The following is a 55,090-nucleotide window of genomic DNA, read 5'->3' on the forward strand; positions in this document are numbered from 1 at the left end:
TGTCCTGGGGGGCCCGTTTGGACGCCGATCACCCCGAAAACGGGGTCCTTATTCCACGCCTAATCACAGCGACCCGCGGAGAAGGGCGAGAAGCGCATTCGCCTTCGCGACACGCTCAGGGCTCGTAAGATGCTTCAGGACCTCCGCGTGAAGAAGGACCGGATCAAGCTCATCGACAGCCGCGATGGTTGCCGAGGTGAGAGGGCCGCAAAAGCGCAACGCCATCGCTTTCGGGCTCTCCGGCTCCGCGGTGAAGATCTCCCACAAACGGCGATAGGTGCCGGGCTCAGCGAAAGGATCGCTCCCGTCTGGAGAAAGACGGTTCTCCCTCACCCGCATGAGGGCACGCAGGTACCCGATTGGAACAGCGCTGCTGGGCACCGCGAAGGCGGCGGCGACCAGATTGCGAGCCGACCGGGTCCGCAAGGCTTCGCCGATGCCGGCCGCGCCCTGAGCCGTGATGCCAAGACAGGCGAGAAAGGGCTGCGGGTGGTCGAGATCAACGCATGCGAGTGTCACGAAGGCGGCTTGCCGAGACAGCAGACCGGCCGTTGCGAGATCGGCGCTGCATCCGCGGGCGCCTTCCTGATCCAGTCTCGTCAAAGGCTTCAGTGGCCAACCAATCACCGCGAAGGGTTCGCGCCGCGAGGGCCGGTCCTCTCGTTGAGGAGAAGCAGATGTCGAGCATGTGGCGAGTCGCAATCAGGGCTCCATGGTATATTCGGACCATAAACGCTGCCACAGATCTCGCTTCTTGCAACTAATTTCTGGTGCGAGCGCTCGCTCCCAAGCCTCCCCCATGACATGACCCAGAAAGTCGTTGCGGAAAAACGAATCTCTGCTTCCATCCTGGGCCGCTCGCTGATCCTTGGGCGTGCGTGGGAACATCGTGCCGAAGGTCGTCCTCACCGTTCCTTTCATTCGAAGCGCCACCTGTCCTCTCGACCGGAAAAAGACCGACTATTTCGACAGGAATTTCACAGGGTTCCTACTCGAAGTCCGAGCCTCTGGCCGGAAGACGTTCCACCAGCGCTACAGCGACGAACGAGGACGTGAGCGCCAGTTCAAGATCGGCCCTGCCGACGTCCTCTCGCTGGAACAGGCCAAGCGGAAGGCGCAGGCCATACGAGCCGAAGCCTTCTTGGGGTCTGACCCTCAGCGGAAGCGTCAGGCGATCCGGGTGGTCCCAACCCTCGCCCAGCTTATCCGAGACCGCTACATCCCTCACATCCAGGGCTACAGACGAAGCTGGCGCTCCGACGAGATTACCCTTCGACTCCACGCCCTGCCGAAGCTCGGGTCGCTGTACCTTGACGAGGTGACCGCGGAACACGTTGTCGACGTGGTGCGCGGCATGAAGCTCGACGGCTACTCGCCGAGCACGACGAACCGCGTCATTATCGTCCTGCGCTTCGCCTACAATCTGGCTCGCCGCTGGAAGCTGCCGGGGGCCAGCGAGAATCCCGTCACGGGCATAAAACTCGCGGAGGAGCATCACCGAGAGCGCTTCCTCACCGAGGTCGAGACGAAACGCCTTGTCGACGCACTGTCTGTCGACACGAACCGCGTCGCTGCCAACGCGATCCTGCTCCTGCTGCTGACAGGCGCGCGGCGTAACGAGATCGGCCAAGCTCAGTGGAGCTACGTGGATTGGCGCAGGCGAACCCTCCTGGTGCCGCTTTCCAAATCCGGCAAGCCACGGAGGATCACGCTGAACGCAGGGGCCGTCGCATTGCTCCAGTCCGTCATGCCGGTCCCGGGCAACCCATTCATCTTCCCCTGTCAGAGGACTGGCCGCCCGTCACCGACCTTGTTCAGCACCTGGAACCGGGTGCGAACCCGAGCCGGGTTGCCGGATCTCAGGCTGCACGATCTAAGGCACAGCTTCGCCAGCTTCCTGATCAACCGAGGCGTGTCGCTCTACGTGGTCCAGAAGCTGCTCGGCCACACCCAGATCAAGACGACGCAGCGGTACTCCCACTTGGCGCAGGAGACGCTTCAGAGTGCGGCTGAGGCCGCCGGCACGTTGGTAGATGAGGCCGCCACGAACAGGCTGAATGGGAGCCTGCTGGAGTCCGCGCCAACTCAGTTGGGCGCCGCGAATGAGACGGCAAGGGGCAAAGGCAGGTCAGAACCATGCCCGAGGTCGACGGCATCGAAGCCGGCGAACTCGCTCACCGACACCCAGCGTCCCTCCATCCCAGAGATGAAGAAGCTCCGCCGTGAAGGTGGTCGCCTCTTGAGGCTTCTGCGCGAGGAACGAGGGCTTTCTCAACGTGAGTTGTGCGCGATGGTCGGCGGTGGAGCCTACACCTTCATATCGCAATTGGAGACTGGGCGTGGCCGGGTTCCACCGGACAAGCTGCGGGTCTGGGCCGAGGCACTCGGCCTACCGCCCGCTGAGTTCGCCAAGATGATGTTGGCCTACTACGACCCGGCGAGTTTTGAGATTCTCTTCGGGGATGACGAGGTTGTTATCGTTCACGGTGACACGAACGCTCTCGTCGCGGAGGCGACGAAAGTGAGTTTGCGCATCGTCCACTAACTTCGGGCTCTCGGGAGACGATAGTTCAGCCGGCACGAAGAGTGTCCACGTATTGCCCATCGTGATGCAGGAAGATTTAGGCCTATGTCGCAGTAGCCGACTCCCCTGCACCGGCTGCCAGTTGGGCATCCCGAATCTTCTCGATGGCAGCGAACTCCCCCTCAACGAGGCGGACGAGGAACTGCGGAAATCGTTCGTCGAAGTGGCGGGCGGACAACGGGAAGGGCTTCAAGTACCAGTAGCCTTCTCCTACGCGGTGCCATCCTATGCTCTCCCCATCCGAGAATTCGAGAGGATTCTCATCAGAACCGACCGCAACAAAGGCATGTTCCGGTTCTGGCAGACGCGGTTCAGACTGCGCGAGATCCCCGAGTAGGGGCGCAAAGTAGATGCCGTAGGCGACATACATCTTCTTGGCGCCATCGAAATACGTCCAGCCCCAAGCACGGCTCGCGGCAGCGGCCGACTCGTGGCTCTGAGAGCGCGCAACCAGCAGGCCTGGATGTCTATGAAGCAGTTCGGCTCCGACTTCGGTGAACACAGCGTCGAATTTTCGAATTGGAGATAGCGCAACGTTCACAGCAGATATGTCGACTGCGGTAAGGTCCGACGAGTCCATTTCATAGCTCTCCAGAAAGCTGCAAATTTCACGCCCGACGAACTTCCACGCTGGAACATCGGGATCGTTTGCGTTACTTCCGACGACTCTGCGAAGCATGCCGTGAAGATTCCGCCAGTAGACCTGATGTGGGATGGCGCCATACCGCTCGGAGTTCGCGACCACGAAATCGGCCGGAGCTTTCGCCGCGTGGGTCAGGACGGCGATCACTCCGGGCCATCCTTGCGGCTTCTTCGCGTCACGTAGCCAGAAACCGTAGGTCTCCAACTGGTGCCTCTCAAGATTTCTGTCGTCTTGCTCGTTGCTAGTCTCGGGAGTGGTCCGCCTGAGATGGCGCTGGAATGCAGCAAATATTTTGCTTTCGACCACGATGAGGGGCTGACCGTCGAGTTCGACGAGGAGATCAAGGATGTTCCGATCCTCAAGCCGCACTTGGGTCCGAATCTCAATACGCCGACCACTTGCTAGAGCCTTGAAGTCAGCAGTCATCTCGCGTGGGACGAAGCAGTCAGCAATGAGCCGAGCAGCTTCCGGAGCGGGCGCCCTGTTCAGGAAGTCCGCTAAAACTTCGGACAGGAAGTCCTCAAGCTGTGTCTTCTTCTCAGTGGATTTGTAGCGGAAAAGGCGGTTGAGAAAGGTAGTCGGCGCAACGGCTCGTTGCGGAGCGGGACGGCGCTCCAGAGACACCCCTGATGGAGTTGGGTTGCTTATCGGGGTCAGATCGTCCATCGGCACGTCCATCCCTTCCGGCAACCTTTCAGCTTCGCCGCAGCTTCTCGCACACCAGCGGCTGCCCACCTGTCCTGAACGGTACATTTTCGTACCCAAGTAGGCTACCCCGGACCGACCACAAAACGCCTTGAGTAGGTTGTTTGACCGAGAAGCCGACGAGCACGCGACATGAGCCTGTCCGCAGAAAGATAGGTCTTGATTCCTCCGCAGCGCTCCGCTCCACGGCGAACAATGTTGGTTTCGAATCGGCGAAGCTCGGATCGCTGAGGAAGCGAATTTCGCCAGAAATCCTGCTCGCCATCTCGGCATACGCTGGGTCGAACGAGCCGCCCAACCTGTTGATATGGAACGGCTTTCCCTGCGGAGCCGGGCCTAAATCTCGGCCGCCGATCTAGGCATAGTCTAGGCACGGGCCTTTTTGGCCGCGTTTGGAGATCACTATATAGGCTGCTCGGAGCCTACCGGCTGGGCACCGAAACCCGCCCCCGGGTGTCACAAAAACTCAGTTGAAGACGGTTTCAGTCTGCCCCGGCCCCAACCATGCGGACTCGACCGACATGTTCCAGCCGGCTGCCTGAGCCTTCTGGCTCAGCGATTCAACAGCCCAATTCGCCATCGACTGGCAGAACGGAAAATGTTATCGACCAGATACCCGTCAAAGCCGAGTTTCGAAGCTTAATAGCATTCATGGCACAAGAACTTAATCCGAAGTCGCTCTACAAGATGGATGCAAGCGCAGATCCGAGGCGGGTCGGGGAGATACTCTTCCCGTATGAATTCTGCCTCTCGTTGGATGATCGGCAGATCGAGATCGGGCGATTTTCGATTGGAATGCTCGGTGTGATTCGGCTGATCGGCCAACCTCCGCGCGGCACGATCCTTTCAATAGGAGCCTTGTGTGAAGCTTCGAAAGATAGCCAGATAATCGTTGGCGGAGAACACCGCAATGAATCTCTTGTAAATTTTACTTATGCATCAATTGGCGCTTTCTTCACGTTTTTTGACGACAACGTTAATAACCCTGCGCTTGAGCCCGTAGGAATGCCGACAACAATCGGCGACAATGTCGTGATATCTTCGCGTGCTACAATTTTGGATGGCTCATTCGTTGGCGCTGGCTCAATACTTGCCGCAAATGCAGTAGTAACTAGCAAATGCGACGCTTTTAGTATCTACGGTGGCGTGCCTGCCAAGAAAATACGCAACCGTTTCTCGCCAGAACGATTAAATATTTATCAGAGGCTTGACCTTGCAAGTGTGCGCGCGCATTGCTTGCCCAAAGTGGCACGCTTGGCGGCCCAATTAGATCAGGATAGCGATGCAGGCGAGTTATGGAGCAATATCGAGCGGATGGCACGTAGGCCGAAGATATTTGCGGATGCTTCAAGGGACAGCGATGGAAAAATCGCCATTAAGAGCATCACCAAATACGCTATTGGAGATGAGACACTGTCAGATGCGATTAAAGTCCGCCTTGATGAGTACTTCGCGCAGGCGTTGCAGCGTTCTCCAATTTTTCAGTGGTCACCCGATATCTTTTACGCTTTAGGGATTGAATGACCTACTGGAGAACAATTGAATATTGGTGGCTTGAGGCGGAGTTCTGGCACCAGTCGGTTCCCAAGTTCCATTTTCAAAGAATTGTTTAGTTGACGCCTGCATCCAACCGCGATTCGAGGCGCATCTGCAAGGAATCTCGATTCGTGCTCAGCGCCCGATCTTGCTCCAGTCCCAGTCGATGGTGTTGTCCTCGGGCAGCATGACCATCGGCTTGACCTCAGCCTTCGCGCGCTCGGCCGCTTCAGCCTGCGCGCGGGCCTGGGCCAATTCGCCCAGGGTGGAGAGATTGCCCATGGAGAGGAGTTGCGCGTAGGCGACGCCGACGACACCTGCCCGACGAAACCGGCCGAAGGCGGCATCGTCGAGGGTGTTCAGCGCCGTCTCGTTGATACGACTCAAGCCAGCGATCTGCTGCGACCCATTCTCGCCCTGGATGGTGATGGGCCAGGGCTCGATCACACCGGCTGCACGAAGCTGCCCGCAGGCATTGGCAAGGACGGCTTCGCTTTTCGCGGTCTCATGGAGGAAGGCCGAAACCTGCCGAACTGATGCGCTGAGTTCACCACTTTCATCGAAGAAGGTTTCGCCTTCCCCGCTTTCGACGATGAGCCCGCTCGCCTCGTCGATGCAGAGCATCGGCTGCACAGCCTCATTCCAGCCGATGCGGAAGGGGTAGGCTCGAAAGACCGATGGGACGTACCCAACGACCCAGTTCCCATTCGATGCCACGTATAGGTTCTGCCCAGGGAGAAGGCCAAGAACGGCAGCGAGCGTCCATCCGCCCTCACGCTCTACGAAGGCCAACGGCAACGCCAGAGCGGCCTTGCCGACCTCTGCGGCGGCAAGGGGAGCGATGGCAGTCGTAGCCGTGAAACCATAGCCATTGTAGCGCCGCCAGCGAAGGCTGGCGTGGCGCTCATGTGAAAGCGGTTGGATGCTGCTCATAGACGCTGCCTCAAACGAGATGCGCTACCCGCACCAGGAATGCGGCTACAGGATGCCGAGCTTCTGCCAGACCGGCAGCTTCTCGGACAGGAAAGTAGCGGCATCCGCGCTGACGATCCTCTGGCGTTCAGCCGGATCGGTGATGGTCCTGCCCTCCTTCACCCAGTTGATGCCGAGGCGCTGCATCGTCTGGATGACGTAAGCCGAGACCATCTCGGCGTTCTCACCCTGGCCAGCCAAGACCGCGGTCAGCATCAGAAGTTCGCTGTGAGGGACCTGGATGCCGGAGCCAGCGGTAGGGGCGGCCAGGAAGCTGTAGACCCGTCCGTTCAGCATCTTCTCGGCGATGACCCGGTTGAGGCGCTGTGCTGGCTTCGGATCGACCTCAGAGCCAACAGTGCCGCCAGCAGCGACTGGGAGCACCTGCCCGCTGTGGACGAACAGACCAACCGCCTGGAGAGCAGCACCGGCCCCGCCCTGCTGAAACACAGGCAGAGCGGCGATCTCGGCAAAGCTCGCTGTCTTATCAGCTAGCAGGTCAGCTACCGCGCCGTAGATCTCGGCGTTGCCGTCGAGGTCACCCACAGGGCTCGGGATCTTGAATGACACCTGCGAACGCGGCACGGCCAGGGCGAAGCACATCGTGCTGAGGATCGCGTTGTGCTCAGCCGGATTGAGGACACCAACGCCTCGGGCAAACAGGTCACGCCGGAACTGCTTGTTCGAGGCGATATCCCGCAGCGTCTCCTTGAAAATTGGATCTGTTTCGGCGCTAATCCGAGCACGGGTCCCCTCGGGCACGGCAAGCCCGTCGATGTTCTCGACGAGAGTGCCCGAGCCAACGAAGCCGAGTTTGGCTCGGCCGAACATGTCAGCAACATCGGCGAAGTGAAAGATGAACCAGTTGGCGTTCAGGTACTCATGAGCAAGATAATTCTTGTCGAGCGTGCTCATCCTCTCGACACGCTGCTCAAGACCTGAGTTGGCTTTGAAGTAGCCAGCGCCCTCGCTCATCAGCGCCTTGACGAGTTCGAGGCCGGAGCCTGTTTGCTGATCAGAGCGGCCTGTCACCCGCTTGGCATTTTCGCGCATCAAGCGCTGCAACGGCAGTACTGGTGCCCAACCGGGCATGCAGTTGTAAGAGACGTATAGAAGGCCGCCGGGCTTAAGCCGTTTACGGGCAATCTCGACAATGGCCTCATGTGCCTCCGCCGAGACCCAGGTCAGGATGCCGTGGAGGACAATTAGGTCGAGGTCATGCTGCCCTTCCTGCGCGTCTCGGGCTAGGTCTTGAAAACTGGCTTCGCGGAGGCTGACGTTGGTAAGTTCCGCTTCATCCACCAGACCACGAGCGTGAGCCACGTGCAGTGGGTTGAAATCGACGCCTTCGAAATGGGTTGCCGGGTTCGCTGCGGCATTGATAACAAACCCGAGGCCCATACCGAAGCCGAGTTCGAGTACACGCTTGGGTCGGAGCGCTAGTCCCGGATGCTTGCCGACACAGGCAGCAGCGAAGGCGATGTGGGCAGGGACCGTCTCCCGGTAAAAGCCGAGAGCATACGGGATGTCGGCCACATAGCCTTCGGTCCAGGCGGTCATGTGCATTCCTTGGGCAACCCGAATGTGGTGCGGTGGCGTGCATCTCTAAACGATGGGCCATCCAAACGAAACGGGGGACCCGAAGGCCCCCCGCTCGCATTACGTGATCAGCAGTGAGGTGCTGATCGGACCCTGGTGACTTAGGCGACGGGGCCGAAGTTCGCAGCGGTCAGGTTGGCGACGGTGACGCCAGTCAGCTTCACAACGTTGTCGCCAGCGATGTAGCCAGTGGTGGTGGAAGTGGCGGCCTCGTGCAGAGCGTAGGTGTCGCCTCCGTAGCTGAAGGCAGTCCAACCAGCCGCAGCGTGGGCGTCGGCAGCAGCGTTGATTGCAGCCGTGAGGCTCGCAGCAGCGCCAATGGTAGTCTGCTGAGCAGCGGTCACTGCGGTGTAGGTGTTCACGACGGCGCCACCACCCGTGACAGCGAGGTGATCGCCCCCAGCACCAGCGGTGAAGCTGGAGATCACGTCGATCTGACCAACGACGCCAGCCGCGAGCACACCGGACTCCGAAGTGCCAGAAGTGAAGTTCGCAGTATCCACACCCGAGCCGAAGGTAATCTGGTCAGCACCGGTACCACCGGTAACGACGCTGCCACCCGTACCAACAGTGATCACGTCAACACCGGCAGAACCAACAACGGTAAGCTTGCCCGTGAAGGAGCCCGCGTTGATGATCCCTCCGGTGTCCGTTGCCGCGAAGTCCGCACCAGCAACTGTTTTGAGAGCGCTGATCGTCAATGCCTGCGAACCGGTGACAGTGACTGTGGTGTTCGACGCGAGGTCGAGTTCACCCACAACGTTGGCGCCGACCCCAGCAACACCGCTCGAAGCAAGGTTGATTTGGGTCTGACCATTGGCGACGATGGTACCAGCTTGAGCAGTACCGGCCGTGCCAAGAGCGTTTACGTCGGTGCCTTCGAGTGCGAGGTTCAGCGTCGTAGCGCCAGCCCGAGCAGTAAAGGTCGCATTGCCAGCGTTATCCGAGCCAAAGGCGTACGTACGAGCGCCAGAGAGTTCGACAACGTCGTTGCCAGTGGTGTTGAAGATCAGCTTGGTGATGGCGGCGTTCGTGAAGGTATCGCCATTCACCTGAGCACCGGTCGCGCCAGTGAACTCAAGCTGCTCAATGCTCGCGAGAGTATTGACACCCTTAATCACGTCTCCGCCAGCCGTACGGAAGTCGCCGCCGCTGATCGAAACAGTGTCAGTGCCGGCGCCGCCGTTGATCACGTCAGCGTTGGTGAGCGTGCCACCAAGAACGAGTTTGTCATTGCCAGCGCCGCCCGTGAAGGCAACAGCAGCGGCGTTCGTCGCCGTGACCGTGACGTTACCCGTCGAGGCCGACGCATTGATCGTCGTCAGGTTCGCCGAACCATTCGCGGTGATCGAGGTGGTACCCGTCGCCGAAATGTTCAGGGTCTTGAGATCAGTGTCGGTGATGTTGATGCCCGTACCAACACCGGAGACGTTCAGGGTCTCGATTCCAGCAACGGTCACAGTGCTCGTGCCAGTCAGCTTGGCAGCATCGAGAGCGAGAGAAGCAGTGTCAGCAGTGCCCGCAACGTTGGCGTAAGTAAACGTCAGGTTTACGTTGGCGCCAACGGTACCCTTGATGCCAGCCGTCTGAGCGACGTTCAGATCCGTGAAAGTCTGATCGGCGGTCGAGGACTGCGCCCAGAACTGCGTCGCACCAGTGAACTGGTTCGCGCTGATCGAGGAAGCATTTGTCGTGTTCTGGATGAAGATCTGCTCGATGTTCGTCGTCGTTCCGCCGGTCGGGATGTTACCGGTCGTGAACAGGGTCAGCTTGTCAGTGCCAGCACCGCCGTTGAGGCTGTCACCGTTGTTGAAGGTATCCGTCGCGCCGCCGCCGCCATTGGTGTTCACGGCGCCAGTGAAGGTGTCGTTGCCAGCGCCGCCCGTGAAGGCCGTCCCAGTGTCGATGCCGGTCGTCAGCACGAAGCTCGTGCCAGCGTTGGTACCGCCGGTTGTGCCGCCCGACTGGCTGCCGAGCGAACCCGTGGTGTAGGTGCCCTGAGCAACGTTATCGAGGAAGGTGGTGACGTTGGCAGCGTTGAACTGGGAAGCCTCAGGCGAGTTCGCGATCTGGGCGAGCGCGTTCGAAGCGGTCAGCGTACGGAAGTAGGGAAGCTCGCTGGTGGCGGGCGTACGGCCGAGGATCGACTGGAAGGCGCTGGTGACGAAAGCGTCGCTGTTCGTCTGACCGGTCACGCCCGAGGTCTTGGCCTGATACTCGGTCGAGCCGAGGAACTGCTGGGTGATCTGGTCAAGAGTGAAGCCCTGACGAAGCTCGGTCGAGAAGAAGCGCAGACCAGCGGCATCCGGCACGCGGCCCAGGACTTCCTGGTACAGGCGCACGACGGGGGTCACGAAGGTGGTGGCTTCGGCCGAAAGCTCGATCTGCTGGCGCACCTGGGCGTCAGAGATGTCGGTACGGTTGGCGAAGAACTGGATGCCGCCCGTGTCGACGTTACGGAACAGAACGTTCTGGTAAATGGTGTTAAGTTGGTCAGCAGATAAGGCCATCTTGGGTCCCTTGCGGTGCTAGGGGGTTTCCGCCAGCGCTTTGGCTGGTCGGCTCCCTCCCCGGTGCCTCGACCGAGGTTGGTACGGTCGAGACGGTTTGTATTTCACGATATAGGCCTTGTCGAGCTCAATTTTCCGAGCCTTGCATTCATATTTTCGAGTGGTGTGGAAAAAGCACACAAGTGCTCAACTCATTGAGAATTCGTGCTTTTCTCAGGTTCGATTAGGGCGCTAGCCTTGCCGGCGGACTGCGTATTGTAGGCGGAAATGAGGCGCGGGTTTCGATTTCGATACGGGTAATTGTTCCGCTCGCATCGGGCTCCAGATGTCCACGTCCTGGTCAGAGCGACTCGAAGTTGTGGGTAGTGCACTGCTTCCTCGACCCGGCAGCATCCATGAATGCGCATCGGCTTCCGCACACAGGACGCTCAGTCGCCCTTACTTCCTTTGGTTCTGTCAGCGTATGCGCGTGTTACAGTCTGGATCGAAAATGTGCGTCGGTCCGCTCCGCCGGAAGCCTGCGCCACGTTACAAACGAGGTCCGATGTCCACAAACCCGCAGAAGCTGAGTTCGCCCGAGACGCAGGAGCTGCGGCGTGAGGCGGGCAAGCTCGTCAAGCATCTCCGCGAGCAGGCCGGGCATTCGCAGCGGTCTCTCTCGGCCGAGATCGGGTCACTGCCCTACACGTTCGTATCACAGATCGAGACCGGCCGCAGCCGGGTTCCACCCGATCAAATCCCCGTCTGGGCGGACGCCTTCGGCATCGACGCGCGCCGCTTCCTCTTGATGATCATGCGCTTCTACGATCCCGAAACCTTCGCGGTATTGTTCGAAGAGGAGCCAAGTATCCTCAGCGGCGAGGCATTTCCTGAACTGCTCGCGTCGCGCGATAACCCTGAACTCCCGGGGCATTCCTCCGGAGTTACACGCCAGTCAGATGGCGAGTGACGCGGAGGCGGAGCGCTAACCGGCCTCAACGCCAGACCGTAGCCTCGGCCCCAACACGGTGGGCGAGGGCAATGAAGGCATCGATGTCCGAGGAGAGAAGTTCATCGTACGCGGCGCGGATCCGCTCAGGCGACCAATTCCACCAGGCGATCTCTCGCAATGCGCTTATCTGCTCGGGGGAAAACCGCATCTTGATGACCCGTGCTGGAACGCCCCCCACGATTGCGTAAGGGGGCACGTCATCCACCACGAGCGCGTTGGCGGCGATGCAGGCCCCGTCCCCTATCGTTACCCCGGAGAGGATGCGGCAGGATTCGCCGAGCCATACATCGTTACCAATCCGCACGCCGCCATTCGTCGCTGGATGGCCGCTAATGTGCGCAGCCTTTGGATCCAGAACGCTGAATGGAAACGTGGTCACCCAATCAACACGGTGATTGCCGCCCAACATGATCGTAACATTGCCGGCGATACTGCAGTAACGGCCGATCTCAAGTCCTGCGTCCTCGCCCCACCATCGCACCTCGGGCATCCCGTAGGTGTATTCCCCGATCGTATGGCGAAAAGCGAATCCGGCCGCCGCGAAGGCTTCTCGGGTGATAGGCACAATCGCCGCCGCGTAGGCATTGCGCATCTCTGGGAGCATCGGCAATCTTTCACCGCTGGATTATGTCTATGACAGCGGTCTTACCCGCCGCAGCGAATGCTGTGTAGCCGTCTTTGCGACCTCTTTCGAAGGCAGATTCATTAATGAGTCAGCAACATCCTATTTCGCATTAATGTATACGGGGGCGGTCCGGCAAGTCTTGTCCGGCCTCTGCCGCCAGGCGGGCTATAGCACGTTGAAAGACCGCCTGGACTTCATCGGGCGGAAGAATCTGCTGCAGGTGGATCCTCAGGGCTTCCATGCCGATGTAGCAGACTTCGTTGACAGGGTCAGCGATCAATGCTGCGAGCTTAGAGTGCGTGTTACGAAATGTCTCAGCCTCGGCGTTGTCCATCAAAGTTTTTCCGCGGCGCGCTGCGTCGGACTTCGCAATACGGCCCAGGGAGACGATGGCGTCCTCGATCGCCGTTACATCGTTTTCAATCGACTGGGTCGGGGGAAGACTCGCAGACATCAAGATGGCTTCTCGTCATGTTTGAATCTTAAGCGGACCATCGAGAGGTGGACTACAAATTGGATATTGAATGCTCCAGCTAAACGGGACGAACCATCTTTAACCCAAGATTTTAAATAAAATTTCAGGAATTACCCGCATTACATAAGAAGATACCCAGTTACGATGAATGACTTACGGCCTCAGAACATTGAACGAATATCTACCAATTACATATTAGAGCGCCATTCCGAACTATAGTAGCTCAGCGTGCTGCGCCGGGTGGGATACCCATTGCAGGTTCACCGTAGGGTATCGGCGACGCAGACCTGCTTCGACCGCCGGTTGTAGGGGTCTGGGAACTGAAATCGGTTTCCCCTCCGCCGCCCTGCAGCCCGCCATATGTTCCGAGCGATTGCGGCTCAAGTTTGTGCTCCAAAGGGAGGGGGCAGATTACTTGGCAGATCCCGGGAAGGTCAGTCTGTTGCGAGCAGATACTTCGAGCCTCGCCGCTCACGCATACACAGCGGCAATCCGCTGACGCCAAGCTCGTCAACAACAGCCAGCCTACCGCAACCATGAACTCGCGCATCTGAACCTCGCCCCAGAGCCTTCGCTGGTCCCTGCGGGAACATCCACGGTTTGGGAAGAACCAAACCGCGAATCTCTCCGGACCAGCGTCAGTCCCGGCGACATTATAGCCCGTTCCCGGCGTGGGTCACCATTCGACAAGAAAGCCCGAATTGCGCTGCCGTATCGGGCGCAGGCTTCAAACCGAATTCAGCGACAGTCAGCAGTTCGTAAGATGTCCGTAGAAGTCGCCTTTTGAACTGTCGGTGATGCAAAGCGTGAGTCCTACACCTCCATACGCACAGACCGTGATGCGATGCCGGCTTGGTGCTAAACAGCCCTTTTTTGCCGCTTATAATTTGTGTAGTGCAAAGTAATAATTCAAAATGATCTCTTCCACAATGCATCCTGATGAGACACAGAAACATAGAACGACGCGGACGAGCTTCGTCCGGCCTTTGAGCTCAAGCAAATTCTCTGAGGTCACATGCTAGCAGTTTCGCGAGGCTGTGAATATATAAACTCGCAGGACATGGATGCCGCTTTCGTCCTGGCTCAGCTTTCGCGGACCACGTTTGGATCTCCGATCCTCTCGCTTCGGTTGATGAGGTCAAATACACTATGGCGGCCGTGACCCCGGCGGGGCGGTTACCGAGAATGTCTGGTGGCAACCGTGATCACGGACTCTCCGTCCCTGAGAAGTCGCCAATCCGCCAACCCGTCCGTCGGTAGAAGACCATGATCGGCAATCGCACTGGCAGCGCTGGGAGCTTGATCGCGAGGCCGGTGTGCCCGTGGCGACAGTGCGAAGAAGCCTCGCAGGATCTGTCCGTGGTCCGATCCAACTTTTCCCCTTCGACGCACACACGAGTTGCGTCGCTTCGGCCTCCAGAGGGATGGCACCTCCGAAGCTCAGTCCGCTTCGGCCCTCGTCACCTCAGATTCAAGGAGCGATAGGGGCAGCTTTCGTTAACTATGATCCTGTGCTTCTGCGGTCTTCCTTAGAAGAAGCGCAGGTCCGCTCTTGATCTTGCGTGATCGATGACACAAGTGTCACGCACCGGGAGCCGCAAACCCCGGCGTCAGAGTTTTGCGGATCGCCCCTTTTGCCGGAGGGGCGGCCGCCGATGCGATTGCCGTCGCATCGACAGCCTGGCCACGCACCCTTTCGTCTGAACCGAAAGAGCACCATGGTTGCCTCCATCTACGGCGAGCGCCCCTCGCCCTGCAATGCGTCCCCGCAGCTTTTTGAGGCCGGGACCGCCCCGCCGCTGCCGCGGCCGCCCCACTCCCCCGCGCCCCTCCCGTCGCCCGACGCCCGCGAGGTCCTCCGCGCCGCCTTGGCGCACGGCCGGCCCGTCGCCCTCGGGGACCTCGTCGACCTCCTGCCCGACCACCCGCAGCCGCTCTCCGCGGTGCTCGCGCTCGTCGACGCGGACGAGGCGGTGATCGACCTGCGCGGGCCCTTCGGTCCCGAGTGCCGCGTCTGGGGCCTGTCCCTCCCCCGCACCTAAGACAGGCGGACGGCGCCGCGCCCGCAAGCTGCCTCGGGCAGCCGCGCTCTTCGACGCTCCTCCGATGGCTTCCCGCAACGCCGTGATTGGCGTGGCCTCGGCGTCCTCGTGCGCCGCGGCCACGGCCCCGGCCGTCCGGCGCAGTCACGCGCCGTGCCGGACGAGACCGGAGCCGATCCCCGACGCTAGCGGCCGCCCTTGCGTGCTCCCCCTCGGGAATCGTCCCGCGGGCCGTCAACCCTTCCCGCCGCTCGATGGAGCCGGCGCTCGACGGAGCCGAACCCGATGACGATTCACGTCCCGAACCCTGCCACCGACGACGAGGCAACGCCCTGGACCCCGCCCCTCCTGCGGGAAACGTTCGCGGCGGTTCCGTGGCGGCAGGAGCCGGATCCGAGCGAACACAAGCCGCTCGCCCGGCACCTCGGCTGGCTCCTCGACGCCGCCCCGGTCGAGACGCGCAATCCGGGCCCGTCGCTCATGCGGGACATCGCCCGGCTTGATTCCGGTCACGGTCTCGTCCTGCGCGGGCTGCGGCTGGCGAACGGCACCCCGGTCGACCTCGTGGCGCTGCCGCGCTCCGTTGAGGCCGATCCGGCCTGCATCGCGGCCCTCCAGGCGCTGCGCCAGCGCCGGGGTCGGGCCGGCCGCCCGCTGCGGCTCGTGCGCGCGGCGACCATCGAGCGGCAGCCGCGCCTCTCGAATGCTCGCCGGATCGCCGCCTGCGCGGGCCTTGAGCCTCCGTTGCGCGAGACCCGGGACCTGGTCCGCCGCCTGAAGGCGCAGGGAGGTGCGAGCACGCTGCGCTACTGCCTCGGCGCGATGCGGGGCGTGGCCGATCCGGTCGGCGCGATCCTCTCCCTCGTCGGGGCGAAGATCCTGCAGATCGACCTCGAACATCCGCTCGGCCCCGACAGCTGGCTCCGCCTGAGCCCGCTCCTCGATCCCCCGCGGCTGCGTCTCGCCTGAGCGCGCCCACGGCATCGCCGAATGCCCCCATCATCAGGAGATCGACCCACCATGTCTCAGTCGCAGTCCCATGGCACCGAGAATTCTGCCGCCGCGCCCCTCGACCCGTCTGATCCGGCGCCGGGCGCCGAACCCGCCCCCGGCCAGGATTGGCCGAGCGCCGTTCCCGATGCCGCGGCCGATCCGGATTTCGGCGTCGACGGAGCGGACCGCGCCGCGGCGGGATTCGCGCACCAGCCGCCGCAGCCCAATCCCGGAACGCTCCTGGCCGAGCTCGCCCTCACCCGCGCCCTTGGCCGGCCGGGGCGCCGGGTCCTCCATGCCGGCCGGAACCAGCTCGTGCTCGTGCGCGTGCCGAACGCGGACTGGCTCGGCCCAGTCGAGACCGCGATCCATCGGGATGCCCGCAACGCGTCGGTGTTCAAGATCCGCAGCGACAAGCCGCGCGAGCGCGAGAGCCTCGTTGAGGAGGTCGGCCGGAGCCTGACCCAGGGACGGCTCGTGGCGGTCATCAGCACGAACGCGCAGCCCGTGCCGGCGAGCCTCGTCGCGGCGGCAGACCGCAGCATCAGCCTCGCCCTCCCGGACGTCGCCCTCGTCACCCGGGCGGTCCGCCGCTTCACCGGTAGCCGGGTCCGGAGCCGGCTCGATCCGCAGGACCTGGCCGGGCTCGGCCTGCCCGATCTCGTCGCGGCGATGCGGCCGTGCTCGGGTCCGGGGCCGATCCTGGCGCGGCTGCGCCGTGCGGGCGAGCGGCGCGCCGGGGCGAACGGCCTGCCGGACGTGCCGGCGCTGGAGGATCTCGGCGGCTACGGCGAGGCGCGGTCCTGGGCGCTCGGCCTCGTCGCGGACGTGGAGCGCTTCCGCGCCGGCGCACTCGCGGGCGATGCGCTGGAGTGCGCGATCTTCGGCGGTCCGCCGGGCACCGGCAAGACCACTTTGGCCCAGGCCGTCGCGCGCTCGGCCCGGTTGCCCCTCGTGGTGACGAGCGTCGCCGAGTGGCTCAACGGATCGAGTTACCTCGACAACGTGCTGAAGCAGCAGAACGCGTTCTTCGACGAGCTCCTGGCGCGCGCGCCCTGCATCGGCTTCCTCGACGAGATCGATGCCCTGCCGAGCCGGGACCGGATGTCCGACCGCAACGCGGATTACTGGACCACGATCCTGACGAACCAGTTCCTGCAGATGGATCGGATCCGCAAGGCCGGGCGCGGCGTGATCCTGCTCGCCGCCACCAACCACATCGACCGGCTCGACCCGGCCCTGCGCCGGCCGGGCCGCTTCGACCGAACCTTCACCATCGCCCCGCCCGACGAGGCGGCGCTCGCGGCGATCCTGCGCACGCATCTCGGGGCGGACCTCGCCGGCGCCGACCTCGTCGGCCTCGCCCGGCTCGGCCTCGGCGCCACTGGCGCCGAGGCGGTCGGCTGGATCCGCGCGGCGCGGGCGAGGGCGCGCCGCGAGGGACGCGACCTCACCGTCTCCGATCTCGCCGAGACGGTGCGCCCCCGCGATTCGCGGCCGGTCGCGTTCCAGCGCGCCGTCGCCCTGCACGAGGCCGGCCACGCCATCGTGGCGACCCGCCTCGGGATCCCGGTTCTGCATGTCTCGATCGAGCCGCGGGGTGCCGCCGCGGGCTGGACCCAGATCCGCAGCGTCGACGCGGTGCCGACCCGCGCCCGGATCGAGGCGCAGGTGACGGAAATCCTAGGGGGACGGGCGGCCGACATCCTGTTGGGGACCGGCCCGCACGCGGGGGCGAGCGCCGACCTGCGCCTTGCCACCGCACGGCTCGCTGCGCTCCGCACGTCGCACGGGCTCGGCCGAACCCTGCTCGCCCTCGACGAGGCCGAGGCGAGCGCGCTCTTGGCGCGGGATCCCCACCTCGCCCGCAGCGTCGAGCGCCACCTGCAGAGCCTGATGCGGGAAAGCCTCCGGCTCGTCGCGGCGAACCGCGACGCCGTCGCCGCGCTCGCGGAGATGCTCCTCCTCAGGCGCGTGGTCACCGGCCGGGAGGTCGAGGCCATCGCGGCGGCCCATCCGGGGACCGCTTCGGCCGGTTCGCGCCGGGCCCCCTCCCCCGACGCACCGCGGGCGGCGCGTTCGGGCTGAACCTGATCCGCCCGGAAGCGCCGGCTCCGCGGGCGGCGACTTCGGCCCGTTCCGCCCTCCCCCCGCTCGCGCCGGCGCATCCGCGCGCCGCACACCCTCGTCCGAGGCCTTTCCCCAGCCAGAAGGATCCCCCGACATGACCGGTCCGCGACATCTCGAACTCCACCTTCCGATCGACGAAGCGATTCGGCTGGAGAGCGCGCTCGCCGCCTTCGACCGTCTCACCGCCGGGGCTGGCCCCGACCGCTACGAGCTCGAGGCGGCCCCTCTGCTCTCCGACTGGCGCCGCAGCCTCATGCCGTCCGTCGAACCGGTCCTGATCGGCGCGGTCGAAGGGCATCCGCGCCTCTCGGGACGGCGCCACGTCGCGACCTCGCGGCTCCTCGCCCTCGACCCGCAGGCCGGGTGGGCCCGGACGCTGAACCGCTGGTACCGGCTCGGTCCCGCCGCCGATTAGCGCCGCCACTCCACGAGCCCCTCCCCTACCCCGAACCCTCAGGACATCCGCGATGCCGCGACGCCAGCCTCAGCCGTCGACCCGTTCCCCGCTCCCTGCCGGCCGGCGCCCGAGCGCTTCGCATCGTGGGCGCGCCGATGCGGAGCGGCCCGTGGTCGTGTTCGATCTCGAAACCGTACCGGACCTCGCGGCCCTCGCGCGGGCGCACGGCCTTGCCGCCTCGGACGAGGCGGGTGCCGAGGCGCTCCTCAAGGGCAAGTTCCCGAAGCTCGTCTTCCATAAGATCGTCTGCATCGGGATGCTGGTGGCCGAGCGCCGCGAAGGAATCTGGCGGGTGCGCTCGCTCGACGCTCCCCATGCCGGTCACCGCAGCGAAGCGGATTTGATCACCGACTTCGCGGCCGAGATCGAGGCGCTGCGGCCTCAGCTCGTGACCTTCAACGGGACGGCCTTCGACCTGCCGGTGCTCCGCTACAGGGCCCTGGTCCATCGCCTGCCGGTGCCGGGCCTGACCTGCCGTCCCTACTACCAGCGCTATTCCGAGGCGGCGCTCGATCTCTGCGACATGCTCGCCGGTTTCCTGCCCGGCGGCAAGGTCAGCCTCGACAGCCTGTCCCGCGCCCTCGACCTTCCCGGCAAGCCCGAAGGCATCGACGGGTCGCGGGTCCATGACTTCGTGCGCGCCGGACGGCTCGACGAGGTCTCGGCCTATTGCCGCGCCGACGTCGCGGCCACCTACCGGATCTGGCTCGCGCTCAAGCGTGTCCGCGGTGAAATCAGCGAAGCCGCATATCGTGCGAGCGAGGCCGACCTCGCGCAGCGGGGCGGCGAGACGCACCTTCAGCCTGCGCCGGTGCTTTTGGCCTCCGCAACCATGCCCGCCTGAGCCCTGGCCGTGCGGTGCCTTCGCGCGACGATGGTCCGGTGCGGCGTGATCGCGTCGGGCCCTGAGACCTGGCGTGGCTCCCGGCTGATCCGGTTCGTCCAACCAGCTCTGGGGCCGGGCCTAGCGCCCGTCCCGGCCTGTTGCTGCGCCATGGCACAGCCTCCCTGAACCGGTTCGGTCCCGGATGGCCGACCGCCACCTCGGCGCCGGTGCCTCGACGACCGGCGCTCTCGGCGATCGATGCTGCGCCTCGGCCCTTCGGCACCGTTGCGCGCCGCCCCATTCCTCACACCAGCCGGTTCGCGAAACCACTCCGGAGACCTCGCATGCGCGCACTCCTCCACGCCATCCTGCACCTGTTCCGCCTCGCCACCCTGATGTCCTGCCCGGTGGCGGGCACGAGCCTGCGGCTCGTCACCGACCGGCTCAGCGGCCAGCAGGTGCTCGCTGCCGATTGGGAAGACCTCGGCCATGTCTGTGCCTGGCTGCACAGGAACAAGCGCAGCGGGGCCTACCTGCTGATCGGACAGCGCGACGGACGACGCCGCGTCCGCGTCGGCGAAGGGGTGAAGCTCTGGAAGCGCCTGCCCGACCACCGTTCGGATCAGAGCCTGGCCTTCGTCGACGAGATCTACCTCCTGGTCTCACGCGGCTACAACAAGAGCGCCACGGTCTACCTGCAGGAGCAGCTCTCGGAGATCGTGCAGGCGGAGGTCCGGCTCGATTGGCACAAGGGCTGTAAACACTTGGCTGATTTTCCCTTGAGCCTGGAGGATCGCAAGACGCTCGATTTCGGCCTGCTCCTCGGCCTCAATCTCCTGAACGCGGCGGGCCTGCGTCTGCTCAAGCCGGAGCAGAGCCGACTGGCCGGTCAGGTCGTCGCGCTCCTGACGCAGGCGGGCGTGCGGCGCGACACGATCTGAGTGCCGCACTCGGCCGGCCCGCGCGAGGGCCATGCGAACGAAGTCCGCCGGGGCCCTTGCAGCCCCGGTGGCTTCGTGAACGGGTCCGCAGCAAGCAATCGACTCCTCCATCCGCCGCGCTCATTCCGAGCAGGCTCGAAGCGGTAAGGTGCGGTGAAGGCGGGCTCCGGTTCGATATCGCCAAAACTCGGAACTCCCGGCGAAATAGCGGATCGTCATCCCGCTGTTTTGAAGCGGACTGCGCTCGACTTCAGTCGCTCGGGACAGGCTCGACTTTGGACCCCGTTTCAGCGCTGATCGCCGCCACCCTAACTGATCCCCGCTATTCCCTCGGCTCAGATCGCGTTGATCTCGCCAGACGCCAGCAAGGTTTTCGAAACACTGTTGTCAACCGCTCATATCAGGCCACTGATGCGGCTTGAAACTTGCTGACTGAAGTAAAAAGGAGCGCGCAGGATGCTGGACCGTCGCCATACTGGCCGCCGAGATTTGTTCCGGATCGGGGAACTGCACCTTCCTGGGACATCCTATCCTCTCGGATGCCTGGTTCTCGATGCGTCCGAGACCGGTGCGCTGATCGAAGTTGGTTTCAGCGATGTCATTCCGGACCAGTTTCGGCTCACGGTCACGGCCGACGCGTTGGATCGCCGATGCGAAGTTGTGCGGCGCAAGAAGCGCACGCTGGGCGTGACATTCCTGGCCTGAGCTTCGAGCGCGCTCACTCCGACGCGCAGCCCATCACCGTCACGCGTCGAAGTGACCACCTGTTACAGGTGCTCCTCGGATTGAACGCTGTCCCGGCTCTCCAGGCTCACGCGCGCGACGCGGTTTCGCGGCGCCGGAGCAGATGCTCCAGGCGCCCCTGCCATCTCTGATCCATCTCGGCCGGCGACCGATTCAACGACCGTCTCGTCGCCATCAAGTCGAGGATCATCAGGACAATCCAGGGACCCGCAATGCCAACGAAGAACACCATTGCTTCATCCTCTGGGCTTAAGGCGCAACCGGAAGGTGCCCGATGATAGAGCCTGGTTTCGTGCCGGCAAGAGACAACCGAGCTCCGTACAACATCCCACTCAGGTACGAACTGCGCTACGACGGCTCCGGCAGCCCCTCCCTGGGCGCCGAGCGGCCGCGCAGCCTCCAACTTCCAGAAACGGTCAGCCCCACTTCACGAACGAGGCGATGACGGAAATCACCAGCGTGGCGAGCAGCCACGGATGGCCGTCAGCGACGGCGTAGTAGAGCAGGCCGAAGAAGGCCGCCGTGATGGTCAGCATGACCGCACCGGCAACGGGATTCATGGGTTCAGCGGCTCCGACCTTGTCCTACCCGGCATCGTCCCCGCGATCGCCTCTTCGGAACGATGGCCGGGCACCATAAGTGCCCAACCTTTGGCCCCGCACCAACGTCTATGGCGAACGGGAGGACGGGGTAACCTATCGAGTCGTTCCTGTGCAGATCCCCTGAGAGGCAGCATCAGCACGCGGCCGAACAGGAATGCAGGCATTGGATTCGCGGCGCCGGGTGGTCGATCCCGACAGGATGCGATCGATTTCGCGGAATGCGCATGGCGCTGGCATGAAGGACTTCGAGGACCTGTTCTGGGCCGGACGCGGAATTGTAGCGCCCCATGGTCACACGTTGGCAGCCTTGGGAGGCTCGCTTGGCCTGAAGGTCCCGCGATCCGCCGACGATCACGCCGTTCATGAGGAACTCGAACACGGCCCCGCGGGGTCATCCGTGGTCTGGATCCGCGCCTCACCGCACAAGGCCTCGTCGGTGCCGAGCCGATCCACGGCGACAAAGCTCAGGTCTCCGGCTCATCGATCAATTCAAGCAACCGTGCCACGGCGGTCGTTAGGTGCTTTGCTGCCTCGATCGCCTCGTTGACGGCCTCGCCGGTCAGGGCGGCGGCCTGAGCGTCATGTGCCGTCACGACGCGCCTGGCCGCATCGACGAACGCCAAGTCGGCGGTGCAATCTGGCGGAACGCGGTATGTCATCATCGGCGTCTGCAACGGAGCACGATCAGACCCTTGCGAAGTGGGGGCGCGCGACGACATGTTCGCCCAGGCGCCTCCCTCCGAGACCAGGCCTTCGCACGCCGCTTTACCCCGCAAGATCCATGGAAGCCCCCCGCGCCGTCCTTCTAGAGTGGAACGTGCCCCAGATACACGATGGTGGCGAAGGGATGTGCTCCAATGGTCCAGGCCTTCTTCGAGTTTATCGCTCTCGTGATTGCCGCAACAGGTGCCATCACGGTCGCCCGTGACTTCTTGCGGCGCGGGGACAGCGCAGCCACTTCCGACGACCCGGGCGCGAGGTCCGCATGAGCCGCAATCGGGGATGGTCAGGGCGCGAACAGGAGCGAAGCCTCACACGTTCGAGACGCTCGTCAGGATCTGGGCGGCCCGTTTCACCTCGGCCGTGATCAGTTCCTCGCTCGGGCTCTCCGCCGGCATGGTGGCGAGGATCCGGGCGACGTCCTGCTGAACATCCTCGCGGATCTCCGGGCTGTCCTCGGCGATGCGACCGATCAGGGCGCCGAGGACGATGCCCATCGCAACGGTCTTGGCGTGCAGGCGCGTCAGCTCGTCGAGCGGCTCTGCGCTGTTCTCGTTCACTGTCAGCTCCTCGGGTTCCGCTGCGCATCCCCGCTGTGCAGCCGCGGGGTCGGGTTGTCCACCCGGGACCCCCGGGCGCGTTCCCGGCTCCGCCTCGCGCTGGCCGGCGCGGGCGAGGTCAGGCGCGGGCAGGATCGGGGCGCGGCTGCGAGGCTTGCCGGTCACCGCGGCGGAGGCCGGTCCCGTCGCGCCGGCCCGGACGAGGGATCCTGCCGGGCGGAATGCTGCTGCACGCGGAAGTTCGAGACCCTGAGGCCGAGCTGCGCGAGTTGACCGCAGCTGTTCTGGCGGCACGGGGCGATGACCTCGTTGTTGATGGCGAAGACGTTGAGGTCGTACCGGGTCGGATCCGACGAGATGTCCAGCGCCGGATCCCCCTCCTTCGCGGTGCTGACGAGCTCGGACACCCCGCTGGCAAGGAGCTGGAACTCGATGTGATCGGTCGAAAACGGCCGCGCGTGGTAGGACCCCGCGATCTTGCGCAACCACGTGGCGCCCTTGGTGCCGGCGTCGATGCCCGCGTTGATGATCAGGCTGTTCGCCGAGCCGGTGGGATCCGGCTGCGTGTTGTACTGGGTCGCGACCTGGCGGTTGGTCGCGTAGTTGGTGATGTTGAAGCTCAGGGAGCACTTGTTCTCGGCCTGCCGGTGAAGCGCGCCGTAGTTCGGGTGGCCCGATGCGACCGTGACATGGCGCGCCATGCAGGCGCGGTCCTCGATGATGAACGCGAAATAGGCCTGCGACAGGGCTTCCCCGCCCGCGCCGTCATAGGCCACGCTCAGGTCATAGGCGACCGTGACCGCGTCGTCGGCGTGCCGGAAGAGCTGCGGCGCGTTCCCGCCCGGAAACCAGCACCCCGCACTCAGCGATCCGCCCGGCCAGACGGCGGCGGGCGAGGGCTTCAGATCGGGGTCGGCGCCGTCGGCCCACAGGCCGACCGTCCTGCCCGACACCATGATGGCGCTGTTGGCGTAGGCGTTCGCGCTGCCCCATTTCGCGGAGGGCGGCAGATCCGGCATGCCCGTGAACTGGTTCGGATTCCAGGTGAGCGGCACCAGCGGCGTCCCGGCGGGCGCCATGGCATTCAGCACCTGGAAGCGATTCCAGGCGGGGATCACCGCATTGGTCACGACCGCCTGGACCTGCGGCCCCGGAACATCGGGCTGCTGGAACGCGAGCACCGGCCGTCCATCCGCACCGACCGGCAGGCAGGCCGGGCCGGACGCGTCCGCGCAGGCTGCGGAGGGGGACATCGAACAGAGCGCCACGATGACGAGCACGATTTTCGGCAGCGTCGCCAGCAACGGAATCGGCTCCTCAAGATCGATTTCAAGCCGCGACGGGCCGAAACGCAGGCAATTCGACCGTGTCCCCGCCGCATCCCTTCGGGCGCGCCGAGTGGGTGTGTCGCCGCCCTTCCGAGGACATGTCGGGCGTGATCTTGCACGCCCGGATCGACGCCCCGGTGCCGATACCCTGTAGGCGATCGAGACCGATTGTCCAAGCTCGCCCACCGTCCCGGACGGCGCGCGATGCAGGCGGCTCATACCCGCGCGTCACTCGGATCGAGTTGGGTGGCCATCACATCGCCGGTGGCGTGAAGGCCTGCCAGAGCAAGCGGGATAGGGATACGGCCCGACAGCCTTCCTGCGGGCGATTTCGGTCGGACGGCAGGCGGCGCGGGCGATGCCCCTCGACTGGAGCCTACAGGCGAGCCAGGCCCGGCCATACGGTTCATCGCAGCGCGTCGCCGGCGGGTCTCGGGGTCGGTCGCGCGGCTGTGGCGGCCTTTCAGACGATCGGGGGCATTGCCTGCCATCCGGCGCGTTTCCGCCTCGTGTCAGCCTCTGACGGCACCGGACTGACGCTCGTCTTGACCCGAAGAAGGAGCAAACCTCCGGGATCGTCGTGGGCCGGATGCGCGAAGTCGGTCGCCGACGCGAGACCCGAGCACCGTGAGCCGCTTGACCGGCCCGCAGGACGCGCGACCGGGATCTATGCGAGGACCCAGCCCGATTCGATGACCGAGCTCAGATGCTGGTTGGCTTCCGTGCTGTCGGAGACGGCCAGCGCCACCTCGGCCCGCGTCAGGGTGCCCGAGGCGAGCGCGTTGCCCCAGACCTGCGCGCCCACCGGGTCGGCCGAGCGTCCGAGCGCGCCCTCGTAGAGCGACTCGACATATTGCGCGTTCGTCAGCGCGGTCGGGTGCAAGGTGGCGTATTCGGGCGAGGCCAGGATGGCCTGGGCGATCGCGGCGAACGGGGCGCCCGCATGAGCGGCCGCGTACCAACCCTGCAGGCCTCCCGTGTCGGGAGCCCGGTCGAGCAGCCCGTAATACAGGCGGGCCACATCCGAGACGATCGGATCGGGCACGAACACGCCCGCGTCGAATGCCGGCTGCAACTGCCCGAAATGCTCCGACGAGAAGACGAAGCCATCCGCCACCTCGGCGCGCGATGCGCCGCCGTCGAGGAGCGACATCCAGAACTGAGACCCTGCCGCGTCGCCGGATCGCTCCAGCACGGTCTGGTAGAGCTGCTCGACGAAGCCGGCATTGCTGCTGGCGTTGAGGTGGGCCTGGGCCTCGGGCGAGGCGAGGATGGCCTGCGTGACGTCGCTGAGGCGCGCGCCGTGATCGAGGAGCGTGTGCCACCCCTCGCTGAGCGGGTCGGGCGCGCGGTCGAGCAGGCCCTCGTACAGCGCGTAGACCTGTCCGCCGGTGCTGCCGATGTAATGCGTGTAGGCGCCGAACCACAGGGCGTTGCTGAGGGCAGGGCCCGACGCTCCGTCTCCGCCGGATCCGCCGGAGCCGCCGGATCCTGGGGTTCCGTCGCCGCCCCCCGCGTCGCCGCCCGCATTCGCGTTCAGGACGAACGGGCCGCTCGTGCCGAGATTGCCCGCCTGATCCAGGCTCTTCGCGATCAGCGTGTGGCTCGCGCCGTCGCTCAGCGCGAGCGAGACGTTCCAGTGACCGCCGGCATCGACGGTTCCCGAGCCGACCGGCGTGTCGCCCTCGTAGAGCGTCACGGTGATGCCGACATCCGCAATGTTCGTGACATCGAGCGTTCCGGACACCGTGTGGCTGCTCGCGTTCGAGCCGGTGATGACAGGCTTCGGCGCGAGGGTGTCGAGCGTGAAGGAGATTGCGGTGGCGGGCGAGTGCTCGCCCGCCGGATCAACCTGGCGGACGGACACCGTGTGAGGGCCGTCGTCGGACCCGTCCTGCGCGAAGCTCGGCGCCGTGGCGGCAAAGTCGTGGCCATCGAGGCTGTACTGCAGCACCCCGCCCGCAACCCGGCCGCCGACCGTGAGGGTCGCGTCGCTCGTCAGGCCGTCGCTGGGCGAGGTGCCGGTGTCATGGGCGAGCACGACGGTCGGCGCCGGCGGCAGGACCGGCGTCTCGTCGGATTCGGCCTGTGCCGTGCCCGCGGAGGCCGACAGGCGGGCCTCGTGATCCTGGCCATCCGTGTAGCGCGCCGTGACGGTGATGCTCTGGCCGACTTGGTTAGGGCCCGGCGTGTAGCTGTCCAGGTGCCCTCTCTGCACGACGTCGCCGTCGGCCCGGAAGATGTAGGTCGCCCGGGACGGGTCCCCATCGGGATCGGAGATCGTCGCCACGATGGGCGTGCCCTCGACGGCATTGCCGTCCGTCAGGCCGGCGAGGCTCAGGCTGCCCGGCCGGTCAACGTCCTCGACGACGCCGGCCGAAACCTTGATCCTGGAGGTGTCCCCCCCGTGATCGGTGTACCTGGCCGTGACGGTGATTTCCTGCCCGGCCTGGTCGTAAGCCGGCGTGTAGCTGTTCTCGGAGCCCCTTTGCACGACGTCACCATCGGCCCGGAACGTATAGACGACGTCGGTGGGCGCGTGCCGAAGACCCGTCAAAGTGGCAATGAGCGGCCTGCCCTCCACGGCATGTCCACCGTTCAATCCATCGAGGGTCAGTTCAGCCGTGCGACCCTGGTGTCCATCGCCGCTCCGATCGGTATGTGACGAAGACCAGCGCTCATCGGATGGATCCAAGTCGTCCTTAAAATGAAAGCCAAACTCAACGTCGCTCGTGGAAGTCACACGTGCGTCGGCCATCGATGCGCCCTCGCCTGATACCTCTGACATTCTCGGAATGTCTTATATCAGCTTGGAAAATCGCGGTTTTGTACAAAAAGTATTATCACATTAGGTAAAACGGATCGACTAAGTTTCGGGTGCGGCGCACAAACATGGTTGTCCCCGGCGGGAGCCCGCGATGTCCGGGGCACGATCCCCCGGTGGGCGCCGGAGCGCTCGGTCCTGGCGGACGCGAGAGCTTGTTGCGCCGAACCCGTCACGGCCAAGGTCGTGTCGGCCAGGGCGCGGCAGGGCGGGGAGATGCGACGACGTGCGCCGTGCGGTCCGCGCGGCTGTCACGGAACAGCATGCCGCCCAGTCCGCTTGCCCCGAGACCGTCCCTGCGCGCCGGCATGGGCCGTCGAGCCACGATCCGTCCGGCCGCGTGGCTGGCCGGCATGGCGGCGGCGGCCGGCAGAACCTCGGCCGGCGCCTCCGCCGCCTCGGGGGTTGTCCCGTCGTTCTCGCGTTCGGGTCACACGAAGATCTCCGACAGGCCGCATCGCGCCCGCCGGCGAACCCGGGGCCACGCTGCGGCACGGCGTTGGGGCAGGACCTTGCGATGCGAGACGGGACGTACGGACAAGATGCAAGCAGCCATGAGCCTCGGCGCCCTGAATTTCGCCCTGGCCGGCGCACGGGAGGGCTTCGGCCCGTTCCTCGGCGTCTATCTCCAGCAGCAGGGCTTCGATCCGGCGGCGACAGGGTTCGCCATGGGTCTGGCCGGTGCCGCCGGCCTGCTCGCCACGACGCCCCTCGGCGCCCTGATCGACCGGATCGAGGCCAAGCGCGCGGCGCTCGCCCTCGCGGTCTGCGCCATCGCGGCGGGGGCCGCCCTCCTCGTGGCGACCAGGAGCCTCTGGCTCATCGCCGCCGCCCAGCTCGTCATCGGTGTCGCGGACACCGCCGTCGCCCCCCTCGTGGCGGCCCTGACCCTCGGTCTCGTCGGCCAGGCGGCCTACGGAGCCCGGGTCTCGCGCAACGAGGCCTTCAACCATGCCGGCAACGCCGCGAACGCGGCCCTGTCGGGCCTCCTCGGCTACGGGTTCGGGCTCAGCTACGTGGCCATCGCGATCCTCGTCATGGCGGTGGCCTCCTGCGGCGTGCTGCTCACGATCGACCGGGGCGAGATCAACCACGAGGCCGCGCGCGGCGGCGAGGGCGACGGCGGTTCGACCCTCAAGGCGCTGCTCGCGTCGCGGCCGCTCCTGATCCTGGCCGGCACCGTCTTCGCCTATCAGGCCGCCAACGGGGCCATGCTGCCCTTCCTGGCGCAGGCCCGCACGGCCGCGGGCGCGGACCCGAGCCTCACCACCGGCGTGATGACCGTGGTGGCCCAGATCACCATGGTGGGGGCCGCCCTGCTCGCCGCGCGCATCGCGGCGGGGCGCGGGCATTCCGGCGTGCTGTCGCTCGCCCTCGCCCTCGTGGTCGCGCGCGGCCTCCTGGCGGCCTTCGGCACGTCCTGGTGGATCGTCATCCCGGTCCAGGTTCTCGAAGGCCTGGCGATGGGGCTCGGCGGCGTCGCGATCCCGGCGCTCGTCGCCGAGATCATGGAGGATACGGGCCACGCCACGGCCGGCCTCGGGGGCGTCATGACGGCCTTCGGCGCCGGAGCCGCCGTGAGCCCGCTGCTCGCCGGCCTCGTGGCGCAATATCTCGGCTTCGCGGCCTCGTTCGCCGCGCTGGCGGTCGTGGCTGGGACGGGTCTGTTGCTGTGGATCGTCGGACGCCGGCTCCTGGGCGGCGAGCATCGGCCGGGCCACACTGGCGACCCATCAGCGGAGCCGGCCTGACACGGAACGGACAGCGAGGCCGAGATGGCAGCGGGGATCGCCGCAAGATTGGGCCTCGGCGCCGCATTCAGGGGCTCGTTCCCGTTCTTCGTCCTGCTCTACGGCGCGCTCTACGCCGCATTCGGCACCGAGTCGCCCTTCCTGCCGAGCTTCCTCGGCGACCGCGGCCTCTCCTCGGGCGAGATCGGCCTCGTCCTGGCCGCCGGAACGCTCGTGCGCCTCGTCGCCGGACCAGTCGCGGGCCAGATCGCCGACCGCTACGGCGCGACACGATGGGTGCTCGCCATCGCGGCCGCCGCCGCCGGGCTGATCTCCTTCGCCTACCTCGCGGCCGAGAGCTTCTGGCTGCTCCTCGCGGTCAGCATGATCCACTCGGTCGCCATCTCGGCCCTCGCGCCGCTCGCCGACGCCCTCGCGCTCGGGGCGGCGGAACGAGAGGGCACCTTCGCCTACGGCTGGGTCCGAGGCGCGGGCTCGGCCGCGTTCATCCTCGGCACCCTGGTCTCGGGGCAGCTCGTCGCCCAGGCCGGACTGGCGAGCATCATCGTGGCGAGTGGGATCCTGTTCCTCGCCATGGCGGGCGCCGCGACCCGGGTTCCGCCGGCGCCGGCCGCGACCGGGGACGCCACGGTCATGGCGGAGGGCCTGCGCGTGCTCCTCGCCATCCCGCTGTTTCGCCGCCTCCTCCTGGTCGCCGCGCTCGTCATCGGCAGCCACGCCCTGAACGACGCCTTCGCGGTGATCCGCTGGCGCGAGGCCGGCCTCGCGCCGGGCACGATCAGCCTTCTCTGGTCGGAGGCTGTGGCCTCTGAGGTGCTGGTCTTCGTCCTCGTCGGACCTTGGCTGCTCAAGCGCATCGGCACCGCGAAGGCGGCGCTTCTGGCCGCGGCCCTCGGGGTCGCCCGGTGGTCGGTCATGGCCCTGACCACCGCGGTGCCGCTGCTCGCGGTGAGCCAGCTCTCGCACGGGCTCACCTTCGCGCTCCTGCACCTCGCCAACATGCGGCTCATCGGCGAGATCGCGCCGGATCGCTGGGCCGCCACGGCCCAGTCGCTCTACGGCACCCTCGGCCTCGGGCTCGCCTCCGCGGGCCTGACCCTGGCCTCCGGCGCGCTCTTCGCCCATCTGGGCGGCGGCGCCTTCTGGATCATGGCAGCCCTCTGCCTCCTCGCCCTGCCGTTCGCCGCGACGCTGCACGGACCCGCCGAGCGGGCGTGATCCCGGCCGGACCTTCGCCCCGCCGCGAACGAAGCCGGCCTCGCCTCATCCGTGGGCGTCGCGCAGCGCCGCGGGCTCGCCCGCCGGCGGCGTCAGCGGCCCGTGATGAGGCTCTTGATGCGGCTCGCCAGTACCTCCAGCACGAAGGGCTTCGTCAGCACCTCCATGCCCGGCTCGAGATAGCCGTTGCCGACCGCGGCGTTCTCCGCGTAGCCGGTGATGAACAGGACCTTGAGGTCAGGGCGCGAGACCCGGGCCGCATCCGCCATCTGCCGGCCGTTCATGCCCCCCGGCAGCCCGACATCCGTCACCAGCAGGTCGACGCGCACGTCCGATTCGAGCAGCTTCAGGCCCGAGGGCCCGTCGGCCGCCTCGATGGCCGTGTAGCCGAGATCCTCCAGCACCTCCGTCACCAGCATGCGCACGCTCGGCTCGTCATCGACGATCAGCACCGTCTCGCCCTGCTCGGCCCGCGGCGCGTCGGCGAAGTCCGGCAGAACCACATCGCCCTCCGCCGTGCCGTCGTACCGCGGCAGGTAGAGGCACATCGTGGTGCCCTGGCCCACCTCCGAGTAGATGCGCACCTGGCCGCCGGATTGGCGCACGAAGCCGTAGATCATGCTCAGGCCGAGGCCGGTGCCCTGGCCGATCGGCTTCGTGGTGAAGAACGGGTCGAAGGCCCGGGCGATCACCTCGGGGGTCATGCCGGTGCCGGTGTCGGTCACGCAGAGCGAGAGGTATCGTCCGCGCGGGAGGTCGCGCTCCTGAGCCGCATGGTCGTCGAGCCACTTGTTGGCGGTCTCGATGGTGATGCGCCCGCCCTCCGGCATGGCGTCGCGGGCGTTGATGCAGAGGTTGAGCAGCGCGTTCTCGAGCTGGGGCGGATCGACCAGGGCCGGCCACAGGCCGGAGGCGCCGACCACCTCGACGGCGATCTCGGGGCCGACCGTGCGGCGGATCAGCTCCTCCATTCCGGCGACGAGCGCATTCACGTTGGTCGGCTTCGGATCGAGCGTCTGGCGGCGCGAGAAGGCCAGGAGCCGGTGCGTCAGCGCGGCCGCACGCTTGGCGGCCCCCTGGGCGGCGTTGATGTAGCGGTCGAGGTCGGTCAGGCGCCCCTGCGCGAGGCGGGTCTGCAGGAGTTCCAGGCTCCCGGCGATGCCGGTCAGCAGGTTGTTGAAGTCGTGCGCCAGGCCGCCCGTCAGTTGCCCCACCGCCTCCATCTTCTGCGATTGCCGCAGCGCTTCCTCGGCCCGCATGAGCTCGGCCGTCCGCTCGGCGACGCGCTGCTCCAGCGTGGCCTTCGATTGCTGCACCGCCTGGAACAGGCGCGCGTTGTCGATGGCGATGGCGGCCTGCGCGGCGAGCCCGAGCATCAGCCGTTCGTGCCGCGCGCTGAAGCGCTGCGGCTCGGGGTGGCCGAAGAACAGGCCGCCGATCACCTCGCCGGAGCGGGAGATCACGGGGACCGCCAGGTAGCTCCTGACCGGCAGATGGCCCTTGGGCATGCCGCGATGCGGTTCGTTCCGGCCGTAGCGCGGGTCGGACAGGATGTCGTCGGAGCGCACCACCCCCTCGCCGCCGAAGGTCGGGGCGAAGACCGCCGTGTTGCGGGGCATCGGGAAGCGCTCGAAGGCCGAGCGGTCGACCCCCGAGAGCGTATAGAGGAGGTAGCTCTCGCCGGCCTCGTTCCGCACGTTGTAGAAGAACGCCCCGAACTTCGCCCCGGTCAGGTCAACGCCCGCGTCGGTGACGTTCTGGACGAGCCGCTCCAGGACGAGCTCGCCCGCCAGCATGGCGCCGGTGCGGTTCAGGGTCTCGTTGGTGCGGTTCTCCTCGCGCAAGGCCGCCTCGGCCCGCGCCCGCTCCAGCGCGGCCCAGGTGCGCTCGGCCACCTCGCCGATCACCGTGGCCTCGTCAGCGAGCCATGGCCGCGGAGCGGCCGCGTGGACGAAGAGGACGGCCGAGAGCCGCCCGGCCTTCACGAGCGGCACCACGATCTGCGCCCGGATGTCGAGCGCGGCGTGCGCGGCTTCCGACGCGAGGCCGGCGGTGCGCGGATCGGACCGCATGTCCTCGATCACGACCGTGCGCCCGGCCAGGAAGTCGTCGACGAAGGCGGTGGCGTAATCCACCAGGGGGTAGCGGCCGGTGATGCTCGCGATGCCCTCCGCCGACCAGTCGCGGGCGATCACGAGGTGCAGGTCGGTGCCGGTCCCTTCGATCTCGCCGTAGCCGACCCTGTCGGCCCTGAGGTGCTGGCCGAGATGGCGCGTCGCCGCCTCGATGACGGCGACCGGGTCGGCACGCTCGCGCAGGTCGTCGGCGAGCTGGCTCAGGAAGGCCTTGCGCCGCTCGGCCAGAACCCGCTCCGTGGTCTCGACCACCACGGCGATCACCCCCGCCGGGTTGCCGCTCTCGTCCAGCACCGGCGAGTAGTCGAGATTCATCCAGACCGGCTCGGGGCGCCCGTAGCGGTGCAGGGTCAGGTTCTGGTCCTTGTAGGCCAGGGTGCCGCCGGCCAGCCCGACCCGCATCACGTTGTCATTGAACTCGGCGACCTCGGGCCAACCCTCCCGCACCTTGCTGCCGAGGAGGGCGGGATGCCGGCCGCCCGCGAAGACCGAGTAGGCGTCGTTGTAGATCATGACGCCGTCCGCGCCCCACAGCATCACGATCGGCACCGGCGACAGGAGCACGACGCCCACCATCGTCCTCAGGCTCTGGGGCCAGGCCCCGATCGGTCCGAGGGAGGTCGCGGCCCAATCGTGGCCGCGGACCAGCGCGCCCAACTCACCGCCGCCGGCGAAGAAGCGCTCGTCCGTTGCGTCGATCGAAGGTGTCGCGTCCACTCCGGTGCCCCTCATTGTCAGACATCGGCCTGTGGCCTGCGTTCATGGTCGGATGTTGGCGGATCGCGAGACGATACGGCGAATGTCCGGAGCCGACGAGGTCGGCTTGCGTCCTCCCGGGCGAGGGCGATCGGAACGGATAGGCTCGGGCAAACGCAGCGTGTAGGTGCGCTGCGGCCCGCGGGATCGCGTCGCGGGCCGGGATCGTCGAGGCACGGTCGCAGGATGCGGAGGCCCCCTCCCCCCGCCCGGTCAGGACCTGCGGGACGCTGCGGCCCGGCTACCGCACGAGGTGATCGACCATCGCCCGGATCTCGCTGCGGTCGGCGGGTTGCAGGTCCACCGAGCGGTGAATGGACAGTCCCTCGATCATCGCATCGAGCGCCTTGGCCGAGCCCGGGGTGAAGTGCTGCGCCAGCGCCGCCCGGCTCTTCGCCATCCAATCCTGCATCACCCGGCGCAGCGGCGGGTTGCGGGCCGCGAAGGCGTAGAGCTCGTAGCTGAGCAGCATGGTGCGGGGCGTTGCCCAGCTCTCGTCGAGGATGAGATCGACGACGGCCTCGCAGGCCTCGTCGAGATTCGAGGCGGCGGCGAGCCGTTCCCTGAACCGGGCCGCGACCGTGTCGGCGAGGAGCGTGAACGCCTCCGTCAGGAGGCCGTTCATGCCCGCGAAGTGGTAGGTCATGGAGCCGAGCGGGACATTGGCCGCGGCTGCGACGCGGCGGTGGGTCGTCCCGGCGGTGCCGTGCGCGGCGATCACGTCGAGCGTGGCCTGGAGGATGCGGGCGCGGCGATCCGGATCGTAGCGGCGCTGTGCGGCGGGCAAGCGGGTCTCCATCAGGACGAGAAGCGACGCGATCCACGACGTGTTGGCTTCTGCACCCGATGCGTACATATGTACACACCGCTGGAGGTGCGGAACTCCTCTCCCGAAGGCCAGGCCCGGGCGGCGCGGCGCCGACCGAGGCCGGATGACGAAGACCGGATGACCATGAAGACCCAGAAGCAGAAGATGCTGGCCGGTGAGCTCTACAACGCCGACGATCCGGAGCTTTCCGCCGACAACCGGCGCATCTCCGAATGGCTCGACCGCTACAATGCGACGAACACCAGGACCCAGCCCGAGCGACAATCGCTCCTGGAGGAAGCCTTTGCCGGCGTCGGCGCGGGTTGCAACATCCGCCCGCCCTTCCACTGCGATTACGGCTACAACATCAGCCTCGGTCGCGGCGTGTTCCTCAATTTCAACTGCTGCATCCTCGATGTCGTCGCGGTCTCCATCGGAGACATGACGCAGATCGGTCCGGGCGTGCAGATCCTGACGGCCGACCACCCCCGCGACCCGGTCCAGCGCAGGCAGATGCTCGAGTTCGGCCGCCCGATCGCGATCGGCGCCAATGTCTGGATCGGCGGCGGAGCGTTGATCATGCCGGGTGTCACGATCGGGGACGACGCCATCATCGGCGCGGGCAGCGTGGTCACGCGCGACGTTCCGCCGGGCGGCATCGCCGTCGGCAACCCCGCGCGGCTGCGCGCACCCGCATAATCGCGGTGCGATCGAGAGGTCGGACGGCGCGGCGGCCCGGCGGGCAATGGCATATCCGGCCTCGGCCTTCGCGGCGGCATCGCACCGCTCACGCGCCGCTTCGGCCCGATACGTCACTGCGGACAGATTAACGGACGATCATCGTGCACATGAGCTTGGCGCATGGCAGACCGGTCGCGTTCCGCCGTTCCGGCCGGCCGCCGCATCGTCCATATTGCGATGCAGCAAAGCGGGCGTTCGGAGGCCCGCAGCGGAACTGGAACGATGGCCCACACCCTCAAGATCGGCAGCCTCCCGCACGCGGCACAGGCCAAGGCGTCGGAGAGCCAATCCTCGCGGACGCGTGCGAATCTCGTGACGAAATTCGCCGCGGCGCTCCGGCGTGGCGGCGAAGCGCGCTACGCCCTGCAGCTCGACCTGATCGAGCGCACCGGGCGCGCCGGCGTCGTCTGAGGCGGCCCGGCCCTCGGTCAAGCCGGCACGGCCGGGCCTCGATCGACGCGCGGACGCGGCAGGGTCGCGTCCGCGTGGCGATCAGAGGAAGCCGATCGAGAACCAGGGTACCAGGATGATCACGGCGAGGCCCACGAGCAGCGCCACGATGTAGCCGACGATCGGCTTCATCCCGGCATCCGGATGGATGCGGCTGATCGCGCAGGCCGCGTAGTAGCCGACGCCGAAGGGCGGCGCGAACAGGCCGACCCCCATCGCGAGGATCACCACCATGGCGTAGTGCACTTCGTGCACGCCGACCGTGCGGGCGATCGGGAAGAGCAGCGGCCCGAACAGCACGATGGCGGGGATCCCCTCCAGCACCGATCCCAGCACGATGAAGGCCAGGGCCGAGACGACGAGGAAGCCGAGGGCGCCGCCGGGCAGGCTCGTCATGATCACCGCGAGGGTCTGCGAGAAGCCGGACTGGGTGAGGGCCCAGGCCATGCCGGTCGCCGCCCCGATGATCAGCAGGATGGCCCCCGACAGGGTCGCGGTCGTCACCAGCATCGGGTAGAGCCGGCGCAGGTCGAACTGCCGGTAGATCAGCAGGCCGGCGAGGACGGCGTAGACGATGCCGATCGTCGAGACCTCCGTCGCGGTGGCCACGCCCTCGACCACGGCGATCCGGATCAGGAAGGGCAGCGCGAGCGCGGGCAACGCGATCACGAGGGTCCGGGCGATCACCCGGCCGGAGGGGCGGGGCACGTGCCGCAGATCCTCGCGGCGATAGCGCCACCAGACCAGGCTGCACAGGGTCACGGCCAGGACGAGCCCCGGCAGCAGCCCGCCGGTGAACAGGGCGGTGATCGACACGCCCGTGACCGACCCGATGGTGATCAGCACGATCGAGGGCGGGATGGTCTCAGTCTGGGCGCCGGTGGCGGCAAGCAGCGCCACGAGGTCGCCCTCCTTGGCGCCCCGCGCCTTCATCTCGGGAAACAGCACGGGGGCCACCGCGGCCATGTCGGCGGCCTTCGAGCCGGAGATGCCCGAGACGAGGTACATCGCGCCGACCAGCACGTAGTGCAGGCCGCCGCGGACGTGACCGAGGAGGCTCGCCAGGAAGCCCACCATGGCGCGCGCCATGCCGGTCATCTCGATCAGCAGCCCCAGGAACACGAAGAGCGGCACCGCCAGCAGGATCAGGTGGCTCATGCCCTCGTCCATCCGGCCGACCACCACCATGGCGGGCGCGTTGGTCGTCAGCGTGATGTACGCGAAGGTGGCGAGCCCGAACGCGAAGGCGATCGGCACGCCGGAGAACACCAGGCTGCCGACGCCGAGGACGAAGAACAGGAACAGGTTGATGTTGCCGAGCCCCATCAGGACCGGCTGAAGCAGCACGAGCGCGCCCGCGACCGCCCCGCCGAGCGCGAGGGCGCCCACGGCGATGCGCCAATCGGCGGCCTCGAGCAGGCGGATCACCGCGATCAGCAGCATCACGCCGAAGCCGACCGGCAGGGCGGCGGCCCGCCACGCGTTGGTCAGCTCGAGGGCGGGCGTCTGGACGAAGAGCTCGTCGCTCGCGAACTCGTAGGCCGGCTCGAGGACGAGGGCCACGAAGATCAGGCCGGCCACCAGGGCGACGGTTTCCAGGAAGGCGCGCACCCGCGGCGAGGCCATGGCGACGAGCGCCGTCATGCGCATGTGCTCGGCACGCCGGAAGGCCGCCGCCGCTCCGAGCATGGCGAGCCACAGGAACAGGATCGAGGCGAGCTCGTCCGACCAGACGATGGGCCGGTGGAACACGTAGCGGCTCACCACCCCGCTCAGGAGCACCACGATCTCCAGCACGACGAGGAGGGCCGCGGGCACCTCGACGAGGACGCCCAGGGCTCTGTCGAGGGTCTTCAGCCAGGAGCGGCCACCCCGGACGGGAGCCCCGGCGGCCGGTACTGCGGCGAATTCGAGTTGCATGGACGCCTCCTCACGCGAGCTTGCCGGACACGGCTTCGAGGTGGCCCCAGGCGGCGTCGCCGTATTTGGCCTTCCAATCCTTGTAGAAGCTCGTCTTGCCGAGGGCGTCGCGGAAGGCCTCGCGGTCGACGTCGACGAAGGTGATGCCCTTCTCCGACATCGTGGTACGGAGCGAGCTGCTCAGCGCGACGATGTCGCGGCGCTGATCGTCCGCCGAGCGGTCGAGCTCGCGCGAGACGACGTCGCGCAGGTCCTGCGGCAGGCGCTGCCACGCCCGCTTGTTGCCGAGGATCCAGTATCCGTCCCAGACGTGGCCGGTCATGCTGCAGGATTTCTGCACCTCGTAGAGGCGCGTGGTGGCGATGATCGCCAGCGGGTTCTCCTGGCCCTCGACCACCTTCGTCTGCAGGGCGGAGTACAGCTCGTTGAAATTGATCGGCGCCGCGCCCGCGTCGAGCGCCTTGAAGAGTGAGGTCAGCATCGGGGCCGGGGGGACCCGGATCTTGAACCCCTTGAGGTCGGCGGGGGTGCGGATCTCGCGCGTCGAGGAGGTGATCTGCCGGAAGCCGTTGTCCCAGACCTTCGAGACGGTGAGGATCGGGGTCTTGGCGATCTCCCCGCGCACGTAGGTGCCGAGGTCGCCATCCATGGCGGACCAGACCGCGTCGTAGTCCTTGAAGGCGAACCCGGTGTTGGGAAGGCTCGCGGCCGGCACGTAGGTCGCGAGGATCGAGGTCGCGAGGTTGAAGAACTCCACGCTGCCGTTGCGGACCTGGGCCAGGAGGTCCGTGTCCGAACCGAGCTGGTTGGCCGGGAAGAGCCGGATCTCCAATCGCCCGCCCGTCGCCTCGCGGATGCGGTCGAGGGCCTGCTGAGCCCGCAGGTTGATCGGATGGGTCGGATCCTGGCCCGTCGCGAGCTTGTAGGAGAACTCGGCCGCGGAACCGCGGCGGCTGAGGATGCCGCAGAGGGGCACGGCGGCGGCACCGGCCAGGAGGGTTCGGCGGCTGAGATTCGTGTCGCGCATGGTTTCTCTCCCTGATTGTCTCGACGCGTGACCCGATCCCGGCCGTTTTCGGTCTCGTGGATCCGGGCTGTTCTGGTTCGTGGCCTCGCCCCGCTTGCACCCGGTCGCCGCGAGGGCTTCGCCGGCATTCGCGAAGATCGCGTTCCTACCCGGGCACTCCCGATCCGTCGGCGCGCACCGCGTCCCGCACGGGGGGCGCCCCGTTGAGGGCGCGGTAGGCGCGCACGACCTGGCTGTCGTCGCAGGCCCCGTCCCCGCGACCCGAGGTCGCGAGGAAGAGCTGGTGGGCGAGCGCGGCGAGCGGCAGCGCCGCCTTCGCCCCGCGGCCGGCCTCCAGCACGATGCCGAGATCCTTGACGAAGATGTCGACGGCGCTCGTGACCGGCGGCTCGGCCTCCAGCATCCGGGGACCGCGGTCGCGCAGCATCCAGCTCGACGCCGAGGAGCCGGACAGGATCTCCAGCATCGCCCCGCGGTCGACGCCGACACGCTCGGCGAGGCTCAGAGCCTCGGCGCTGGCGGCGATGTGGACCCCGCACAGGAGCTGGTTGACCGCCTTCGCGGTCGCGCCCTGGCCGGGCCGGCTGCCGACATGGAAGACCTTGTCGCCGAGGGCGTCGAGGATGGGACGGACCGCCGCGAGGGTCTCGGCGGGGGCAGCCGCCATGATGGTGAGCCGTGCCGCCTCCGCCCCGACGACGCCCCCGGAGACGGGCGCATCGACGAAGCGCCGGCCCGCCCGCTCCACGTGGCCGGCCAGGGCCTCGACCGCCGCCGGCGGGCAGGTCGCCATCAGGATCACGACCGCGTCCGGCGCGAGAGCCGCGAGCGCGCCGTCCCGGAGCAGGGCCGTCTCGGCCTGCTCCGCGTTGACGACCATCAGGACGATCGCTTCGGCGCCTCTCGCCGCCGCCGGGAGCGACCCGGGGGTCTCCGCACCGGTTGCGGCGAGGGCGGCGCGCGCCTCCGGCCGCAGGTCGTGGCCGCGCACCGGAAAGCCCGCGGCGACGAGATGGCGCGCCATCGGCAGCCCCATCGAGCCGAGCCCCACGAAGGCGACGCCCGGGCGGTGCGTGCGCGCGCTCAGAGCCATTCCCGGAGCCTTCGCGCCATGGCCTCCGTCGAGATCCCATACCGGTCGTGCAGGGTCGGCAGGGCGCCGGCGTCGAGGAACTCGTCGGGCAGGCCGACCTGCCGGAAGCCCGGAGGCACGGTCCCGTTCCGAAGAAGCAGGCCGGCCACGGCTTCGCCGAGGCCACCGATGACCGAGTGGTTCTCGGCCACCACCACGAGACGGCCGCCGCGGCCGGCCTCCCGCAGGATCGTGGCCTCGTCGAGGGGCTTGATCGTCGGCACATGCAGGACCGCCACGTCGACGCGGTCCTCCTCGAGGGCCTGCGCGACCTCGAGGGCCCGCATCGTCATCAACCCGGTGGAGATGATCAGCACGTCGCGGCCGTCGCGGATGGTCTTCGCCTTGCCGAGCTCGAATGTGTAGCCGTACTCATCGAGGACAAGGGGCACGTTCCCGCGCAGGAGCCGCAGGTAGACCGGCCCCTGATGCGCGACCATGGCCGGAACCACCTGCTCGATCTCGTGCGCGTCGCAGGCATCGATGATCGTCAGGTTGGGCATGCCGCGGAAGATCGCCACGTCCTCGGTCGCCTGGTGGCTCGGACCGTAGCCCGTCGTCAGGCCCGGCAGGGCGCAGGCGATCTTGACGTTGAGGTTCTCCTCCGCGATCGCGAGGCAGATGAAGTCGTAGGCCCGCCTCGCCGCGAACACCGCGTAGGTGGTCGCGAAGGGAACGAACCCCTCCCGCGCCAGGCCGGCGGCCGCGCTCATCAGGAGCTGCTCGGCCATCCCCATCTGGTAGAACCGGTCGGGATGCGCCTGCGCGAAGATGTGCAGGTCGGTGTACTTGCTCAGGTCGGCGCTCAGCCCGACGATATCGGGACGGGTCTGAGCAAGGCTGGCCAGGGCATGGCCAAAGGGCGCCGACTTGGTGCGCTGGCCGGGAGCCGCCAGCGAGGCGATCATCGCCGAGGTTTTCGGGCCGGCCCCCGTCCCCTCCGGACGGACAGGTCTCTCGTACTTCGAACGCCTCATTGCACCCTCCCCTCGTCCAGAACCGTCAGAGCCTCGCGCCACTCGGCTGCCTCGACGCGAAGGAAGTGATTGCGCTCGCGCTCCTCGAGGAACGGCACCCCCTTGGCCATCTTGGTGTCGCAGATCACGATGCGGGGGCACTGCCCCTCGTGGTTGCGGGCGGCATCGAAGGCCGCGACCAGGGCCTCGAGGTCGTTGCCGTCGACGCGCTGGACGAACCAGCCGAAGGCCTCGAATTTCGGCGCCAGCGGCTCGAAGTTGAGGACGCCGCGCGAGGGGCCGTCGGCCTGCATGCCGTTGACGTCGACGATGCCGATCAGGTTGTCGAGCTTGAACGCCGAGGCCGACATGGCGGCCTCCCAGGTCGAGCCCTCGTCGAGCTCGCCGTCGGAGAACAGGTTGTAGACGAAGGACTTGGCGCCCTTGCGCTTGAGCCCGAGGGCCCTGCCGACCGCGATCCCGAGGCCGTGGCCGAGCGATCCCCCGGTGATCTCCATGCCGGGCGTGTAGGCGGCCATGCCGGACATCGGCAGGCGGCTGTCGTCGCCGCCATAGCTCGTCAGCTCGTCCTCGGGGATGATCCCGGCCTCGATCAACGCGGCGTAGAGCGCGATGGCGTAGTGCCCGATCGAGAGCAGGAACCGGTCGCGCCCCTCCCATTCCGGATCCTCGGGGCGGTAGGTCAGGGCGTGGAAGTAGCTGACCGCGAGAACGTCCGCGATGCCGAGCGCCTGCGCGATGTAGCCCTGGCCCTGGACCTCGCCCATCAGCAGGGCGTGGCGGCGGATCCGGTAGGCTCGGTCAGCCAGGGAGACGTTCGACCGCTCCCGCGGCCGCAATTCCTGGTGGGTCTGCATGGTGTCGTCCTCCTCGTGAGCGCGATCCGTTCAGTGGATCAGCATGCCGCCGTTGACGTCGATCACCGCGCCGGTGACGTAGGCCGACAGGTCGCTGGCGAGGAAGAGGCAGGCCTTGGCCACGTCGTCCGCCACGCCGAGACGCCCGAGCGGGATGCCCTTGGCGATCTCCGCCCGAAGTTCGTCCGTGAGCTTGCCGCCCGTGATGTCGGTCTGGATGAGGCCGGGCGTGACGGAGTTCACCCGGATGCCGTCCGCTCCGAGTTCGCGGGCCATCGCCTTCGCGAGACCGAGGACGCCGGCCTTGGCGGCGCTGTAATGCGGGCCTCCGAAGATGCCTCCGCCGCGCTGGGCCGAGACGGAGGACATGCACACGATCGAGCCGGAGCGCTGCGCACGCATCGCCGGGATCACCGCCTGGCTCATGTAGAGGGTACCGCGTAGGCTCACGTCGGTGACGGCCTCGTAATGGGCCGCCTCGATCTCCATCAGCTTCAGGGGCTGCGTGATGCCGGCGTTGTTCACGAGGACGTCGACACGCCCGAGATGCCCGAGCACCTCCTCGGCCGCGGCCCGGCAGGCCGCCTTGTCGGTGACGTCGCAGGCGAGGCCGAGATGGCCGGCCCCGAGGTCGCGGGCGGCCGCCTCCGCCTGACCGACGTCCAGATCGAGGATGACCACGCGGCCGCCCTGTTCGGCGAACGACCGCGCCGTTGCCTTGCCGATGCCGCGCGCGGAGGCCGCGCCGGTGATCACACAGATTCTGTCCTTCAGAAGCATGGCTGTCTCCCTGCGGCCCGCGGCGCATGGCCGTTCCGGGATTCCGCTCAATCCGAGATGGGAGATTCGGCTCAGGCGCCGGGCGCTGCCTCAGCCCCGGCGTGATGCCCCTTCAACCGTCCGCGAACAGGCCAGGGGCCGGGCGGGGGTCGGGTCGTTTCCTCTCATCTCGTTGCCCGGGAAGGTGCCGCGTTCTCGCCATGCGGGCAAACGCGCATATTTCAGAGGTCGATGAATCCGATTCATCTCGCGCCCAGATTTTTCGCGCCTCGGGCGAGACTCGATGAATTCACGCAATCTCGGCGGGAAGATCCGTGCCGAGCTCCGCCGCGAGCCAGCGCGCGAAGACGCGCAGCGGCATCCGCCGCCGGGCCACCGCCGGGAAGACCAGGTGATGACCGTTGTAGCGCACGTTCGTGGCGCGGTCCGCCAGCGGCGCGACCAGCCGGCCGCTCGCCAGTTCGCGCTCCGCCAGCAGGGTCGATTCCAACGCGACGCCGAGGCCGTCCGCCGCCGCCGAGATCGCCAGGAAGCTGCGATCGAACCGGAGCCCGGCCAGGGGCGCGGCGGGCAGGTTGTTGCGCTCGAACCAGAGCGGCCATCGCACGAGCTTGTTGTCGCTCTGGATCAGCGCGTGCTCGAACAGATCCGCCGGCGCCTTGATGCGCGCCGCACGCTCCGGATTGCACAGCGGGGTGACGGTCTCATGCCCCAGCGGCATGACGATGAGCCCCTCGCCGCGCGGCGGCCCGTAGACGATGTCGGCGTCGAACTCGTCGGTGATGAACCGCGCGTAATCCATGCCGGCGGCCAGTCTCACCTCGACGCCCGGATGCTCGGCGAAGAAGCGGGTGAGTTTCGGCGTCAGCCATTGCGCCGCAAAGCTCGGCGCGCAGTGAAGCCGCAGGAGCTGGGGCGCTCGGGTCGCGACGAGATCGAAGCCCCGGCTCATCTCCTCGAAGGCCCGGCTGACATGATCGAGCAGCGCCTCGCCGGCCGCGGTCAGGCCGATCCTGTTGCCCTCGCGCTCGAACAGGGCGACGCCGAGGGCCTGTTCGAGCTTGCGCACGGCGTGACTGACGGCGCTTGCCGTCAGGTTCAGCTCACTCGCAGCCGCCTTGAACGAGCGCCGCCGTGCTGCGGCCTCGAACGTGCGGACGGCGGAGAGCGGAACGGGTGGGCGCATCGCACGCACGATGAGCCGGGCCACCGACCTCTGACAACAACCCGTCGGCCAACGCCCCACAGAGAACCTGCCGGACGCCCGCTTTCCCGCCGGACGCGACCGTCTGGACCGTGCGCATGGCACTCGTTGGGGGCTTGCCCACCATTCGATGTCGTCCGGGCTGGCCGCGTCGGCGCCATGCAGGACACCGGTGCCGCCCCTGATGGGCACCGCGACGGCCGGTCTCCCGAATCGATGACCCGGATCGTCCGTCGATCCGAAGCGGTCCGCGTGCCCGGAGCTCCCAAGTCGCGTCGCAGCGCGAGCGCCGTAAACCGCGCCGCGCGAGGTGTGGTTTATGCTGATCACATGGACAGGTTGCAGTTCGGGCGTCCGCAGGCGTGTTATGCCGATCGTCGGCAGCTGGACCGGCGCGGCCGCTCTCGACCGGCCAGGGTCGTGCCGGCGATGGAGACGTGACGCGATGAAGAACGGCCTCTCTTCGATGGCGGTGTGGGCTGCCCTGCTGGTCGGCCCGGCGGCTGCCCAGGCCCCGGCCGCGTCGCGGACCGACGTGACGTCGGCCGTCGACAGGGTCGCGTCGAGTGACCGTGTCAGGGCGGCGGTGCGGCATGTCGGCGAGGGGTACGACCGCCTCGTCGAGGAGATCGTCACCCTGACGGAGATCCCCGCCCCACCGTTCCACGAGGCCGCACGCGCACAGGCGTTCCTGGGGATGCTGAAGGAGAGCGGGATCCGGGACGCCGCGATCGACGAGGAAGGGAACGTGGTCGGGCTGCGCAGGGGCAGCGGCAACGGCCCGCTGCTCGTGATCTCGTCGCACCTCGATACCGTGTTTCCGGAGGGTACGAACGTCAAGGTGCGGCGCGAAGGCACCAAGCTGCATGCGCCGGGCGTGGGCGATGCCTCGCGCTACCTGGCCATCCTGCTCGCGATGGTGCGGGCCCTCGATGCGGCCGAGATTCAGACCGAGAGCGACATCCTGTTCGTCGCGACCGTCGGCGAGGAAGGGCTCGGCGACCTGCGCGGGGTGAAGCACCTCTTCACCAAGGGCGCCTACAAGGACCGGATCAAGGCCTTCATCTCGCTGGATATCCTGTCGACCGAGGGCAACGACGACGACAAGATCAACAACGGCGCGCTGGGCAGCAAGCGCTACCGGGTCACGTTCAAGGGGCCGGGCGGGCACAGCTTCCAGGCCTTCGGCCTCGTCAACCCGGCCTTCGCGATGGGCAGCGCGATCCGGACGTTCTCGGAGATCAAGGTCCCGGCCGACCCCAAGACGACCTTCAATGTCGGCGTCCTGGGCGGCGGCACGTCGGTCAACGCGATCCCGTTCGAGACCTGGATGGACATCGACATGCGATCCGCATCGCCGGACAGGCTCGATGCCCTGACGGAGGACTTCAAGTCGGCGATGCTGACCGGGGCGGCCGAAGAGAACGCCCGGCGCTCGACCAAGGACGGGCCGATCACCGTCGACCTGAAGCTCATCGGCGACAGGCCCTCCGGCCTCACCGCCGTCGAGCAACCCCTGGTCGAGATCGCCAGCGCCGTGATGCGCAGGAGCGGCCTCACCCCGAGCTACAGGACCACCAGCACCGACGCGAACATCCCGATCAGCCTGGGCATTCCGGCGATCACCATCGCGGCCGGAGGCAATGGCAGCGGCTATCACAGCCTCGGGGAATGGACCGACGTGGACAAAGCACCGAGCGTCAAGGGCATCGAAACCGCGCTGATCGTGCTGTTGACCGCCGCCAAGATGCGATAGGCGGCGTTGACGTCAGCGGGCTCTCTCCGGGCGGATGCTGTGCGGAGCAGATTGCGTCCGGCCATCGCGATCGAAGACTGTCGGGCTGAAGTCTTCAGGGAACGCCGAACCTTGAGCGGAAGTCAGGGCGAAGCCCTGCTGGAGCACTCATTCCAGATGCCGGGTCGCCGGAGGACGCGAGCGACGGCACGAAGCTTGTCTATTACGGGTTTCTTCCTGCCGAGCTGATCTATCGTGCAAAATCTGATTGCGAATTGGCAGGCTTTCGCATACACACCACGCATCGCAGCAGCAGTGATTCGACAGTGTTGTCGAGAACAGCCAACGCAACGCGGCGGCTGAGACCAAGCCGGTCGTCTGCAACCCTGCAAACCTGAACCCCTCCGCGCCTCCTTCGAGCAGCGCAGCGCCTGCGCCTCCTCCGATGCGAGCCCGCGAGACCTTGATGCGCGCGCAGCCGACGCCGCAGCTCAGGGTGCGATCGGTCGGCTCTTGCTTCGGAAGCTCGACGATGCTGCGAACCGTCCAAGATGGTCGTGCCAAGGTTCTGCTCGCCCTCGGCCGCGGCTGGCGCCGGGCGGCCTGCGGCGCCGCATTCCTGGCGGGCTTGAGCCTGTCCTCGACGGCCGTCCTCGCCTACGCCGACCTCCTGCCGCCCAATTTCCTGCCGCCCGATCTCGGCCGCACGCTCGCCGCATACACGGTCCCCGAGTCCCTGCCCGACCGCGCATCCGGCCTTCCGCACCTGGCGGAGCGCGTCGCCTCGGGCGATCCGGTGCGGATCGTCGCGTTCGGCTCCTCATCGACGGAGGGCATCGGTGCGAGTTCACCCCGCGCGGCCTATCCGGCCCGCCTGGAGGCCGCGCTGCGGCGTGCCCTGCCGCAGCGCGTCGGCGGCATCTCCGTGCTGAACCGCGGCATCGGCGGCGAGCACGTGGACGACATGCTGCGACGCCTCGACCGCGACGTGCTCGCGGCTCAGCCCCAGCTCGTGATCTGGCAGACCGGCAGCAACGATCCGTTGCGCGGCATCGCGCTCGATCATTTCCGCGAGGCGACGATCCGCGGCATCGAGCGAATGCGGGAGGCCGGCATCGAGGTCGTACTCATGGAGCCGCAATGGTGCCCGAAGCTCGACGCCACGCCGGGCTCCTACCGCTTCCGTGACGCCGTGCGCGACATCGGCGCGGCGCTGGACGTGCCGGTCATCCGGCGCTCGGACCTGATGCGGGGATGGATCGCGGATGGTCGGTTGACCCGGTCCCAGCTCTTCGCGGCGGACGGCCTGCACATGGCCGATGACGGCTACGAGATGCTCGCCCAGGCCGCGAGCAGGCAGTTGCTGCGCGCGACGGGCAGCCTGACCGTTGCCGATGCCGGCGCCTCGCAGGACTAGAGGCTGTTCCGAACTGCCGCGAAGTCGGCAGCCCTGCGTAGGAGCCCGGCCTACCCGCTCGCCACGCCGGCGATCCGAGCCAAAGACACGCCGGACGACAAGGTCTCGCTGCAGGTCGGCCTCTTCGACGGGGATCCGGCCGGCGCGATCCGATGGGGCACGGGATCCAAGAATGCCGTGGTTCTTGGAGCGCGCGCGACCGTGCAGTACTGAGATGTCAAGGAGGTCGACCGGACTCGCCCTTGTACTGGGCAATGAGAAAATTGCCCGGCTTTCCAAAGACTGTTTATCGATCCGCGCCGAATAGCTCGGGGATTGACCCATCGCATTCGTCAGCCAAGGCCGCGACCCTGCCCTGTAGTTCAAGCGCCTTGACCCGATGATACTGAGCGCGTGAACGCAAGATGGCGGCGGCATCCGTCGCCCCTCTCGTCTCGAAGGCCGCGGCCGCTTCGGAGAATTCGTGAGCCATGGCCCTGTCGAGGGCGATGCCCGCGATCATGACCATCATCAACTCCTTGGTCTCATCGGACATCGCCGCCCCTCGATGCGGAAGTGGCTATCGACCAGCCGTCGATCTCGCAACCCTGGGACATGCGCAACCGAGGAAGGTGCCTGGAGGGGCGGGCTTGGGCTGAGGAAAGGACGCACCGCCGGCACCACGATTTGCCTCCGGTACAGGCGTCCAGCTAAAGCGCAGGACCCGCTTGACCGTGCTGCTCAGCGCTGTCTGCAGGTCTGAGCAGGAGAGACCCCGCATGCCGAATTCATTTGGCCTCAATCGCTCGCTCGGCGGAGCCATTGGCGCCATTGCGGTGGTGTCCGTTCTCAGCGGCGGAGCGGTTCTCGTCACTCTCAATCATCTCCGTGAGGCTACGGAAGCACGCGGTCGATCAAGCCAGGTCATTCGTACCATCGGTGAACTCCGCACCACCATGCTCAACCAGGAGACCGGGCTGCGTGGCTACCTGATCACCGGGCGCATGAGCAGCCTGGAACCCTACCAATCGGGGCGCCCGGCCCTGGATGGGGCGATCAATCGTCTCAGTGCACTGGTCGGCACCGATACCGAGGCGTCGCACCTGCTGGCCGATGCCGTGGCGGCGGCTCGCACCTGGCAGGCCGACATCGCCGAAACTGCCATTCGGGGAGCGGCTGACCCGGCGACTCGACCAGAAGCGATCCGCGTCGAGGCGGACGGATCAGGCAAGCAACTGTTCGACACCTTCCGCCAGAAGCTGGCGGCCATCGAGACCGTGGAGGAGAGCAACCGCCTGACGCAGAACGAGCGTCTCCTGAATGCTGAGCGCAATGCGAACCTCGCTCTTTGGCTCGGCACCCTCCTGACGCTCCTGATCTGCGCTGGGATCGGGCTCGCCATCAATCGCCTGATCGTCCGGCCGCTCCTCGGCGTGATGGCCTTCGTCGAAAGGGTCGGCTCAGGCAATCTTTCCCAAACCCTCGATGCGCGGAGCAGCAACGAGATCGGGCGCCTCGGGCGCACCCTCAACGGCATGGTGGCGGGGCTCGCCGACCTCGCCCGCACCAACCGGGCCGCCACAAACGATCTCAGCGCTGCGGCAGCCGAGATCCGCGCTGCGGCTCAGGAACAGGCAGCCAGCGTCGAGGAGCAGTTCGCCGCCGTGCAGGAGACCGCCGCGACGGTGGACGAGATCGCGCATTCGGGCGTGCAAACCATCAAGCGCGCCAACGAGGTCATCGCGACAGCACAAGCTACCACCCAAACCGCGCGGGCGGGGTTGCGTGCGGCAAACGATACCGCCAAGGCGATGGACGCGATCCGCGAGCAGGGCGAGCAGGTTGCGGGCAACATCGTGGCGCTTTCCGAGAAGACGCAGATCATCGGCGAGATCATCACCACGGTGAACGACATCTCGGAGCGCACCCACCTCCTGGCGCTCAACGCCGCCATCGAGGCCGCGGCGGCGGGCGAGGGCGGGCGCAGCTTCGCGGTGGTCGCCTCGGAGATGAAGCTGCTGGCCGACCAGGCCAAGGGCGCCACCGCCCAGGTCCGCACCATCCTGGGCGAGATCCAGCGGGGCATCAACTCGTCGGTGATGCTGACCGAGGAGGCGGTCAAGCGTGCTGCGACCGGCAAGACCCGGACGGACGCAACTGTGCGCACGATCGAGGAGATGGCCTCGCGAGTGGAAGAAAGCGCGCAGACCTTCCAGCAGGTTGTCGCCTCGACGAACCAGCAGCAGCTCGGCATCGAGCAGGTGACGGGCGCGTTGCAGAACATCCGGCAGGCGAGCCAGCAGACGGCCGCCGGCACCCGCGAAGTCGAGACCGCTTCGGCCAACCTTACCGAGCTGTCGCAAGGGCTGCTGGCACTTGCCGAGCGATACCGGCTCTGAGCAGCGCGCTGCGCCCCCATGACATCCGGCGCGCGCACCGCTTCTTCCACGCCATCGACTGGCCCCAGCTCTCGGCCGTGATCCGGTTCCGGACGGCAGGGGATTGCCCTGAGGGATGCGGACGTCCGCATGCGGCAGGTGCCACAGCGCGGTGATGGCCGCCGGTGGGACGCGGCTGCTGACACGTGGCGCGATGGACAGGGGCAGGCGCTCAGGGCGCTTCCGTTCGCCGAGGAAGTGGCCGGAGTCCCGATATCGAAGATGGTGTTAGCGACCGCCTACCGGGACCATGCCACCCCGAACAACCCGGATGCCGACCTCGCGGCCTTCTGCCAACGCCGTCGCATGCTGCACGACCGGCCTGAGCAACGGCGGCGACGGTGGGTCGCAATGTTCCGCAGGAAAGCTCTGGGCGACCCGTTGGGCGGGCCCCAATCATAGTTCGCGGCAAGCTCCAGGCTTTCGACAAAATCCCCGATGGTAAATGTTTACCTCACCTCGGGATTCGATTGCGGACAGTCGACTTAGCAAGGCTTTGAACAATTTGGCGCACTACAACGCAGATCGGTGAGATCGAGATCTGTCCCGATGCCTGCGCGTAGAACCCATAGGCCGACCTTCCGGTGGACGCATTCCGCTGCGTGGCTGAGCGTTCTCAGCGTCCTGGCCGTGGTTGGTCTATGCGCCGTGTCGGGCTTCATGCTCTGGCAGATGCGCCTCGACGCTGCTCGGCGCAGCGAGATCACCTCCCACAGCCTCATCCAGGTTCTGGGGCGCGACATCGCCCGCAACATCGAACTCTACGATCTCTCGCTGCGGGCCGTGGTCGACGGCATGAAGCGGCCGGACGTGGCCGACCTCAGCCCCGAGCTTCGTCACATGCTTCTGTTCGACCGTGCTGCCACCGCGCTCGGCTACGGCAGCATCGTCGTGCTCGACGCAGTCGGGAACGTCGTCACCTCCTCGCAATCGGCCATCCCGCCGGCCTTCAACAGCGCTGACCGCGAATATTTCCGCTACTTCGCCACGCACGCTGACGACGAGTTGCACGTCAGCCCCCCGTCCATCTCACGCCTGAGCGGACAGTGGGTGATCATGCTCAGCCGCCGCATCTCGAACCCGGACGGCTCGTTCGCCGGTGTCGTCGCTGGCGCGATCTTCCTGGATTATTTCCGAGGTCTCTTCACCGCTGCCGGCGCCGACCATGCAGGAACCGTGACGCTGTACGGCCCTGGTGGCACGGTGGCGATGCGCGAGCCGTTCGATCCGCGCCAGATCGGTACCAGCGTGGCTGACACCGAGAGCTACCAAGAGATCCTGAAGGCCAAGAGCGGCAGCTTCGTGGGTCCGGCCATGCTGGGTGAGGGCAACCGCCACTTCGCCTTCGCGCATATCGGTGACTATCCCCTGCAGCTCAGCGCGGCCGTGCCGCCGGGAGAGATCTACGCCGACTGGCAGCGCAAGGCGCTCGGCCTCGGCAGCGTCGTGCTCTGCCTCTGCGGCGTGACGGTGCTGCTGACCTGGCTGTTCGGGCGCGAGTTGACGCAGCGCCGCCGGGCCGAAGAGGCGACGGCGGAACTGAACGTTGAGCTGGCACAACTGGCCACCACGGATGCGCTCACCGGCCTGGCCAATCGGCGACGGTTCGACGAGGTCCTGGGGCAGGAATGGCGGCGCTCCGTGCGCTCACAGCAGCCGTTGTCGCTGCTCATCCTCGACGCTGACTGCTTCAAGGGCTTCAACGACCGCTACGGGCACCAGCAGGGTGACGAAGCGCTGAAGCTGATCGCTCGATCGATCGAGGCGGCAACCGACGACAGCCACGACATCGCTTGCCGGATCGGTGGCGAGGAGTTCGCCGTCGTCCTGCCGGATACGGACATCAAGGGAGCTCTGGTCGTCGCGGATCGCATCCGCGACGCAGTCGCTGGTTGGAAGGTTCCGCATGAGGCGAGTCCCCATGGCGTCCTCACAGTGAGTTGCGGCTTGGCGCAGATCCCGATGACACCGGCGGTCGATCCTGCGGCACTCGTCACAGCAGCGGATAAGGCGCTCTACGAAGCCAAGCGCTTGGGACGCGACCGGGTTAGCGTTGCAGGCCTCAGGGCTTTGCATCTGCGACTGGCGTCCGTGCAATAGCCGCACGGCAGCTCATTCGCAGCGAGAAATAAGGTATCGGATACCGTGGGGGCCCCCGGGGGCGCGCCGGCCTATCCCGCTTTCGACCCGGTCGCGGATGAGGGCCGCGCGCTGCGCATCCTGAACGGCGTGCCGACCTGAGGAAAAGCGGCGGCCGGGGCAGGCCGCCGTCAGTGGGAGGGTTTTGGGAGCCGCGAGGAAGCTGAAGCGGCCCCGCTTCTTGGGTACGTCCGTCCGCCAAGCTCAGCCAATCACGCCCGCGCGATTATGGTTTCCGGCTGTTTCCGGCGCGGAGGCCGCTGGTTCAGGAGCGCGAGAACGCTTCGAACGCCGCCACCAGACGCCCCGCTTCCTCGGCGTAGGCCTTCCACGCAGGCTCATCGACCGATCGCTCGAACGTCACGCCTTCGGGGGTCAGGACCGGCTCGACGCGCTCGGTCGGCACCGGCTGATCAGGATCGTGGCCGGCATACCGGCACAGGGCGCGGGCGACGCGCTCCACCGGATCGCTCGACGGCAGATGCCGCCAATCCAGCCGGATCACGTTGTCGTCCTCGCTCGGCCCGTCGTCGGTCATCGCCGTTCCTCGCGCACAGCCTACCCGAGGCGCCGCACGTCTTCTGCCGCTGGCAGGTGATGAATGCGCGCACCGCTCACTCCGCTCGCCGTCCCGCCGCAGGGACGGCCGGGCACACCCGGCGGGCCCGGTCATCATGCATACGGTCGAGGCCGCCGGCACCCGCGACGACGGCTTCCGGCTCTCGGGCCTGACGCTGAACGCCGACGAGACCATCGCGGTTGCGGGGGTGGTGCGGAGATCGCGCATTCTGCCGGCCTCGCTCGTGACGCTCCTGGCCAACCGATAAGTCACGCTCCAGGCGACCCCGACCGCCCTCACGCTGCACCTCAGCGCCCAGGAGGGCGACCGAGCCGGCGCGATCGCGTCAGCAGCCGATGCAGATGTGCGGATTCCAGGGCTTGTCCATCGTCGAAGCGAGCAGGCCACGTCGTGACGCATCTGCCGCCACGCCCAATTCCGGCAGTCTCGCTTCAGGCGAAGGCTGCAATCCAGCCGGGCGCTTCTGATTCAGGACCGTTTCTTGGTGCGCAGATCCGGTCAGGCCGTCCATCTGATCGACTTCAGCCGAGACCGCGACGCCGCCGCAGAGACCGATCGCAACACCGAAGCACACGGCACGAAGCGTCATCATGGGAACACCTGAAAGCGCAGAGATGCGGCAAGAAAAGAATTAGTCCGTCTGGTTCTAATGCAAATACATCTTTCGTGCCTGCGGGACTAATCAACATTCCTTCGGTTTCCGGCGCGTCCATGCTCCTCCCGGCCATCGCCTGCGCAGCCTTCGCGCTGATCCTGTTCGTCTGCGCCACCCTACTGTCGGGGCGCGCGCTGAGCGAGGGCGAGCGGTTCGGCGGGGTCGTTGCTGCCATCGTGGGCGCCAGGCCTTCCTGCCGGGGTTGATGAGCGGCCTCGCGTTCTGGGCGGTCGACCGCGATCTGTGGGCTGAGCCGGAAACAGTCCGTCCGATTGCCTCCTGCGGGATGACGTCACCGTCTGCCCGCCCAGTCCGCTCGCGTAACCATACTCAAGCGATTCCCTCGACACACTCAACTGTGCGTGTTTTCACGATCGATGTTGGAGTGCTCCTGAGATGTGGATCCGGGTTGTTGCGTGCATCGCGGTGTCGCTGCTCGCGGGCTGTAGCTCGCTGCCTGGGCGCGGCGAGTTCTTCATGACCGAGGTCGATCTTGCTGCGAAGGACGATGCGATTTGCCGAGCGCAAGGCGCTGGGTCCGGACATGAAGCCTATCTTCAATGCCGGGCGAGCGTCGACGATCGGCGTCAAGCCTATCGAATGCGCCGCCTTTCCGCGGTCAGTTGCACAGGCTCGACTGACGGAACGCGCACGAACTGCTTCTAAGGCTGGTTCGCCGACCGCGATCGACGTGGATGGCATGGCGTCACGTCCCGGAGAGCAACTCGGAAGCCTTTCAGTCCGCCCGGTTCACCGCGGCGGCTTCTTTGTGCGCTCCGCACCGGACCTATGATCGGTTTTCCCGATCCATGTTGTGGCATGGTGGGGTGGTCGGCTCGCGACGGCCGACATGGCTCCGTCGGCTCCCCTGACTCCCCCTCAAGTCGCTGACGGGGCCAGCTTGCCCTTACACTCCACCCCGCAGCCTCAAGCGCGGGGCTCCTTGTGCGTTTGGCGCTTCACGTTTGGAGAAGCGCGGGATGCCTGCCGGATCAACGATCGTTGGGTCAGGTCCATCAATCTGGCACGGCCCGCTGGCACAGGGTCCGAGGTGGTGCCTGCGAGCCTCCTATCGCGTTGACATCGCACGCGCACTCAGCCCCCGCAGCCCAGGCTCGCGGGGACTTTTATTTCCAGCCCCGTCTCACCTGCGACGGTGTCAGGTCTGCCGCGAGCGCGCAGGATGACGCTGTTGGGTGCTGCCCACCTGACATGGCCTCACCGACAATGATTCTCTCCCCCTCAGCACGTGTTGGCGGAGCCACTCTGCTTCTGCCCGTGCACTCAGCCCCGCAGCCTCACGGCTTGCGGGGCCGTTCGTTGGTGGAGTAGCAAGCGGCTTAGCGGAATTAACGAGCGTCAATGCTCAGGCGTCACTGCAGGGGCACCAAAGGATGCGATTCGAACGCCTTCGGGGAGCCTTGAATTCAGCAGAGAGCTCGACTTTTCGGCGCGCGCGGGTTTCATCTGAAACGCCGGGAGAACTCGAGGCTCGGAGATGCCGCCTCGGCGAGGAATGGCTCGCGAGAGAACAGGAAGGTGGCGGCAAAGCGGTGCGCTTGCTGCTCGATCAGCTTGTGCAGCAGAAGGTCACGTTCTGAGGTCGGGTGACACCTGCGTGGAGAACGATGTGCCCAATCTCATGGGCACGATCGTAGCGAGCGGGGGGCGCAGCTGATTTGGCACGTGTTGACGCCTACGAACGACCGAGCCAGCGACTTCGATCTGAAGCAAAAGCCGTCCTGCTTGTCCGAAACAAGATCGAGCATCACCACCGGGATTCCGGTATTCTCGAGCGCCAGAACCACGCCGGGCCCAGCCCAATTGTGGGATTGCCTCCATTGTCACCGTGAACCCGACGCACGTCCGGCTTGCGCAGCCGCTGGATGGCCTCAGCCGTGATCTGCAGGCTGATCGAGGGCAGTTTGTCCGAGCGATTGATCGCGAACCGGCTCTTCAGCGGGAGCCCGTCACAAAAGCGCTCCGAGACACCCTCGCCCCGTTCGACCCCTACGATTGGCGATCGCCTACCTCGGCACTGAACAGCGTTGCCCGCCGGCCCCCACCGCACCGGCTTCGTCATGTCTGGACCGGGCGGCGATGCCACCCATTCCTGTGCGGCGGCCGAAACTTCCCGCGAGTTTCCGCCGTACCGGTTCCGCTTGAGAGGCGCAGGCCTCTCGCATAGCGAGGGGGGCCTCAATGCCGCGGTACTATTTCGATCTCTACGCGGGAGGGCGGACCATACGAGACGATTGCGGAACCGAGCTTCCAGACCTTAAGCAGGCTGGCGAGAGAGCGATCGGTGCCCTGGCCGACCATGCACAAGCCTCCAGCCCGAACGCTCCGTTTGCGGGCAGTGTCACCGTGCGAGATGCGGATGGGGGCAAACTTATGACGGCGGACATGTTGCTCAGATCGGAACGCCGTCAGGCCTGAATGCGGGCGGCCGGAGGGCAGCGCGGGCATCTTGGCAGCCCGCAAGGCGCTCGATCTCCGCGATGGCGCCGTGCAGGGCCTGAGCCGAGGCCCCGTAGCGCTGGAACTTCCGGAAGCGGTACACGGTACGCAAAGGCAAGCAGCTAAAAATAACGATCACGATCTGTCGGATTGTGTCGATCTGGCCCGTCCTTGGGCCAGGACTATGAACCGACCAAGGATCCAAGAGTGATCACCATCTACAATTTCAACCACGGCGTCCGCGGCATCCGCGTGGCTTGGCAGTGCGAGGAGATGGGGTTGGCCTACAATCCCGTCGGCTTCAATTTTCCCGTGCCGGCCGAGTTCCGCGCCAAGCACCCGCTGGGTGTCCTGCCGTTCTTGGAAGACGAGGGGGGCGTCGCCGTCGGAGAGTCGGTCGCTCAGATGCTCTACATCACCCAGCGCTATGGTCCCACGCCCCTGCTGCCGATTGAGCCGGCTGCCATGGCTCGGGTGCTGCAGCTCACCGTTGCCAGCGAGGCGTCACTGGGCGGACTGATGAACCCGATGATGGGCACGAAATTCGCCGCTCCTGCTGATCTCAAGTCCAACTGGACCGACGGATACTGCCATGCGCGCGTCACTGAAGTGCTGGGTTACGTCGAGGGTGTGCTGGGCGAACGGGAATACCTCGTGGGCGACGGCCTTAGCCTGGCCGACCTTGCCATCTCGACGGCGCTCGGTGTGTGGCAGGGAGCACTGGGCCAGCAGGTCCCTCCGGGCTTGGCGGCCCACCGCAAACGCATGCAGGCGCGGCCCACCTATCAGAAGGCTGTCACCGCGTTTGGGGTCGAATGAATTCGCGCTGCGACTTCCATCAAGCCATCGCATTGTTACAACGCGCCGGGCCACATCCGGCGCGGCGCAGTCATGATCCGCAAGGGCATTGAGGGATAGCCACGCTCGGCGTGAAGGATTGCCATCACCAGGTGAGACGCCGGCCGCGCTCCGACGCGATGGCGTGCGGAGGGCCGAAGTCACGTGGTGATCCGCCCCCACAGGAGTGGTCCGGCCTTTAAGTATGGCTTTGAGCCTGATGGAGTTGACCCGATTTGTGGTCCACCACCTATGCAAGTTCTCGGGCTGTGACAGCTTGGTTGGCG

Annotated in this window: 49 protein-coding genes; 23 read left to right on the top strand and 26 right to left on the bottom strand. The window is 66.5% G+C overall.

Annotation, left to right across the window (positions count from 1 at the left end):
* Positions 1-63: 63 nt before the first annotated feature.
* Entirely contained in the window at positions 64-702 is a 639-nt protein-coding gene (locus tag F6X51_RS23905) for a hypothetical protein (protein WP_150966197.1), read from the bottom strand.
* Positions 703-889: 187 nt separating this feature from the next.
* Here F6X51_RS23905 and F6X51_RS23910 point away from each other — a divergent pair, with 187 nt between their 5' ends.
* Positions 890-2,545: a tyrosine-type recombinase/integrase gene (locus F6X51_RS23910; RefSeq protein ID WP_191970230.1), complete on the top strand. Its 1,656-nt coding sequence runs from the start codon at positions 890-892 to the stop codon at positions 2,543-2,545.
* Positions 2,546-2,627: 82 nt separating this feature from the next.
* Here the strand turns inward: F6X51_RS23910 and F6X51_RS23915 are convergent, their stop codons facing one another.
* Positions 2,628-3,893: a PDDEXK-like family protein gene (locus F6X51_RS23915; RefSeq protein ID WP_191970231.1), complete on the bottom strand. Its 1,266-nt coding sequence runs from the start codon at positions 3,891-3,893 to the stop codon at positions 2,628-2,630.
* A 690-nt stretch (positions 3,894-4,583) separates the two neighbouring features.
* On the opposite strand from F6X51_RS23915, the gene F6X51_RS23920 reads away from it, so the two are divergent.
* A complete protein-coding gene (locus F6X51_RS23920) occupies positions 4,584-5,456 on the top strand; it encodes an LbetaH domain-containing protein (protein WP_191970232.1) in 873 nt (290 codons plus the stop codon).
* A gap of 147 nt (positions 5,457-5,603) precedes the next feature.
* Here F6X51_RS23920 and F6X51_RS23925 read toward each other — a convergent pair whose 3' ends face one another.
* The 3 genes from F6X51_RS23925 to F6X51_RS23935 all read right to left on the bottom strand — a co-directional run bounded on the left by F6X51_RS23925 (position 5,604) and on the right by F6X51_RS23935 (position 10,549).
* Complete coding sequence (locus tag F6X51_RS23925; RefSeq protein ID WP_150966205.1) at positions 5,604-6,401, bottom strand: SapC family protein; 798 nt, start codon at positions 6,399-6,401, stop codon at positions 5,604-5,606.
* A 45-nt stretch (positions 6,402-6,446) separates the two neighbouring features.
* Positions 6,447-8,000, bottom strand: coding sequence for a class I SAM-dependent methyltransferase (locus F6X51_RS23930; protein ID WP_191970233.1), 1,554 nt, complete (start codon positions 7,998-8,000; stop codon positions 6,447-6,449).
* A 140-nt stretch (positions 8,001-8,140) separates the two neighbouring features.
* Complete coding sequence (locus tag F6X51_RS23935) at positions 8,141-10,549, bottom strand: DUF4214 domain-containing protein (RefSeq protein ID WP_150966209.1); 2,409 nt, start codon at positions 10,547-10,549, stop codon at positions 8,141-8,143.
* 544 nt (positions 10,550-11,093) lie between these two features.
* On the opposite strand from F6X51_RS23935, the gene F6X51_RS23940 reads away from it, so the two are divergent.
* Positions 11,094-11,498 carry a helix-turn-helix domain-containing protein gene (locus tag F6X51_RS23940; protein WP_150966210.1) on the top strand — a complete coding sequence of 135 codons (405 nt, stop codon included), beginning with the start codon at positions 11,094-11,096 and terminating at the stop codon, positions 11,496-11,498.
* Between the two features lie 25 nt (positions 11,499-11,523).
* Here F6X51_RS23940 and F6X51_RS23945 read toward each other — a convergent pair whose 3' ends face one another.
* Positions 11,524-12,132, bottom strand: a complete 609-nt coding sequence (locus tag F6X51_RS23945) for a CatB-related O-acetyltransferase (RefSeq protein WP_150966212.1) — start codon at positions 12,130-12,132, stop codon at positions 11,524-11,526.
* Positions 12,133-12,274: 142 nt separating this feature from the next.
* Positions 12,275-12,619 carry an L-2-amino-thiazoline-4-carboxylic acid hydrolase gene (locus F6X51_RS23950; RefSeq protein ID WP_150966214.1) on the bottom strand — a complete coding sequence of 115 codons (345 nt, stop codon included), beginning with the start codon at positions 12,617-12,619 and terminating at the stop codon, positions 12,275-12,277.
* Positions 12,620-14,358: 1,739 nt separating this feature from the next.
* On the opposite strand from F6X51_RS23950, the gene F6X51_RS23955 reads away from it, so the two are divergent.
* The 7 genes from F6X51_RS23955 to F6X51_RS23985 all read left to right on the top strand — a co-directional run bounded on the left by F6X51_RS23955 (position 14,359) and on the right by F6X51_RS23985 (position 20,734).
* Entirely contained in the window at positions 14,359-14,682 is a 324-nt protein-coding gene (locus F6X51_RS23955; RefSeq protein ID WP_191970234.1) for a hypothetical protein, read from the top strand.
* A 285-nt stretch (positions 14,683-14,967) separates the two neighbouring features.
* Positions 14,968-15,651 (top strand): hypothetical protein, encoded by a 684-nt coding sequence (locus F6X51_RS23960; protein WP_150966218.1) that lies wholly within the window; start codon positions 14,968-14,970, stop codon positions 15,649-15,651.
* Between the two features lie 51 nt (positions 15,652-15,702).
* Positions 15,703-17,763: an AAA family ATPase gene (locus F6X51_RS23965; protein WP_150966220.1), complete on the top strand. Its 2,061-nt coding sequence runs from the start codon at positions 15,703-15,705 to the stop codon at positions 17,761-17,763.
* A gap of 136 nt (positions 17,764-17,899) precedes the next feature.
* A complete protein-coding gene (locus tag F6X51_RS23970; RefSeq protein ID WP_150966222.1) occupies positions 17,900-18,220 on the top strand; it encodes a DUF6634 family protein in 321 nt (106 codons plus the stop codon).
* Between the two features lie 157 nt (positions 18,221-18,377).
* Complete coding sequence (locus F6X51_RS23975) at positions 18,378-19,106, top strand: 3'-5' exonuclease (protein ID WP_150966224.1); 729 nt, start codon at positions 18,378-18,380, stop codon at positions 19,104-19,106.
* Positions 19,107-19,432: 326 nt separating this feature from the next.
* On the top strand, positions 19,433-20,029 hold the full coding sequence (locus F6X51_RS23980) for a hypothetical protein (protein WP_150966226.1): 597 nt from the start codon (positions 19,433-19,435) through the stop codon (positions 20,027-20,029).
* 456 nt (positions 20,030-20,485) lie between these two features.
* Entirely contained in the window at positions 20,486-20,734 is a 249-nt protein-coding gene (locus tag F6X51_RS23985; RefSeq protein ID WP_150966228.1) for a PilZ domain-containing protein, read from the top strand.
* Between the two features lie 106 nt (positions 20,735-20,840).
* Here F6X51_RS23985 and F6X51_RS28155 read toward each other — a convergent pair whose 3' ends face one another.
* From F6X51_RS28155 to F6X51_RS24010, 7 genes are all read right to left on the bottom strand, one after another.
* The gene (locus F6X51_RS28155) at positions 20,841-21,005 is read right to left on the bottom strand and encodes a hypothetical protein (RefSeq protein ID WP_191970235.1); all 165 of its coding nucleotides are present in this window, start codon (positions 21,003-21,005) and stop codon (positions 20,841-20,843) included.
* Between the two features lie 184 nt (positions 21,006-21,189).
* Positions 21,190-21,333, bottom strand: coding sequence for a hypothetical protein (locus F6X51_RS28160; protein ID WP_191970236.1), 144 nt, complete (start codon positions 21,331-21,333; stop codon positions 21,190-21,192).
* Between the two features lie 175 nt (positions 21,334-21,508).
* On the bottom strand, positions 21,509-21,754 hold the full coding sequence (locus tag F6X51_RS23990) for a hypothetical protein (RefSeq protein WP_150966229.1): 246 nt from the start codon (positions 21,752-21,754) through the stop codon (positions 21,509-21,511).
* Positions 21,755-21,839: 85 nt separating this feature from the next.
* Positions 21,840-21,998, bottom strand: a complete 159-nt coding sequence (locus F6X51_RS23995) for a hypothetical protein (RefSeq protein ID WP_191970237.1) — start codon at positions 21,996-21,998, stop codon at positions 21,840-21,842.
* 408 nt (positions 21,999-22,406) lie between these two features.
* On the bottom strand, positions 22,407-22,655 hold the full coding sequence (locus tag F6X51_RS24000) for a hypothetical protein (RefSeq protein WP_150966233.1): 249 nt from the start codon (positions 22,653-22,655) through the stop codon (positions 22,407-22,409).
* Positions 22,656-22,816: 161 nt separating this feature from the next.
* Complete coding sequence (locus tag F6X51_RS24005; protein WP_150966235.1) at positions 22,817-23,959, bottom strand: hypothetical protein; 1,143 nt, start codon at positions 23,957-23,959, stop codon at positions 22,817-22,819.
* 691 nt (positions 23,960-24,650) lie between these two features.
* Positions 24,651-26,477, bottom strand: a complete 1,827-nt coding sequence (locus tag F6X51_RS24010) for a DUF4214 domain-containing protein (RefSeq protein WP_191970238.1) — start codon at positions 26,475-26,477, stop codon at positions 24,651-24,653.
* Here F6X51_RS24010 and F6X51_RS28165 point away from each other — a divergent pair.
* The 3 genes from F6X51_RS28165 to F6X51_RS24020 all read left to right on the top strand — a co-directional run bounded on the left by F6X51_RS28165 (position 26,472) and on the right by F6X51_RS24020 (position 29,776).
* Positions 26,472-26,648 carry a hypothetical protein gene (locus F6X51_RS28165; protein ID WP_191970239.1) on the top strand — a complete coding sequence of 59 codons (177 nt, stop codon included), beginning with the start codon at positions 26,472-26,474 and terminating at the stop codon, positions 26,646-26,648. The two genes, F6X51_RS24010 and F6X51_RS28165, sit on opposite strands and share 6 nt — an antisense overlap.
* A gap of 701 nt (positions 26,649-27,349) precedes the next feature.
* On the top strand, positions 27,350-28,558 hold the full coding sequence (locus F6X51_RS24015) for an MFS transporter (protein WP_191970240.1): 1,209 nt from the start codon (positions 27,350-27,352) through the stop codon (positions 28,556-28,558).
* 24 nt (positions 28,559-28,582) lie between these two features.
* On the top strand, positions 28,583-29,776 hold the full coding sequence (locus F6X51_RS24020) for an MFS transporter (RefSeq protein ID WP_150966241.1): 1,194 nt from the start codon (positions 28,583-28,585) through the stop codon (positions 29,774-29,776).
* Positions 29,777-29,868: 92 nt separating this feature from the next.
* Here F6X51_RS24020 and F6X51_RS24025 read toward each other — a convergent pair whose 3' ends face one another.
* Together F6X51_RS24025 and F6X51_RS24030 are read right to left on the bottom strand one after the other, a co-directional pair.
* The gene (locus F6X51_RS24025) at positions 29,869-32,628 is read right to left on the bottom strand and encodes a GAF domain-containing protein (RefSeq protein WP_246696986.1); all 2,760 of its coding nucleotides are present in this window, start codon (positions 32,626-32,628) and stop codon (positions 29,869-29,871) included.
* 280 nt (positions 32,629-32,908) lie between these two features.
* A complete protein-coding gene (locus F6X51_RS24030; RefSeq protein WP_150966245.1) occupies positions 32,909-33,454 on the bottom strand; it encodes a TetR/AcrR family transcriptional regulator in 546 nt (181 codons plus the stop codon).
* Between the two features lie 165 nt (positions 33,455-33,619).
* Between F6X51_RS24030 and F6X51_RS24035 the strand changes: the two genes are divergently transcribed.
* Complete coding sequence (locus F6X51_RS24035) at positions 33,620-34,174, top strand: sugar O-acetyltransferase (RefSeq protein ID WP_150966276.1); 555 nt, start codon at positions 33,620-33,622, stop codon at positions 34,172-34,174.
* A gap of 264 nt (positions 34,175-34,438) precedes the next feature.
* Positions 34,439-34,627, top strand: a complete 189-nt coding sequence (locus tag F6X51_RS24040) for a hypothetical protein (protein ID WP_150966248.1) — start codon at positions 34,439-34,441, stop codon at positions 34,625-34,627.
* A gap of 81 nt (positions 34,628-34,708) precedes the next feature.
* Here the strand turns inward: F6X51_RS24040 and F6X51_RS24045 are convergent, their stop codons facing one another.
* The 7 genes from F6X51_RS24045 to F6X51_RS24075 all read right to left on the bottom strand — a co-directional run bounded on the left by F6X51_RS24045 (position 34,709) and on the right by F6X51_RS24075 (position 42,545).
* A complete protein-coding gene (locus F6X51_RS24045) occupies positions 34,709-36,586 on the bottom strand; it encodes a TRAP transporter large permease (protein ID WP_150966250.1) in 1,878 nt (625 codons plus the stop codon).
* Positions 36,587-36,596: 10 nt separating this feature from the next.
* The gene (locus tag F6X51_RS24050) at positions 36,597-37,613 is read right to left on the bottom strand and encodes a TRAP transporter substrate-binding protein (RefSeq protein ID WP_150966252.1); all 1,017 of its coding nucleotides are present in this window, start codon (positions 37,611-37,613) and stop codon (positions 36,597-36,599) included.
* A gap of 145 nt (positions 37,614-37,758) precedes the next feature.
* Entirely contained in the window at positions 37,759-38,706 is a 948-nt protein-coding gene (locus tag F6X51_RS24055; RefSeq protein WP_150966254.1) for an NAD(P)-dependent oxidoreductase, read from the bottom strand.
* On the bottom strand, positions 38,697-39,722 hold the full coding sequence (locus F6X51_RS24060; RefSeq protein WP_150966256.1) for a transketolase family protein: 1,026 nt from the start codon (positions 39,720-39,722) through the stop codon (positions 38,697-38,699). The genes F6X51_RS24055 and F6X51_RS24060 overlap by 10 nt, the downstream gene beginning before the upstream one ends.
* Positions 39,719-40,579, bottom strand: coding sequence for a transketolase (locus F6X51_RS24065; protein WP_150966258.1), 861 nt, complete (start codon positions 40,577-40,579; stop codon positions 39,719-39,721). Before F6X51_RS24065 ends, F6X51_RS24060 begins: the two co-directional genes overlap by 4 nt.
* 30 nt (positions 40,580-40,609) lie before the next feature.
* Positions 40,610-41,359: an SDR family NAD(P)-dependent oxidoreductase gene (locus F6X51_RS24070; protein WP_150966260.1), complete on the bottom strand. Its 750-nt coding sequence runs from the start codon at positions 41,357-41,359 to the stop codon at positions 40,610-40,612.
* A 289-nt stretch (positions 41,360-41,648) separates the two neighbouring features.
* A complete protein-coding gene (locus tag F6X51_RS24075; protein WP_150966278.1) occupies positions 41,649-42,545 on the bottom strand; it encodes a LysR substrate-binding domain-containing protein in 897 nt (298 codons plus the stop codon).
* A 463-nt stretch (positions 42,546-43,008) separates the two neighbouring features.
* On the opposite strand from F6X51_RS24075, the gene F6X51_RS24080 reads away from it, so the two are divergent.
* Positions 43,009-44,319 carry a M20/M25/M40 family metallo-hydrolase gene (locus F6X51_RS24080; protein ID WP_210250338.1) on the top strand — a complete coding sequence of 437 codons (1,311 nt, stop codon included), beginning with the start codon at positions 43,009-43,011 and terminating at the stop codon, positions 44,317-44,319.
* 511 nt (positions 44,320-44,830) lie between these two features.
* Positions 44,831-45,715 (top strand): SGNH/GDSL hydrolase family protein, encoded by an 885-nt coding sequence (locus F6X51_RS24085; RefSeq protein ID WP_150966262.1) that lies wholly within the window; start codon positions 44,831-44,833, stop codon positions 45,713-45,715.
* Positions 45,716-46,001: 286 nt separating this feature from the next.
* Here F6X51_RS24085 and F6X51_RS24095 read toward each other — a convergent pair whose 3' ends face one another.
* Positions 46,002-46,250 carry a hypothetical protein gene (locus tag F6X51_RS24095; protein ID WP_150966264.1) on the bottom strand — a complete coding sequence of 83 codons (249 nt, stop codon included), beginning with the start codon at positions 46,248-46,250 and terminating at the stop codon, positions 46,002-46,004.
* Between the two features lie 223 nt (positions 46,251-46,473).
* Between F6X51_RS24095 and F6X51_RS24100 the strand changes: the two genes are divergently transcribed.
* The gene (locus F6X51_RS24100; protein ID WP_150966266.1) at positions 46,474-48,093 is read left to right on the top strand and encodes a methyl-accepting chemotaxis protein; all 1,620 of its coding nucleotides are present in this window, start codon (positions 46,474-46,476) and stop codon (positions 48,091-48,093) included.
* 699 nt (positions 48,094-48,792) lie between these two features.
* Positions 48,793-50,232, top strand: a complete 1,440-nt coding sequence (locus F6X51_RS24110; RefSeq protein ID WP_210250339.1) for a GGDEF domain-containing protein — start codon at positions 48,793-48,795, stop codon at positions 50,230-50,232.
* Between the two features lie 304 nt (positions 50,233-50,536).
* Here F6X51_RS24110 and F6X51_RS24115 read toward each other — a convergent pair whose 3' ends face one another.
* Positions 50,537-50,809: a hypothetical protein gene (locus tag F6X51_RS24115; RefSeq protein WP_150966270.1), complete on the bottom strand. Its 273-nt coding sequence runs from the start codon at positions 50,807-50,809 to the stop codon at positions 50,537-50,539.
* A 136-nt stretch (positions 50,810-50,945) separates the two neighbouring features.
* Between F6X51_RS24115 and F6X51_RS28170 the strand changes: the two genes are divergently transcribed.
* Positions 50,946-51,098: a hypothetical protein gene (locus tag F6X51_RS28170; RefSeq protein WP_191970242.1), complete on the top strand. Its 153-nt coding sequence runs from the start codon at positions 50,946-50,948 to the stop codon at positions 51,096-51,098.
* 78 nt (positions 51,099-51,176) lie between these two features.
* Here the strand turns inward: F6X51_RS28170 and F6X51_RS24120 are convergent, their stop codons facing one another.
* A complete protein-coding gene (locus F6X51_RS24120; RefSeq protein WP_150966272.1) occupies positions 51,177-51,443 on the bottom strand; it encodes a hypothetical protein in 267 nt (88 codons plus the stop codon).
* A gap of 119 nt (positions 51,444-51,562) precedes the next feature.
* Here F6X51_RS24120 and F6X51_RS28175 point away from each other — a divergent pair, with 119 nt between their 5' ends.
* From F6X51_RS28175 to F6X51_RS24130, 3 genes are all read left to right on the top strand, one after another.
* Positions 51,563-51,712, top strand: coding sequence for a hypothetical protein (locus F6X51_RS28175; protein WP_191970243.1), 150 nt, complete (start codon positions 51,563-51,565; stop codon positions 51,710-51,712).
* Between the two features lie 1,996 nt (positions 51,713-53,708).
* On the top strand, positions 53,709-53,945 hold the full coding sequence (locus F6X51_RS29095) for a DUF6894 family protein (protein WP_407658673.1): 237 nt from the start codon (positions 53,709-53,711) through the stop codon (positions 53,943-53,945).
* 228 nt (positions 53,946-54,173) lie between these two features.
* Positions 54,174-54,785: a glutathione S-transferase family protein gene (locus tag F6X51_RS24130; protein WP_150966274.1), complete on the top strand. Its 612-nt coding sequence runs from the start codon at positions 54,174-54,176 to the stop codon at positions 54,783-54,785.
* Positions 54,786-55,090: the final 305 nt, after the last annotated feature.

Source organism: Methylobacterium planeticum (assembly GCF_008806345.1).
GTDB classification, from domain to species: Bacteria; Pseudomonadota; Alphaproteobacteria; order Rhizobiales; family Beijerinckiaceae; genus Methylobacterium; species Methylobacterium planeticum.

Coding starts and splice junctions, on each gene's coding strand:
- F6X51_RS23960 (WP_150966218.1), top strand. CDS start 14,968: ATGACGATTCACGTCCCGAACCCTGCCACCGACGACGAGGCAACGCCC.
- F6X51_RS23940 (WP_150966210.1), top strand. CDS start 11,094: ATGTCCACAAACCCGCAGAAGCTGAGTTCGCCCGAGACGCAGGAGCTG.
- F6X51_RS24115 (WP_150966270.1), bottom strand. CDS start 50,809: ATGACCGACGACGGGCCGAGCGAGGACGACAACGTGATCCGGCTGGAT.
- F6X51_RS23985 (WP_150966228.1), top strand. CDS start 20,486: ATGCTGGACCGTCGCCATACTGGCCGCCGAGATTTGTTCCGGATCGGG.
- F6X51_RS23965 (WP_150966220.1), top strand. CDS start 15,703: ATGTCTCAGTCGCAGTCCCATGGCACCGAGAATTCTGCCGCCGCGCCC.
- F6X51_RS28155 (WP_191970235.1), bottom strand. CDS start 21,005: ATGGTGTTCTTCGTTGGCATTGCGGGTCCCTGGATTGTCCTGATGATC.
- F6X51_RS28160 (WP_191970236.1), bottom strand. CDS start 21,333: ATGAATCCCGTTGCCGGTGCGGTCATGCTGACCATCACGGCGGCCTTC.
- F6X51_RS23980 (WP_150966226.1), top strand. CDS start 19,433: ATGCGCGCACTCCTCCACGCCATCCTGCACCTGTTCCGCCTCGCCACC.
- F6X51_RS23935 (WP_150966209.1), bottom strand. CDS start 10,549: ATGGCCTTATCTGCTGACCAACTTAACACCATTTACCAGAACGTTCTG.
- F6X51_RS28175 (WP_191970243.1), top strand. CDS start 51,563: ATGCTCCTCCCGGCCATCGCCTGCGCAGCCTTCGCGCTGATCCTGTTC.
- F6X51_RS24070 (WP_150966260.1), bottom strand. CDS start 41,359: ATGCTTCTGAAGGACAGAATCTGTGTGATCACCGGCGCGGCCTCCGCG.
- F6X51_RS29095 (WP_407658673.1), top strand. CDS start 53,709: ATGCCGCGGTACTATTTCGATCTCTACGCGGGAGGGCGGACCATACGA.
- F6X51_RS24035 (WP_150966276.1), top strand. CDS start 33,620: ATGAAGACCCAGAAGCAGAAGATGCTGGCCGGTGAGCTCTACAACGCC.
- F6X51_RS28170 (WP_191970242.1), top strand. CDS start 50,946: ATGCATACGGTCGAGGCCGCCGGCACCCGCGACGACGGCTTCCGGCTC.
- F6X51_RS23920 (WP_191970232.1), top strand. CDS start 4,584: ATGGCACAAGAACTTAATCCGAAGTCGCTCTACAAGATGGATGCAAGC.
- F6X51_RS23915 (WP_191970231.1), bottom strand. CDS start 3,893: ATGGACGATCTGACCCCGATAAGCAACCCAACTCCATCAGGGGTGTCT.
- F6X51_RS23955 (WP_191970234.1), top strand. CDS start 14,359: ATGGTTGCCTCCATCTACGGCGAGCGCCCCTCGCCCTGCAATGCGTCC.
- F6X51_RS23945 (WP_150966212.1), bottom strand. CDS start 12,132: ATGCGCAATGCCTACGCGGCGGCGATTGTGCCTATCACCCGAGAAGCC.
- F6X51_RS24050 (WP_150966252.1), bottom strand. CDS start 37,613: ATGCGCGACACGAATCTCAGCCGCCGAACCCTCCTGGCCGGTGCCGCC.
- F6X51_RS24120 (WP_150966272.1), bottom strand. CDS start 51,443: ATGATGACGCTTCGTGCCGTGTGCTTCGGTGTTGCGATCGGTCTCTGC.
- F6X51_RS24110 (WP_210250339.1), top strand. CDS start 48,793: ATGCTCTGGCAGATGCGCCTCGACGCTGCTCGGCGCAGCGAGATCACC.
- F6X51_RS23930 (WP_191970233.1), bottom strand. CDS start 8,000: ATGACCGCCTGGACCGAAGGCTATGTGGCCGACATCCCGTATGCTCTC.
- F6X51_RS24060 (WP_150966256.1), bottom strand. CDS start 39,722: ATGAGGCGTTCGAAGTACGAGAGACCTGTCCGTCCGGAGGGGACGGGG.
- F6X51_RS24080 (WP_210250338.1), top strand. CDS start 43,009: ATGAAGAACGGCCTCTCTTCGATGGCGGTGTGGGCTGCCCTGCTGGTC.
- F6X51_RS23925 (WP_150966205.1), bottom strand. CDS start 6,401: ATGAGCAGCATCCAACCGCTTTCACATGAGCGCCACGCCAGCCTTCGC.
- F6X51_RS24085 (WP_150966262.1), top strand. CDS start 44,831: ATGCTGCGAACCGTCCAAGATGGTCGTGCCAAGGTTCTGCTCGCCCTC.
- F6X51_RS24075 (WP_150966278.1), bottom strand. CDS start 42,545: ATGCGCCCACCCGTTCCGCTCTCCGCCGTCCGCACGTTCGAGGCCGCA.
- F6X51_RS24020 (WP_150966241.1), top strand. CDS start 28,583: ATGGCAGCGGGGATCGCCGCAAGATTGGGCCTCGGCGCCGCATTCAGG.
- F6X51_RS24095 (WP_150966264.1), bottom strand. CDS start 46,250: ATGTCCGATGAGACCAAGGAGTTGATGATGGTCATGATCGCGGGCATC.
- F6X51_RS23950 (WP_150966214.1), bottom strand. CDS start 12,619: ATGTCTGCGAGTCTTCCCCCGACCCAGTCGATTGAAAACGATGTAACG.
- F6X51_RS23970 (WP_150966222.1), top strand. CDS start 17,900: ATGACCGGTCCGCGACATCTCGAACTCCACCTTCCGATCGACGAAGCG.
- F6X51_RS24045 (WP_150966250.1), bottom strand. CDS start 36,586: ATGCAACTCGAATTCGCCGCAGTACCGGCCGCCGGGGCTCCCGTCCGG.
- F6X51_RS24015 (WP_191970240.1), top strand. CDS start 27,350: ATGCAAGCAGCCATGAGCCTCGGCGCCCTGAATTTCGCCCTGGCCGGC.
- F6X51_RS24055 (WP_150966254.1), bottom strand. CDS start 38,706: ATGGCTCTGAGCGCGCGCACGCACCGCCCGGGCGTCGCCTTCGTGGGG.
- F6X51_RS24040 (WP_150966248.1), top strand. CDS start 34,439: ATGGCCCACACCCTCAAGATCGGCAGCCTCCCGCACGCGGCACAGGCC.
- F6X51_RS24100 (WP_150966266.1), top strand. CDS start 46,474: ATGCCGAATTCATTTGGCCTCAATCGCTCGCTCGGCGGAGCCATTGGC.
- F6X51_RS24065 (WP_150966258.1), bottom strand. CDS start 40,579: ATGCAGACCCACCAGGAATTGCGGCCGCGGGAGCGGTCGAACGTCTCC.